The organism is Salinirubellus salinus, assembly GCF_025231485.1.
GTDB classification, from domain to species: Archaea; Halobacteriota; Halobacteria; order Halobacteriales; family Haloarculaceae; genus Salinirubellus; species Salinirubellus salinus.
Map to the genome: position 1 here is coordinate 327,922 of NZ_CP104003.1, position 55,053 is coordinate 382,974.

At 69.7% G+C, this 55,053-nt stretch carries 57 protein-coding genes and 1 pseudogene (1 of these 58 only partly in view); 24 read left to right on the forward strand and 34 right to left on the reverse strand.

Annotation, left to right across the window (positions count from 1 at the left end):
* Positions 1-63 precede the first annotated feature (63 nt).
* The gene (locus N0B31_RS01825) at positions 64-696 is read left to right on the forward strand and encodes a nucleotide exchange factor GrpE (protein ID WP_260594082.1); all 633 of its coding nucleotides are present in this window, start codon (positions 64-66) and stop codon (positions 694-696) included.
* Between the two features lie 177 nt (positions 697-873).
* Positions 874-2,796, forward strand: a complete 1,923-nt coding sequence (gene dnaK, locus N0B31_RS01830; RefSeq protein WP_260594083.1) for a molecular chaperone DnaK — start codon at positions 874-876, stop codon at positions 2,794-2,796.
* 236 nt (positions 2,797-3,032) lie between these two features.
* Here dnaK and N0B31_RS01835 read toward each other — a convergent pair whose 3' ends face one another.
* Both N0B31_RS01835 and N0B31_RS01840 read right to left on the reverse strand, forming a co-directional pair.
* A complete protein-coding gene (locus tag N0B31_RS01835) occupies positions 3,033-3,305 on the reverse strand; it encodes a hypothetical protein (protein ID WP_260594084.1) in 273 nt (90 codons plus the stop codon).
* A 132-nt stretch (positions 3,306-3,437) separates the two neighbouring features.
* The gene (locus N0B31_RS01840) at positions 3,438-5,207 is read right to left on the reverse strand and encodes a Rieske (2Fe-2S) protein (RefSeq protein ID WP_260594085.1); all 1,770 of its coding nucleotides are present in this window, start codon (positions 5,205-5,207) and stop codon (positions 3,438-3,440) included.
* A 165-nt stretch (positions 5,208-5,372) separates the two neighbouring features.
* Between N0B31_RS01840 and N0B31_RS01845 the strand changes: the two genes are divergently transcribed.
* Both N0B31_RS01845 and dnaJ read left to right on the forward strand, forming a co-directional pair.
* The gene (locus N0B31_RS01845) at positions 5,373-5,672 is read left to right on the forward strand and encodes a DUF6176 family protein (RefSeq protein WP_380628437.1); all 300 of its coding nucleotides are present in this window, start codon (positions 5,373-5,375) and stop codon (positions 5,670-5,672) included.
* A 57-nt stretch (positions 5,673-5,729) separates the two neighbouring features.
* Positions 5,730-6,899 carry a molecular chaperone DnaJ gene (gene dnaJ / locus N0B31_RS01850; protein WP_260594087.1) on the forward strand — a complete coding sequence of 390 codons (1,170 nt, stop codon included), beginning with the start codon at positions 5,730-5,732 and terminating at the stop codon, positions 6,897-6,899.
* A gap of 2 nt (positions 6,900-6,901) precedes the next feature.
* On the opposite strand, the gene N0B31_RS01855 is transcribed toward dnaJ, so the two are convergent.
* The 4 genes from N0B31_RS01855 to N0B31_RS01870 form a co-directional block, all read right to left on the reverse strand.
* Positions 6,902-7,846 carry an alpha/beta fold hydrolase gene (locus N0B31_RS01855; RefSeq protein WP_260594088.1) on the reverse strand — a complete coding sequence of 315 codons (945 nt, stop codon included), beginning with the start codon at positions 7,844-7,846 and terminating at the stop codon, positions 6,902-6,904.
* Positions 7,847-7,909: 63 nt separating this feature from the next.
* Positions 7,910-8,986: a methylmalonyl Co-A mutase-associated GTPase MeaB gene (gene meaB, locus N0B31_RS01860; protein WP_260594089.1), complete on the reverse strand. Its 1,077-nt coding sequence runs from the start codon at positions 8,984-8,986 to the stop codon at positions 7,910-7,912.
* Complete coding sequence (locus N0B31_RS01865) at positions 8,983-9,408, reverse strand: cobalamin B12-binding domain-containing protein (protein WP_260594090.1); 426 nt, start codon at positions 9,406-9,408, stop codon at positions 8,983-8,985. The genes meaB and N0B31_RS01865 overlap by 4 nt, the downstream gene beginning before the upstream one ends.
* Positions 9,409-9,518: 110 nt before the next feature.
* Positions 9,519-10,190, reverse strand: a complete 672-nt coding sequence (locus N0B31_RS01870; protein WP_260594091.1) for a metallophosphoesterase family protein — start codon at positions 10,188-10,190, stop codon at positions 9,519-9,521.
* Positions 10,191-10,369: 179 nt separating this feature from the next.
* Here N0B31_RS01870 and N0B31_RS01875 point away from each other — a divergent pair, with 179 nt between their 5' ends.
* From N0B31_RS01875 to N0B31_RS01890, 4 genes are all read left to right on the forward strand, one after another.
* Complete coding sequence (locus N0B31_RS01875) at positions 10,370-10,507, forward strand: hypothetical protein (protein ID WP_260594092.1); 138 nt, start codon at positions 10,370-10,372, stop codon at positions 10,505-10,507.
* A gap of 283 nt (positions 10,508-10,790) precedes the next feature.
* The gene (locus N0B31_RS01880; RefSeq protein ID WP_260594093.1) at positions 10,791-11,456 is read left to right on the forward strand and encodes a helix-turn-helix domain-containing protein; all 666 of its coding nucleotides are present in this window, start codon (positions 10,791-10,793) and stop codon (positions 11,454-11,456) included.
* Positions 11,457-11,647: 191 nt separating this feature from the next.
* Complete coding sequence (gene folP, locus N0B31_RS01885; RefSeq protein ID WP_260594094.1) at positions 11,648-14,134, forward strand: dihydropteroate synthase; 2,487 nt, start codon at positions 11,648-11,650, stop codon at positions 14,132-14,134.
* A gap of 63 nt (positions 14,135-14,197) precedes the next feature.
* Positions 14,198-15,355: an ATP-binding protein gene (locus N0B31_RS01890; protein ID WP_260594095.1), complete on the forward strand. Its 1,158-nt coding sequence runs from the start codon at positions 14,198-14,200 to the stop codon at positions 15,353-15,355.
* On the opposite strand, the gene N0B31_RS01895 is transcribed toward N0B31_RS01890, so the two are convergent.
* Genes N0B31_RS01895 through dapA form a run of 6 tightly spaced genes read right to left on the reverse strand, consistent with a single transcriptional unit; the run spans position 15,344 to position 21,136 of the window.
* Positions 15,344-16,459, reverse strand: a complete 1,116-nt coding sequence (locus N0B31_RS01895) for a M20 family metallopeptidase (RefSeq protein ID WP_260594096.1) — start codon at positions 16,457-16,459, stop codon at positions 15,344-15,346. The genes N0B31_RS01890 and N0B31_RS01895 overlap by 12 nt on opposite strands.
* Complete coding sequence (dapF, locus tag N0B31_RS01900; protein WP_260594097.1) at positions 16,459-17,331, reverse strand: diaminopimelate epimerase; 873 nt, start codon at positions 17,329-17,331, stop codon at positions 16,459-16,461. Before dapF ends, N0B31_RS01895 begins: the two co-directional genes overlap by 1 nt.
* Entirely contained in the window at positions 17,325-18,629 is a 1,305-nt protein-coding gene (gene lysA, locus N0B31_RS01905) for a diaminopimelate decarboxylase (RefSeq protein WP_260594098.1), read from the reverse strand. The genes dapF and lysA overlap by 7 nt, the downstream gene beginning before the upstream one ends.
* 6 nt (positions 18,630-18,635) lie before the next feature.
* A complete protein-coding gene (locus tag N0B31_RS01910) occupies positions 18,636-19,469 on the reverse strand; it encodes a 2,3,4,5-tetrahydropyridine-2,6-dicarboxylate N-succinyltransferase (protein ID WP_260594099.1) in 834 nt (277 codons plus the stop codon).
* Between the two features lie 4 nt (positions 19,470-19,473).
* A complete protein-coding gene (gene dapB, locus N0B31_RS01915) occupies positions 19,474-20,223 on the reverse strand; it encodes a 4-hydroxy-tetrahydrodipicolinate reductase (protein WP_260594100.1) in 750 nt (249 codons plus the stop codon).
* A gap of 1 nt (position 20,224) precedes the next feature.
* Positions 20,225-21,136 carry a 4-hydroxy-tetrahydrodipicolinate synthase gene (gene dapA / locus N0B31_RS01920; protein ID WP_260594101.1) on the reverse strand — a complete coding sequence of 304 codons (912 nt, stop codon included), beginning with the start codon at positions 21,134-21,136 and terminating at the stop codon, positions 20,225-20,227.
* 346 nt (positions 21,137-21,482) lie between these two features.
* Between dapA and N0B31_RS01925 the strand changes: the two genes are divergently transcribed.
* Positions 21,483-22,085, forward strand: coding sequence for a DUF420 domain-containing protein (locus tag N0B31_RS01925; RefSeq protein WP_260594102.1), 603 nt, complete (start codon positions 21,483-21,485; stop codon positions 22,083-22,085).
* A 136-nt stretch (positions 22,086-22,221) separates the two neighbouring features.
* On the forward strand, positions 22,222-23,316 hold the full coding sequence (locus N0B31_RS01930) for a S1C family serine protease (RefSeq protein ID WP_260594103.1): 1,095 nt from the start codon (positions 22,222-22,224) through the stop codon (positions 23,314-23,316).
* A gap of 259 nt (positions 23,317-23,575) precedes the next feature.
* Here N0B31_RS01930 and N0B31_RS01935 read toward each other — a convergent pair whose 3' ends face one another.
* From N0B31_RS01935 to N0B31_RS01960, 6 genes are all read right to left on the reverse strand, one after another.
* Positions 23,576-23,947 carry a DUF7964 domain-containing protein gene (locus N0B31_RS01935; RefSeq protein WP_260594104.1) on the reverse strand — a complete coding sequence of 124 codons (372 nt, stop codon included), beginning with the start codon at positions 23,945-23,947 and terminating at the stop codon, positions 23,576-23,578.
* Positions 23,948-24,006: 59 nt separating this feature from the next.
* Positions 24,007-24,777: an ABC transporter permease gene (locus N0B31_RS01940; RefSeq protein ID WP_260594105.1), complete on the reverse strand. Its 771-nt coding sequence runs from the start codon at positions 24,775-24,777 to the stop codon at positions 24,007-24,009.
* Positions 24,774-25,736 (reverse strand): ABC transporter ATP-binding protein, encoded by a 963-nt coding sequence (locus N0B31_RS01945; protein ID WP_260594106.1) that lies wholly within the window; start codon positions 25,734-25,736, stop codon positions 24,774-24,776. Before N0B31_RS01945 ends, N0B31_RS01940 begins: the two co-directional genes overlap by 4 nt.
* A gap of 46 nt (positions 25,737-25,782) precedes the next feature.
* A complete protein-coding gene (locus N0B31_RS01950; protein WP_260594107.1) occupies positions 25,783-26,826 on the reverse strand; it encodes a DUF5787 family protein in 1,044 nt (347 codons plus the stop codon).
* Positions 26,827-26,982: 156 nt separating this feature from the next.
* Positions 26,983-27,468 carry a bis(5'-nucleosyl)-tetraphosphatase gene (locus N0B31_RS01955; protein WP_260594108.1) on the reverse strand — a complete coding sequence of 162 codons (486 nt, stop codon included), beginning with the start codon at positions 27,466-27,468 and terminating at the stop codon, positions 26,983-26,985.
* Between the two features lie 91 nt (positions 27,469-27,559).
* On the reverse strand, positions 27,560-28,870 hold the full coding sequence (locus tag N0B31_RS01960) for an MFS transporter (protein WP_260594109.1): 1,311 nt from the start codon (positions 28,868-28,870) through the stop codon (positions 27,560-27,562).
* Between the two features lie 124 nt (positions 28,871-28,994).
* On the opposite strand from N0B31_RS01960, the gene N0B31_RS01965 reads away from it, so the two are divergent.
* From N0B31_RS01965 to N0B31_RS01985, 5 genes are all read left to right on the forward strand, one after another.
* Positions 28,995-29,510, forward strand: a complete 516-nt coding sequence (locus N0B31_RS01965) for a PUA domain-containing protein (protein WP_260594110.1) — start codon at positions 28,995-28,997, stop codon at positions 29,508-29,510.
* A 276-nt stretch (positions 29,511-29,786) separates the two neighbouring features.
* Positions 29,787-30,194: a nascent polypeptide-associated complex protein gene (locus N0B31_RS01970; protein ID WP_260594111.1), complete on the forward strand. Its 408-nt coding sequence runs from the start codon at positions 29,787-29,789 to the stop codon at positions 30,192-30,194.
* A gap of 47 nt (positions 30,195-30,241) precedes the next feature.
* A complete protein-coding gene (locus N0B31_RS01975) occupies positions 30,242-30,976 on the forward strand; it encodes a methyltransferase domain-containing protein (protein WP_260644038.1) in 735 nt (244 codons plus the stop codon).
* A 69-nt stretch (positions 30,977-31,045) separates the two neighbouring features.
* Entirely contained in the window at positions 31,046-31,267 is a 222-nt protein-coding gene (locus N0B31_RS01980; protein ID WP_260594112.1) for a hypothetical protein, read from the forward strand.
* Positions 31,268-31,272: 5 nt separating this feature from the next.
* The gene (locus N0B31_RS01985; RefSeq protein ID WP_260594113.1) at positions 31,273-31,638 is read left to right on the forward strand and encodes a hypothetical protein; all 366 of its coding nucleotides are present in this window, start codon (positions 31,273-31,275) and stop codon (positions 31,636-31,638) included.
* Here N0B31_RS01985 and N0B31_RS01990 read toward each other — a convergent pair.
* From N0B31_RS01990 to purH, 3 genes are all read right to left on the reverse strand, one after another.
* Complete coding sequence (locus N0B31_RS01990) at positions 31,635-32,216, reverse strand: DUF6517 family protein (protein ID WP_260594114.1); 582 nt, start codon at positions 32,214-32,216, stop codon at positions 31,635-31,637. The genes N0B31_RS01985 and N0B31_RS01990 overlap by 4 nt on opposite strands.
* Before the next feature lie 49 nt (positions 32,217-32,265).
* Complete coding sequence (locus tag N0B31_RS01995; protein ID WP_260594115.1) at positions 32,266-32,715, reverse strand: response regulator; 450 nt, start codon at positions 32,713-32,715, stop codon at positions 32,266-32,268.
* 169 nt (positions 32,716-32,884) lie between these two features.
* Positions 32,885-34,459 carry a bifunctional phosphoribosylaminoimidazolecarboxamide formyltransferase/IMP cyclohydrolase gene (purH, locus tag N0B31_RS02000; RefSeq protein ID WP_260594116.1) on the reverse strand — a complete coding sequence of 525 codons (1,575 nt, stop codon included), beginning with the start codon at positions 34,457-34,459 and terminating at the stop codon, positions 32,885-32,887.
* A gap of 146 nt (positions 34,460-34,605) precedes the next feature.
* On the opposite strand from purH, the gene purB reads away from it, so the two are divergent.
* Positions 34,606-35,991 carry an adenylosuccinate lyase gene (gene purB, locus N0B31_RS02005; RefSeq protein WP_260594117.1) on the forward strand — a complete coding sequence of 462 codons (1,386 nt, stop codon included), beginning with the start codon at positions 34,606-34,608 and terminating at the stop codon, positions 35,989-35,991.
* A gap of 110 nt (positions 35,992-36,101) precedes the next feature.
* Here purB and N0B31_RS02010 read toward each other — a convergent pair whose 3' ends face one another.
* Entirely contained in the window at positions 36,102-36,644 is a 543-nt protein-coding gene (locus N0B31_RS02010) for a type IV pilin domain-containing protein (protein WP_260594118.1), read from the reverse strand.
* 52 nt (positions 36,645-36,696) lie between these two features.
* Entirely contained in the window at positions 36,697-37,140 is a 444-nt protein-coding gene (locus N0B31_RS02015) for a hypothetical protein (protein ID WP_260594119.1), read from the reverse strand.
* A 111-nt stretch (positions 37,141-37,251) separates the two neighbouring features.
* On the opposite strand from N0B31_RS02015, the gene N0B31_RS02020 reads away from it, so the two are divergent.
* The 5 genes from N0B31_RS02020 to N0B31_RS02040 all read left to right on the forward strand — a co-directional run bounded on the left by N0B31_RS02020 (position 37,252) and on the right by N0B31_RS02040 (position 42,362).
* On the forward strand, positions 37,252-37,881 hold the full coding sequence (locus tag N0B31_RS02020) for a class I SAM-dependent methyltransferase (protein WP_260594120.1): 630 nt from the start codon (positions 37,252-37,254) through the stop codon (positions 37,879-37,881).
* A 55-nt stretch (positions 37,882-37,936) separates the two neighbouring features.
* The gene (locus N0B31_RS02025) at positions 37,937-38,629 is read left to right on the forward strand and encodes an HAD family hydrolase (RefSeq protein WP_260594121.1); all 693 of its coding nucleotides are present in this window, start codon (positions 37,937-37,939) and stop codon (positions 38,627-38,629) included.
* Between the two features lie 90 nt (positions 38,630-38,719).
* Positions 38,720-39,487: a cytochrome c oxidase subunit II gene (coxB, locus tag N0B31_RS02030; RefSeq protein ID WP_260594122.1), complete on the forward strand. Its 768-nt coding sequence runs from the start codon at positions 38,720-38,722 to the stop codon at positions 39,485-39,487.
* Positions 39,484-42,045, forward strand: a complete 2,562-nt coding sequence (locus N0B31_RS02035; RefSeq protein WP_260594123.1) for a cbb3-type cytochrome c oxidase subunit I — start codon at positions 39,484-39,486, stop codon at positions 42,043-42,045. Before coxB ends, N0B31_RS02035 begins: the two co-directional genes overlap by 4 nt.
* 50 nt (positions 42,046-42,095) lie before the next feature.
* Positions 42,096-42,362, forward strand: a complete 267-nt coding sequence (locus N0B31_RS02040) for a cytochrome C oxidase subunit IV family protein (protein ID WP_260594124.1) — start codon at positions 42,096-42,098, stop codon at positions 42,360-42,362.
* A gap of 855 nt (positions 42,363-43,217) precedes the next feature.
* Here the strand turns inward: N0B31_RS02040 and N0B31_RS02045 are convergent.
* The 5 genes from N0B31_RS02045 to trpA all read right to left on the reverse strand — a co-directional run bounded on the left by N0B31_RS02045 (position 43,218) and on the right by trpA (position 46,405).
* Positions 43,218-43,511, reverse strand: a complete 294-nt coding sequence (locus N0B31_RS02045; protein ID WP_260594125.1) for a DUF7410 domain-containing protein — start codon at positions 43,509-43,511, stop codon at positions 43,218-43,220.
* A complete protein-coding gene (locus N0B31_RS02050; protein WP_260594126.1) occupies positions 43,511-44,185 on the reverse strand; it encodes a DUF7546 family protein in 675 nt (224 codons plus the stop codon). Before N0B31_RS02050 ends, N0B31_RS02045 begins: the two co-directional genes overlap by 1 nt.
* Complete coding sequence (locus N0B31_RS02055; RefSeq protein WP_260594127.1) at positions 44,185-44,619, reverse strand: hypothetical protein; 435 nt, start codon at positions 44,617-44,619, stop codon at positions 44,185-44,187. The genes N0B31_RS02050 and N0B31_RS02055 overlap by 1 nt, the downstream gene beginning before the upstream one ends.
* A gap of 100 nt (positions 44,620-44,719) precedes the next feature.
* Positions 44,720-45,514, reverse strand: a complete 795-nt coding sequence (locus tag N0B31_RS02060) for a 2-amino-3,7-dideoxy-D-threo-hept-6-ulosonate synthase (protein WP_260594128.1) — start codon at positions 45,512-45,514, stop codon at positions 44,720-44,722.
* Between the two features lie 27 nt (positions 45,515-45,541).
* Complete coding sequence (trpA, locus tag N0B31_RS02065; protein ID WP_260594129.1) at positions 45,542-46,405, reverse strand: tryptophan synthase subunit alpha; 864 nt, start codon at positions 46,403-46,405, stop codon at positions 45,542-45,544.
* A 197-nt stretch (positions 46,406-46,602) separates the two neighbouring features.
* Here trpA and N0B31_RS02070 point away from each other — a divergent pair.
* Positions 46,603-47,832, forward strand: a pseudogene (locus N0B31_RS02070) (RNA-guided endonuclease InsQ/TnpB family protein).
* A gap of 11 nt (positions 47,833-47,843) precedes the next feature.
* Here the strand turns inward: N0B31_RS02070 and trpB are convergent.
* Positions 47,844-49,091: a tryptophan synthase subunit beta gene (gene trpB, locus N0B31_RS02075; RefSeq protein WP_260594130.1), complete on the reverse strand. Its 1,248-nt coding sequence runs from the start codon at positions 49,089-49,091 to the stop codon at positions 47,844-47,846.
* Positions 49,088-49,861, reverse strand: coding sequence for an indole-3-glycerol phosphate synthase (trpC, locus tag N0B31_RS02080; RefSeq protein ID WP_260594131.1), 774 nt, complete (start codon positions 49,859-49,861; stop codon positions 49,088-49,090). Before trpC ends, trpB begins: the two co-directional genes overlap by 4 nt.
* Before the next feature lie 105 nt (positions 49,862-49,966).
* Here trpC and N0B31_RS02085 point away from each other — a divergent pair, with 105 nt between their 5' ends.
* Entirely contained in the window at positions 49,967-50,449 is a 483-nt protein-coding gene (locus N0B31_RS02085; protein WP_260594132.1) for a cupin domain-containing protein, read from the forward strand.
* Here N0B31_RS02085 and N0B31_RS02090 read toward each other — a convergent pair.
* Together N0B31_RS02090 and N0B31_RS02095 are read right to left on the reverse strand one after the other, a co-directional pair.
* Positions 50,446-50,955, reverse strand: a complete 510-nt coding sequence (locus N0B31_RS02090) for a hypothetical protein (protein WP_260594133.1) — start codon at positions 50,953-50,955, stop codon at positions 50,446-50,448. The two genes, N0B31_RS02085 and N0B31_RS02090, sit on opposite strands and share 4 nt — an antisense overlap.
* Before the next feature lie 70 nt (positions 50,956-51,025).
* Positions 51,026-51,769, reverse strand: a complete 744-nt coding sequence (locus tag N0B31_RS02095) for a DUF547 domain-containing protein (RefSeq protein WP_260594134.1) — start codon at positions 51,767-51,769, stop codon at positions 51,026-51,028.
* Positions 51,770-51,944: 175 nt separating this feature from the next.
* Here N0B31_RS02095 and mtnP point away from each other — a divergent pair, with 175 nt between their 5' ends.
* Positions 51,945-52,823: an S-methyl-5'-thioadenosine phosphorylase gene (gene mtnP, locus N0B31_RS02100; RefSeq protein ID WP_260594135.1), complete on the forward strand. Its 879-nt coding sequence runs from the start codon at positions 51,945-51,947 to the stop codon at positions 52,821-52,823.
* 99 nt (positions 52,824-52,922) lie between these two features.
* Here mtnP and N0B31_RS02105 read toward each other — a convergent pair whose 3' ends face one another.
* Both N0B31_RS02105 and smc read right to left on the reverse strand, forming a co-directional pair.
* Positions 52,923-53,954 carry a segregation/condensation protein A gene (locus N0B31_RS02105; RefSeq protein ID WP_260594136.1) on the reverse strand — a complete coding sequence of 344 codons (1,032 nt, stop codon included), beginning with the start codon at positions 53,952-53,954 and terminating at the stop codon, positions 52,923-52,925.
* On the reverse strand, positions 53,947-55,053 hold the end of the coding sequence (smc, locus tag N0B31_RS02110; RefSeq protein ID WP_260594137.1) for a chromosome segregation protein SMC. The gene runs 2,472 nt beyond the window's last position; the window shows 1,107 of its 3,579 coding nt (coding positions 2,473-3,579); its start codon lies beyond the right edge, outside the window — the gene reads right to left on this strand; the stop codon is at positions 53,947-53,949. Before smc ends, N0B31_RS02105 begins: the two co-directional genes overlap by 8 nt.

Here is a 55,053-nt window from a genome sequence, read left to right on the forward strand (position 1 = left end):
CGGTCGGCGGTGCCCTCGGCCCGTTTCTCAACCCTTATGCACGCCGCGAGCCTCTTCGGTGACATGAGCGAGAACGAGGGCGAAGCCGCCGACGAGACGCCTTCCGAGGAGGTCGACCCGGCCGAGAACGGCGCGTCGACCGCCGAAGCGGCCGTGGAGCCGGACCCGGAACTCGTCGAGCGAATCGCCGAGGCCGACCCCGGGGAGGTGGCCCGCGAGGTGGTCTCGCTCCGCCAGCGTGCCGACGCTGCCGAGGACGCGCTGGCGGCCGAGGAGACGCGTGCGGAGGAACTGGAGTCGAAGCTCAAGCGCAAGACGGCCGACTTCCAGAACTACAAGAAGCGCATGGAGAAGCGCCGGGAACAGGAGAAGGCGCGCGCCACGGAGGACCTCGTCGAACGGCTCGTCGAGGTCCGGGACAACCTCGTCCGCGCGCTCGAACAGGACGACGGGACGGACATCCGCGGCGGTATCGAGAAGACGCTGGAGACGTTCGACCGCGTCCTCGACGCCGAGAACGTCGTCACCATCGAACCCGGCCCCGGCGAGGACGTCGACCCGCAGCGCCACGAGGTGCTCCTCCGGGTCGACAGCGATCACCCCGAGGGGACCGTCGACTCGCTCCAGCGACCGGGCTACGAGATGGCCGGGAAGGTCATCCGCCCCGCACAGGTCACCGTCAGCGACGGGGCCTGAGCGCCCCCCGTGAGTTCCCGACCGGCGCGGGTCGGTGGCCGAGCGGTTCGACTTGTGTCTGGTGGTCGCCCGAGGTCGGTCTCCCCACGAATCGCCGGAAGGCGCGGGGGTCCTGACCTTCCGTGAACGACCGATTCAGCAAGGTTTAACGGCGCGAGACCAGTACGTGCGTGTAAGATGGCGAGCAACAAGATTCTCGGTATCGACCTCGGTACCACCAACTCCGCGTTCGCGGTGATGGAGGGTGGCGACCCCGAGATCATCCCGAACGCCGAGGGTGACCGGACCACACCCTCCGTGGTCGCGTTCACCGACGACGCCGAACGACTCGTCGGCAAACCCGCCAAGAACCAGGCCGTCCAGAACCCGGAGCGCACCATCCAGTCCATCAAGCGCCACATGGGTGAGGCCGGCTACACCGTGGAGATCGAGGGTGAGGACTACACACCCGAGGAGATCTCCGCGATGATCCTCCAGAAGATCAAGCGCGACGCCGAGGACTACCTCGGCGACGAGATCGAGAAGGCGGTCATCACCGTGCCGGCGTACTTCTCGGACAAGCAGCGACAGGCGACGAAGGACGCCGGCGAGATCGCCGGCTTCGAGGTCGAGCGCATCATCAACGAGCCGACCGCCGCGTCGATGGCCTACGGGCTGGACGACGACTCCGACCAGACCGTCCTCGTCTACGACCTCGGGGGCGGGACGTTCGACGTCTCCATCCTTGACCTCGGTGGGGGCGTCTACGAGGTCGTCGCCACGAACGGGGACAACGACCTCGGTGGCGACGACTGGGACCAGGCCATCATCGACTGGCTCGCGGACGACTTCCAGTCCGAGTACGGTGTCGACCTCCGCGACGACCGACAGGCCCTCCAGCGGCTGAAGGACGCCGCCGAGGAGGCCAAGATAGAGCTCTCGAACCGGAAGGAAGCCTCCATCACGCTCCCGTTCATCGCGGCCGACGACGACGGCCCGAAGGACCTCGACGCGACGCTCTCGCGGGCGAAGTTCGAGGCGCTCACGGAGGACCTCATCGAGCGCACCGTCGGGCCGACGGAGCAGGCGCTCTCGGACGCGGGCTACTCCAAGTCCGACATCGACGAGGTGCTCCTCGTCGGTGGCTCGACGCGGATGCCGCAGGTCCGCGAGCAGGTCGAGGAGCTCACCGGGCAGGAGCCGCGGAAGTCCGTCAACCCGGACGAGGCCGTCGCGCTAGGCGCCGCCATCCAGGGTGGCGTCCTCTCGGGCGACGTCGACGACATCGTCCTGCTGGACGTGACACCGCTCAGTCTCGGTATCGAGGTGAAGGGTGGGCTGTTCGAGCGTCTCATCGAGAAGAACACGACCATCCCGACCGAGGAGTCGAAGGTGTTCACCACCGCGGCCGACTCCCAGACGCAGGTGCAGGTCCGCGTCTTCCAGGGTGAGCGCGAGATGGCCGACCAGAACGAACTGCTCGGGGAGTTCCAGCTCGCCGGCATCCCGCCGGCCCCCGCCGGGACCCCGCAGATCGAGGTCACGTTCAACATCGACGAGAACGGCATCGTCAACGTCGAGGCCGAGGACAAGGGGAGCGGCAACGCCGAGTCCATCACCATCGAGGGGGGCGCCGGCCTCTCGGACGATCAGATCGAGCAGATGAAAGAGGAGGCCGAGGCACACGCCGAGGAGGACAAGCAGCGCCGCGAGTTCGTCGAGGCCCGCAACGACGCCGAGGGCGCCGTGCGCCGCGCGGAGACGTTGCTCGAGGAGAACGAGGAGAGCATCTCCGACGACCTCCAGAGCGACATCGAGTCGGCCGTCGAGAACGTCGAGGACGTGCTCGAGGAGTACAGCGAGGACGTCGACCCGAGCGAGTTCGAGGAGGCGACCGACGCCTTCGAGCAGGCGACCGAGACGCTCTCGAAGGAACTCCAGGAGATCGGCAAGCAGATGTACGACCAGCAGGCCCAGCAGGCCGCAGCGGGCGGCGCGGGGCCGGGCGGTGCCGCGGGTGGTCCGGGTGGCGCCGGTGCGGGTCCGGGTGGCGAGGGCGCCGCGGCAGACGGCGAGGAGTACGTCGACGCGGAGTACGAGGACGTCGACGAGGACGAGTAGCGAGTCTTCGGCGGCCAGTGGGGCCGTAGGCCTCACGCCCACGTCTCGCGGTTCACGTCTTCAGAACGGACTCGGTTCCAGCAGTAGCGACCCGTGGAGCCAGCCGAGCACGCAGACCACGAGCACCGCGTACAGCACGAGTCGTCGGTGGGGCGGTACGGGGACGAGGACAAGAGGGTGCGAGGAGAGGGTTCCGGCAGGCTACCCGCAGGGTCGAGCGACGTTCTCGGGGTCGTTCAGGTCTCGCCGATGGTGGATCCGATGTCGAACGGGTCCTCCGTCCGCTCGAGTTCGGCGGGGTCGAACGTCCGTGTCGCCCGCTGACTGAAGGTGAGGACGGCGGCGCCGACGCTCTCGACGGCTCGCCGGATGGGGGTGGTGTCGGCGCCGTCGAAGTGGACGGTGAGGGTGGTACCGTCGACGGCGATGCTCCGGACGCCCGCGACGTCGTCGATGGCGTCGAGGAGGGTCCCGGTGATGTCGTCGACGGTGAGTTCTACGGTCAGCACGATAGCCTGACTCAGGAGAGCACAGTCGATAAGGGATGGTTTGGCGGACACTAACATCCACCGGGAGCGGGGACGGAGGTAGTTCCGGTCGCCGGCCGGCTGCATTAAGCGCGTAATAACGCGGGCCGGCGGCTACTCCCCCTCGTGGAGGCGCTCGCCTCGGTGGAGACGAGTCGCGATGCCGAACGTCTGCTCGGCCTCGCGCCGGGTGGGGGTGTGCGCGGCGAGGTACCGGGCGGGAGCCACGAGCGCGAGCCGGCGGTCTCGTTCGTCGTCGTCGTCACCGTCGGCCGCGTTCACCGCGTCGAACCGCTGGAACCCCGCCTCCACGTTCTGGATGGTGTGGAAGTCGGCGTCCTCCCGGAGGAGGCCGCGGCCGAGCGTGCGTTTCAGGTCGGCAGGGTCGCCGCCGGCGTCGAAGTGCTCGTTCACGAGGCGGCCCGCCCGGTCCACCTCGCCCTGTTCGTCGAAACAGGCGAGCAGGTCCTCGCGCACGTCGGCCGGGTCACGCGAGGTGTCCCCATCGCCCGGTGCGGGGACGGGTGCGGGCGGCGTGTTCAGGAAGCGGTCGAGGTAGACCGACATCGCCCCGTCGAAACACGCCCGATAGAGCTCGATGGCGTCGGTCTTCGTCGTCGCGCGGTGGACGGCGTTCGCGTAGGTGAGCGTGTGGTGGGCGGTGTCCCAGTCGGAGAACTCGTTGCTGGTGGCGAAGTAGGCGATACGACGGGTGGCGGCCCGCGCCACGGCGTCGGCCAGCTGGGTCTGTGTGGCGCCCTCGCGGATGGCGTCGGTCAGCGCGTCGACGATGGCTTCGGGGTCGTCGTCGAGCAGTGTCCCGACGAAGCCCTCGGGGCGGGTCCACGCCTCCCCGTCGCCGGCGGCGACGAGGTCGGGGAGGAGATCCGCGGCGTCGAAGCACAGCTCGGCCACGTCGATGGGGTTGCGCCACGAGGAGCGCTCCTCCGAGCGGGTGCCACCGGTGATCTGCGGGATGACCGAGGCGAGCACCGCGTCGGCGTGTTCCTCCCATCCGACGTGCTCGAGCGTCTCGAACGCCTTGTTGACGAAGTCGAGGGTGTGGCTGGCGTTCATGTAGAGGTGGTCGGTGGCGGCGGCGAACAGCAGTTCGGCGACGTCCTCGCGCGGGAGGTTGGCGAGCGCCGTCAGGAGGACGCGTTCGGCGCCGTTCTCGTCGCGGACCTCGCAGTTCTCGCGGAACCACGACTTCAGCCGCGCCTTCGAGACGTTCCGTGAGTCGAACGCGTACTGGCCGAACCGGGGCGCTTCGCCGGCCGTCTCGTCGGCCACCTCCCGGGCGCCGAGGAACATCGCGCGGCGCTTGTCCCGGCCGCCCACCTCGTCGTAGAGGTTGGCCGTACAGCCGAGGGTGGTTAGTCCGCGTCCCCACCCCACGTCCCGGTACTTCGTCCCGAAGTTGACGGCTGTCTCGACGGGGGTTGCGAAGCCTTCACCTTCCTCGTCGAGCCCGATGACCGCCTTCGCCATCACCAGCGAGAGGTTCTCCTGTAGGCCGTCGGCGAGGCGGTTGCGCCAGTGCGTGGCCGGCGGGACGTCCGGTTCCGGGTCGGGGTGGACGAACACCTGTCCGTCGCGTACCTCGACGGGGTAGGTCTGGACGTCGTCCGCCCAGATGTCGAACGTGTCGCCCTGTTCCAGTTCGAACCGGGCGTGGTGCCAGTGACAGGTGAGGATGCCGTCCTCCACGGAGCCCTCGCTCAACGGGAACCCCATGTGCGGACAGCGGTTGTCGACGGCGTACACCTCGCCCTCGTGGGCGAACAGTGCGATGGCGTGGGTGCCCGCGCGCGTGACCACCGGGTCGCCGGGTGCGAGATCGGCGGCGTCGGCGACGGGGACCATCTCGTCTGACTGTGCCATACTGTGTCGTGGGGCGTGGGGACACAAGAGGGTTCGCTGAAACGGATTTGTGTATCCTCTCCGATAGCAACCGTCTTTCGTCGTGCGAGGCGACCGAGGGGTATGGAGACGTTCCTGACCCGACAGCCCATCACCGAGGGTGAGACCTAGCGCGCCCGCGAGCTGCTGGCGGACCTGCGAGGCGTCGACGACGAGACGGCGGCGATGGACATCGTGGACCGCGAAGGGGTCCACGTGGAGACCGCGTTCCTCTGGGCGTTCGAGGGGACCGACTACATCCTGACCTACTTCGAGGCCGAGGAGGCGGCGCGAGTGCGGGAGGTGTACGACGCGGAGATGGACGCCGCCGAACACGAGTTCGTCGAGGCGTTCGCCGAGGTGGTCGCCGGGGCGCCCGAACCGCTGGACGCCGAACCGCTCTACCGCATCGCCCGGCCGGGGCGGCCGACCGACGAGGCAAACTGACCTCGCGGGCGCGACCCGTTCTATTCAAGGGACTCCACGGCATAGCCCCGCTAACGAATGAGCGAGGACTTCTACGAGGTGCTGGGGGTCTCGCGGGACGCCTCAGAGGACGAGATCAAGCAGGCGTACCGGAAGAAGGCAGCCGAGTACCACCCGGACGTCAGCGACCACGAGGACGCCGAGGAGAAGTTCAAGCAGGTCAAGAAGGCCAAGGAGGTCCTCAGCGACGAGGAGAAGCGCCGGGCCTACGACCAGATGGGCCACGAGCGGTTCGAACAGGCCGAGAAGCGCGGGGGCTTCGACGGCGGCGCCGGCGGGTTCGGCGGTGCCAACGGCAACCCGTTCGGCGGCGGTGGCGGCATGGGCGGGATGGGCGACCTGAACGACATCTTCGAGCAGTTCTTCGGCGGCGGCGGTGGCGGACGCGGGCGCGACCCCAACCGCCCGCAGCGTGGGGCCGACCTCCGCACGTCGCTCACCATCACGCTCGAGGAGGCCTACGAGGGCGTCACGAAGCAACTCACCGTCACGCGTCCGGAGCGCTGTCCGGAGTGCGACGGCGAGGGTCACCCGGCCGACGCCGAGGCCGAGACCTGCCCCGACTGCGACGGGCAGGGACAGCGGACCACCGTCCGAGACACGCCGCTCGGTCGGGTCCAGCAGACCCAGACCTGTCGCCGCTGCGGTGGGCAGGGGACGCTCTACTCAGAGACCTGCTCCCGCTGTCGCGGCGAGGGGAAGGTCCGCGAGGAGGCCACGTTGAACGTCGACATCCCGGCCGGCATCCGGACCGGCCAGACCATCCCGCTGGAGGGCGAGGGTGCCCCCGGCGAGAACCGCGGGCCGAACGGCCGCCTGCTCATCGACGTGGAGGTCGAGGACCACGAGGCGTTCGACCGCGAGGGCGACGACCTCTACTACCGCCTGCCCGTCTCGTTCCCGCAGGCGACGTTCGGCGCGACGGTGGAGGTGCCGACGCTCGACGGTGCGGTCACGACGGACATCGAGGCCGGCACGCAGTCCGGCGAGGTGCTCCGCCTGAAGAGCAAGGGGATGCCGCGCGTCCAGCGCCGGGGCCAGGGCGACCTCTACGTGCAGGTGCAGGTCGTCACACCGACGGACATGAACGAGGAGCAGCGGGAGGCCCTCGAGCAGTTCGCCGAGGCCGGCGGCGAGGAGATAGAGGTGGAGAAGGGGTTCTTCGAGCGGCTGAAGAGTTCGTTCTGAACTCAGGCCTCGGCCGCCGACGCCCGTCCCAGCACCGTCTCGACGAACTCGTCGGGGAACTCCGCGTGCGGCAGGAGGTCCGCGTCCTCGAAGACGACGAGCGTAGCGTCCGCCTGCTCGGCGAGGTCGCGGCCAGCGTCGACCGGCGGGAGGTGCGCCGCACCGCCCCAGTAGACGGTGACCGGGACGTCCAGTTCCCCGAGGACCGCCCCGAGGTCCACGGTCGAGTTGAGGAAGCCGCTGACGAACGAGGCGGGCGCGTAGCGAGCGTTCGGCTGGTGGGCGGTCAGCCAGTCGTACTCGACCCACTCGTCGGTGATGTTGGCCTCGTCAGCGAACCCGTGGTCCGTCAGGAAGTAGCGGATGGAGGGCCGCGAGGTGAGGAGGTTGAACAGCCCCTCGCCGACGAGTGGTGCGCGGAGGAGCGACCGGATCGCCGTCCGCTGGCCGGGCATCGCGGTCGCGGTGGGACAGATCAGCCACAGTTCGCGGACCCGCGGTGGCTTCGGCGTGTCCAGCGCCGCCGCGAGGTACGCCGCGGTGAGCGAGGACGCCAGCACGGTTGGCTCCTCGCTCAGGTCGCGCAGGAAGTCAGCGACGAACGTCTCGTAGAGCGACGCCGAGTACATGAGCGGCGGCCGGTCGGAGTGGCCGAAGCCGGGCAGGTCCGGCGCGAGGACGTGGTACTCCTCGGCCAGTTCGTCGACGACGTAGCGGAACTCGTGTGAGGAGCCAGCGGCGTTGACGCCGTGGAACAGGACGAGGTCCGGGTCGTCCGGGTCGCCGGCCTCGCTGTAGGCGACGTCGAAGCCGCGCCAGCGGTACGTCTGCAGGTCACGACCGAACGGTGTCGGGAGGTCGTCGGGGTCCTGTCGGAGCGACAGGTTCGTCGCGGCGACGGCACCCATCCCGAGCGCCGCCCCGCCGAGGAGGTTCCGGAGTCGCATGCGTAGAACGAGGGGCGTCCGGCGCTTAACCGTGGTGGGACGCTGCGGTGGGGTCGCGGGCGCTCACTCCCCGCGGCGCTCCTCGACGCACTCGGCCAGCGGCTCGAGCAGGTCGTCGGCGACGGCGTACGGGTCGGTCTCCTTGGCGAGGACGCTGTCGACGTACGACTCGATACCGCCGCGGTTGCGGAGTTCCGTGCCGACGAGACGGTTCACGTCCTCGCGGAGGAGCGCGCGGATCTCCTCGGCGTAGCGCTCGCGGGCCAGTTCCTCGAGCTTCCCGGTCGCCTCGAGCCACTCGTGGTGGGTGTCGAGCGTGTCGAGGAACTCGTCGACTCCCTCGCCGGTCTTGGCGACAGCCTCGAGGACGGGCGGTTCCCAGTCGTCCTCGCTCTCGCCGCCGTCCTCGCCGTTGCTCGCGGCGTCGGGGACCGCCTCGGCGCCGTGGTGGCCGGGGTCGAACCGCGGGGAGTCCTCGCGCATCCGGACCATCTCCTGCAGCTCCATCACGGTCCGGTTCGCGCCGTCGAGGTCGGCCTTGTTCACGAGGAACACGTCGCCGATCTCGAGGATGCCGGCCTTCAGCATCTGCACGTCGTCGCCCGAGGAGGGCGGGACCAGCACCGCGACGGTGTCGGCCGTGCGGACGATGTCCACCTCGTTCTGGCCGGCGCCGACCGTCTCGACGATGATGCGGTCCTTGCCGAACGCGTCGAGTGCCTTCACGGCGTCCGTCGTCGCCGTCGAGAGTCCGCCGAGCGACCCGCGGGCGGACATCGACCGGAAGAACACGTCCATGTCGCCGACGTTCGAGGCCATCCGGATGCGGTCGCCGAGGACGGCCCCGCCGGTGAACGGCGAGGAGGGGTCGATGGCGATGACACCGACGGTGAGTCCCTGCTCGCGGTAGGCGTTGGCCATCTTGTCCACGAGCGTGGACTTGCCGGCGCCCGGTGACCCGGTGATGCCGACCACCTGCGCGTCGCCGGTGTGCTCGTGCAGCCGCGAGACGAGTTCCCGGTAGCCCGGGGAGCGGTTCTCTATCTTCGTGATGACCCGGGCCAGCGCGCGGTGCTTGCCCGCCAGCAGTTCGTCGATGAGGTCCGGTTCCGTGGCCGACTGCTCGCTCGCGTCGGTCATTCCCGTTCGTGGACGTTCTCCCGGACGAACTCGATGGTCTCGTCCATCGTCGCCCCGGGGCCGAATATCTCGGCCACGCCGGCCTCCTTCAGGCCCTCGCGGTCGTCCTCGGGGACGATGCCGCCGACGATGACGAGGGTGTCCTCGTCGGCCTCGTACTCTCGCAGGCCGTCCATGATCTTCGGGACGAGCGTGTTGTGCGCGCCCGAGAGGATGCTGATACCGAGGACGTCGACGTCCTCCTGCACCGCCGCCTGGACGATCTCGTCGGGGGACTTGTGCAGCCCCGAGTAGATGACCTCGAACCCCGCGTCGCGGAACGCCCGGGCGATGACGTGTGCACCCCGGTCGTGTCCGTCGAGTCCGACCTTCGCCACGAGACACCGGATGGTCCGCTGTTCCTGTTCGCCGTCTGCGCTCATGTCACACCCTGCGTGGGGCGTGCGTTTCACTCTAACGGAGGTTCCGGGCCGCTCAGGCAGGTTTGGGCTACTACAAGCTCGGTTGAACTCCTTCCCCGTTCACCGCCGTATCACTCCCCCCGTTGGAGTCGGTCGGCGGTCCGGTCCGGGAGCCCCGCCGCCCGGACGCCGGCCTGCACGCGCTCGACGTCGTACTCGACGCGGTGCAGGTCGGCGGTCGGTGGGTCGCCGTCGGTGTCGACGACGGCGTAGGCCGCCCGCGGGTCGCCGTCACGTGGTTGGCCGACGCTCCCCGGGTTCAGGACGAGGCGGTCGTCGACGGTCGACTGGTGCTGGACGTGCGTGTGACCCAGCAGGAGGCCATCGTACTCGTCGAGGTAGGGCCGCATCCGCGTGAAGTCCGGGGGGCGCACGTACCGGTCGACGTGCTCCGGGTGGTCGTGGACCACCAGGAGACGGCCGTCGTCCACGTCCACGGACCGGGGGAGCGAGCGGACCCACTCCTTCTGGTCGGTCGAGAGCCGTTCGGAGGCGAGTTCGAGCCCCGCGTGGGCCATCCGGTTCGCCCGGTAGCGTGCCGGCGAGTCCACGTTCCGGTCGTGGTTCCCCCGGACGACCGCCGAGCAGACGTCGCGGACTCGCTCGACACACTCGGCCGGCCACGGATTGTACCCGACGACGTCGCCGACACAGACCAGTTCGTCGACGGACGGCATGTCCGTCAGGACCGCTTCGAGCGCCACGCGGTTGGCGTGGACGTCGGAGATGACGCCGAGTTGCACGGCCCGCCGTAGCGGACGGCGAGGGGTACGTCTTGCGGTGGGCGTGATCTCCGAACGGGGAGACTTATCGGCACGGCTCGCTCCGCGTCGGGAGACACGCGGAATCATCCGCCCCGTGATAAATAGATTATACCGTTAAGCTACAGACCGTTGGGGTCACGGGTCCTCTGTCTACGTGTATGTCACACCGCAACCACGGCGAGGTCAACGACAGCGCGACTGAATCGAAGTTCTACCTTCCCGTCGGCGTCAGCCCGTCGTCCGAACCCAGCCTGCTGGAGCGTGTCCGGGCGACGCTGTTCTCCCATCGCATCTGAGACGTCGACCCGACTGCGAACGGCGGCGTCGGAACGGTCGACACGGGAGTGATGTCCCGCCCCCTCCCGATGGACCGGGTCGACCGGGTCGACGCCCGTGGGGTGTACGGGGTCGAGTGGTCCCTTCGAACTCGGACCTCCGGCCCGACCGTCTCGATTAAGCCATCCCCCGGCCAAGGTGCAACCCCCGGTAGCGAGCACTCCGATGGAGCGCGCTATCACGCGTCTCGAAGCCGCTCGGTCGGACGCCCCGGGACACGAAACCCACTGGACCCACAGAACAATGACTGACATCAAGGCGGTCGTCCGGGTCGAACATCCCGATATCGTACTCACCGAGACCGTCGCTCACGACCGAAGTTCGACGGTCAAATCGGTGTCGGAGGCCGGAACCGACCCGATGTCGGGGAAGTTCTTCTACCACATCGACTCGGCCGATTTTCGCCAGTTCGAGGAGGGACTCCGGAGGGACAGTACGGTCGGCGAGTTCGAACGCGTCATCGAGACCAGAGACGAGAAGGCGATCTACAGTTTCGAGTACACGAACGAGGCGAAGCTCCTCTCACCGGTCGTCTCGGCCGCGAACGGTGTCATCCTCGACATGGAGAACGACGGGCGGGCCTGGATCCTGACCCTCTGGATGTCCGAGCGAGCGGACCTGGTCCACCTCTGGGACTACGCACGACAGAACGACATCGACATCGACTTGCTGCGTGTGAACGAGTACGCCAGTCTGGGCGAGACCGACGCCGGGTTGACCGATAGCCAACGAGAGGCGCTCCTCCTCGCGTTCGAGACGGGCTACTTCGAGGAACCACGGGATGCGACTCTCAGCGAGGTCGCCGCCGACCTGGACATCTCGCAACCGGCAGCCAGCGGTCTCCTTCGACGTGGGATCAAGCGACTCATCGTCTCGTCCCTGGTGGACGACGACGACCAACCGGACTGACCGGCGGCCACGACGCTGACGACCGCGCTCCGCCCCCCGTTCGGTATCGTGGTTCCTCCCGCTGGTCGGAACCTCGCACGGCTCGCGTGTCGCTCCCGGGGTCGCTCCCGCTCGCAAAGAGGAGACGACTCGCTTCACTCGTCGTCTCCCACTCCGACAACCTAAAGCGCACACCACCACACCCCGGCACCATGGAGTATCACGAGGCGGCGAACTACCTTTTCGACCTCCGACGGTACTCCCCGAAGACGGGTGTGGAGTCGACCCGCGAACTCCTCGCCGCCCTCGGGGACCCGCACGAGGCCTTGACGGTCGTCCAGGTCGCCGGCTCGAACGGGAAGGGGAGCACCGCCCGCATGGTCGAGCGCGTGCTCCGCGAGGCCGGCCTCGACGTCGGCCTCTACACCTCGCCCCACCTCGACGACATCCGCGAACGGGTCCGGGTCGACGGGCGGAAGGTCACGAAACGGGCCGTCGCCGAGTTCGTCGAGGCCGCCCGCGACCACGTCGACGCCCGCGCGGCCGAGAACGCCTCTCCCACCTTCTTCGAGACCGTCACCGCGCTCGCGCTCTGGGAGTTCGCCCGACAGGACGTGGACGTCGCCGTCCTCGAGGTCGGCATCGGCGGGAGACACGACGCCACCTCGGTCTGCGACCCGGTCGCCGCCAGCGCCGTCACGAGCGTCACGCTCGAACACGCGGACGTGCTCGGCGACACCGTCGAGGCCATCGCCCACGACAAGGCCCATGTCTACGGCGAGCGCCCGCTCGTCACCGCCACGGAGGGCTCCGTGCTCGACGTGGTCCGGGCCGTCGCCGCCGACGTGGTGACCGTGGGCGACGCGGACGCCGACCCGGACGTGACCGTCAGCTACGAGGGCCGGGCGGGACTGGAGGGGGCGGTCACCATCGACGGCCCGGCGTTCCGCGTCGAGACGCACCTCCCCCTGCTGGGGACGCACCAGGCGACGAACGCGGGTGTCGCGGCCGTCCTCGCTCGACAGGCCGGGGAGGCCGTCGGCGTCGACGTGACCGAGGCTGCCCTCGCCCGCGGTCTGCGCAACGCCCACTGGCCCGGCCGGTTCGAGGTGATGGACCGGGACCCGCTCACGATCCTGGACGGGGCACACAACCCCGGTGGCCTCGAACGGGTCGCGGAGACGCTCGCTGAGTTCGACTACGACGAGTTGCACCTCGTCTTCGGCGCGATGGCCGACAAGGACCACCCCGGCATGGTCGCGGCGCTCCCGACGCCCGACCACGTCTACACCTGCCGGGCGGACACCGGACGCGCGGAGTCGCCCGAGGCGCTCGCCGAGGCGTTCGAGGTCGGCGGTGCGGGCGCGGTCCCGGACGGCCGCGAGGGCGACGCCCAGCCCGAGGTCCACGCCGGCGGCAACGTCACCGCGGCCCTCGACGACGCGCTGGCGGCGGCCGGTCCCGACGACGCCGTCCTCGTCACGGGGTCGCTCTACGTCGTCGCCGAGGCACGCCGCCGCTGGTCGCGGGTGCAGGTGCCCAAACGGGCGCCGGACGTCGAGACGGCCCGGGAGGTCCTCGAGTCGGCCGACGTCTCGGCGCCAGGCGTCCACCGGATGCGCGCGAAGGGCGTCCACCGCACGCTCCACGTCCGGGTCCAGCCACGGCAGGCCGAGTACCTGAAACAGGAGTTGCTCTCGCTCGGCGGCGAGTGTGCGACGAGCGCCGTCACCGACCGCGAGGAACTCCGCGACGCCGTGCTGATGGGGACGCTCGCGCAGTTCAAGCGTCTCGTCGGGAAACTGGAGGGCCAACCCTACGGCCTCGAACGACTGGGCGAGGAGATACGCCGCTCGCTCGGTATCCAGTACCGACCCGAGCGGGCGGGCTACCCGTGGGACGGCGACCGGACCGCCGTGATGGGTATCCTCAACGTCACGCCGGACTCCTTCCACGACGGGGGCGAGTACAACACGACGGATCTGGCGCGCGAGCGTGCCGAACGGATGGTCGAGGCGGGCGTCGACATCCTCGACGTGGGCGGTGAGTCGACACGCCCCGGTGCCGAGGTGGTGCCCGTCGAGGAGGAGATCGCCCGCGTCGTCCCCGTCGTCGAGGCCATCGCGGACCTCGACGCCCTCGTCTCGGTCGACACCCGGAAGGCCGCCGTCGCGGCGGCGGCGCTCGACGCTGGGGCGGACATCCTGAACGACGTCTCCGGGCTGGAGGACCCCGAGATGCGACTGCTCGCGGCCGACCGCGACGTGCCGGTCGTCGTGATGCACTCCATCGACGCGCCCGTCGATCCGAGCGTCGAGGTGGACTACGACGACGTGGTAGCCGACACCATCGACGCGCTCGTGGAGCGCGTCCTGCTCGCGGAGAAGGCGGGGCTGGACCGCTCGCAGATTCTGGTCGACCCCGGTCTGGGTTTCGGCAAGCGCGCCGCCGAGAGCTTCGAGCTGCTGGACCGACTCGACGAGTTCGCCGCCCTCGGCTGCCCGGTGCTGGTGGGCCACTCCCACAAGTCGATGTTCGACCTCGTGGGTGCCGACCCGGAGGACCGACTGTCGGCCACGGTCGCGGCGACGGCACTCGCCGCCGAACGCGGGGCCGACGTGGTCCGGGTCCACGACGTGCCCGAGAACGTCTCTGCCGTGCGCGTGGTGCAGGCGGCCCGAGACCCGGACTCGGTCTGACCGCTCACGGCCCGAACTGGGGCCGCCAGAAGGCACTTACTCGCCCCCTGCCTCCCCCCGACAATGAGCGACGTCCCCGAGACCCTGTCCGTCACCGAGGACGACTCGTTCGCGTTCCCGGTGACGGACGTGCTGACGGGACGGGGGTTCGTCACGGGGAAGTCCGGGTCGGGGAAGTCGAACACCGCGAGCGTCCTTGCGGAGGAACTGCTGGCGGCCGGCCTCCCGCTGCTCGTGGTAGACGTCGACGGCGAGTACTACGGGCTGAAAGCGCAGTACGAACTGCTCCACGTGGGGGCGGACGAGCGGTGTGACATCCGAGTCGGGCCGGAACACGCCGACCGACTCGCCGCGCTCGCCCTCGAGGAGCACGTCCCCGTCGTCCTCGACGTATCAGGCTTCGTAGAGGAGTCCGCGGGCCGCGAGGTGGTCGCCAGCGTCGTCCGGTCGCTGTTCGCCCGGGCGCAGACCGCTCGGACGCCCTTCCTCCTCCTCGTGGAGGAGATACACGAGTTCGTCCCCGAGGGGCGGGGGCTGGACCCGGCGGGCCAGATACTGGTTCGGGTCGCCAAGCGCGGGCGCAAGCGTGGTCTCGGTCTCGTCGGCCTCTCCCAGCGCCCCGCCGCCGTCGACAAGGAGTTCATCACGCAGTGTGACTGGCTCTGCTTCCACCGGTTGACGTGGCAGAACGACACGAAGGTGGTCGGCTCGGTCCTCGGGAGCGAGTACGCGAAGGAGGTGGAGACGCTGGCCGACGGCGAGGCGCTGGTCCGGGCGGACTGGGCCGACGCAGTCCAGCGGGTCCAGTTCCGCCGCAAGCGCACGTTCGACGCGGGCGCGACGCCGGACCTCGGCGAGGTCTCGCGTCCCGAGTTCCGGTCGGTGGACGAGGCGCTGGTGGCGGAACTCCGCGGTGTCGACGGCGAGACGAGCGACGCGGCCGACACGGACTCCGCGGAGGTCGAACGCCTCCGCGAGCAGGTGGCCGAGCGCGACGCCCGCATCGAGGAACTGGAGCGTCGCCTCCGGGAACTCGACGGGGACGCGACCCCGCGCGACCGAGGTCCGGCACGGCAGGAGGACGACCCGGTGTGGGAGGCCGGCCAGCTCGTGAGTCACGCGGTGGGCTCGGCGTGGCGCGGCCTCACGCGACCGTTCAGACGTCGTGGAGAAGAACAGGCGGCCGACCCACCGGAGGACCCTGACGCCTCAGCCGAGTAGCGCGTCCAGCGCCTCCCGGACCGCCTCGGCCGCCGCTCGGACCGCCGGGAGGTGGACGTACTCCCGCTCGGCGTGCGCGACCGCCCCCTCGTCGTCCGCGAGGACGCCCGGTCCGAAGACGACGGTCGGCGCGTCGGCCGCGAAGTAGGAGGCCTCCGTCGCGGCAGAGAACGGGCGTGTCGGCGCGTCGGCCGCCTCGCAGAGTGTCCGGACGAGCGGTGCGTCCGCGTCGGTCGCGAACGCTTCGAGGAACGGCGTCGGCCGGTCGGTCAGCCCGAAGGAGACGGTCACGTCCTCCGGGACCGCCGAGCGCAGGTGGTCGGTCAGCGCCTCGCGGAAGCCGGCTGCCGTCTCGGGTGGCACCGAGCGCCGGTCGAGCGTGAGTCGGCACGCCGCCGGGACCTGATTCGTGGCTTCGCCTCCCTCCACGAGCGTCGGGGTGAGCGTCGGGCCGCCGAGCGACTCGTGGACGCCGGGTCCGTGTTCCTCGTCGAACGTCCGGACCGCGCCGAGGACGGCTTCGAGCGCGGCCACCGCGTTCGTCCCGGAGTCCGGTTCGGCCGCGTGGGCGGCGACGCCACCGAGCGTCACGGTCCCCTGGAAGCGGCCCTTCGCGGCCGTGCAGACGTCGGACCCGGTCGGCTCGCCCACGACGTAGCCGTCGGCGCGGAGGGGTTCGTCGTCGCTCCCCTCACTCCCGAACGCGAGGTGGGCTGCCCCCGTCGACAGCACCTCCTCGTCGGGCGTCACCGCGAGCGTCACCCGGCCGTCACCGGGGTCGCAGGCGAGGAACGCCGCCACCAGCGCGGCGAGCGGCCCCTTCGCGTCGCACGCGCCACGCCCGCGGACCGTCTCGCCGTCGCGTTCGTAGGGGACGTGCGGCGGCACGGTGTCGATGTGCGTGTTCAGGACGAGATGCGTGTCCGGGTCGCTCGAGCCCCGTGCGGCGCGGACGTTGCCGGCGTCGTCGACTCGCGGGTCGACGCCGTGCTCGCGCAGGGTGTCGCACAACAGGTCGCGCATCTCGCTCACGTCCTCGTGCGAGGCGGTGCGAACCGCCCGCTCGTGGAACGCTTCGAGGTCGAATCCGGCGCTGGCGGCCATCAGTCGCCGGAGGCGTCGACGGGTTCGGGGTCGGTCTCGACGGTCGGTACCTCGGCCGCGAACTCGAAGACGACCGGCCCCTCGAGGTAGCTGTTCCCCTCCTCGACGGTGACGCGCAGGTCGCCGCCGGGCGGCGAGACGGTCACCGTCGCCCCGGCCTCGATGCGGCCGAGCCGGTGCGCCACGGCCGCCACCGCGACGGCGCCGGTCCCACAGGAGCGCGTCTCGCCCTCGACGCCACGTTCGAAGGTGCGCTGTCGGAACCCCCCCTCGGGCGTGGGCGACGCGAGCGTGACGTTCGCGCCGTCGGGGAACACGTCGGCGTGGCGGACCGGCGGCGCGACCGACTCGAGGTCGACCGCGTCCACTTCCTCCACGAACGCGACGGCGTGCGGGACCCCGGTGTTCACGGCGGTGACGGTCAGCCCCTCGACCGTCTCCTCGACGAGTGGCTCGTCGCGGTCGACCGGGACGCCCTCCGGGTCGAAGACCGGCGCACCCATCTCGATCGTGACGTCGTCGCCGTCGACGTCCGCGTGTCGCGTCCCGGACGGGGTGTCTATCATCACCTCGTCGGCCCCGGTGCGTTCGGCGGCCCACTTGGCCGCACAGCGCGCGCCGTTCCCGCACATCCCCGCGACGGAGCCGTCCGGCTGGACGAGCGTCATCACGATGCGGGGTGGGTTGTACGCCGGCTCGAGCGCGAGGAAGAGGACGCCGTCGGCGCCCCGTCGCTCGCTGGCCGGGTGGTCGATGCCGTGTTCGCGGTCACAGAGTTCGACGGCGAACGCCCGTCGGTTCGGGACGTCCTCGTCGGCGTCTACGACCACGAAGTCGTTGCCGGTGCCGTGGTACTTCTCTACGTCTACCATTGGTTCGTTCCCCCGTCCGCGTCACGCTCACCGTCGACGGCGCTCCCGTCGGAGTCGCCCGCCGAGCGCTCGAGCGCAGTCAGGTTGGACAGCCGTTCACGCTCCACGGATAAAGACACGAGGGTCCCGTCAAGAGATACTACGGCGGGTCGCGGCCGGGAGTTGTACGTGCTCGCCATCTCGTAGCCGTACGCACCGGCGTTGCCGATGGCAAGCAGGTCGCCGCGTGTCGGGTCCGGGAGCGTCCGGTCGCGTCCGAGCACGTCCGCCGTCTCACAGACCGGCCCCGATAGCTCGCAGGAGACGGGGTCCTTCCGAGGCAGGTCGGGTTCCAGCGACCGCACCGCGTGGTACGCGTCGTACATCGCCGGGCGGAGCAGGGTGGTCATCCCGGCGTCGATGCCGACGACGGTCGTCTCGGGCGTCGGCTTCACCGTATTCACCGTCGTGAGCAGGACACCCGCGTCGGCGACGAAGTAGCGTCCCGGTTCGATGGCGAGGCGGGCGTCCGTCTCGCCGATGGCCTCCCGGGTGGCCGCCGCGACCCGAGTGAGGTCCAGCGGTTCCTCTGACTCGCGGTACGGGACACCGAACCCGCCACCGACGGCGACGAACTCGGGGTCGAGGTCGGCTATCTCGCGGGTCAACTCCCCCATCCGGGCGACCAGTTCCCGGTGCGCGGAGAGGTCCTCGCCGGAGATACCGGACCCGGCGTGCGCGTGGACCCCGACGAGGTCGAACCCCCGGTCGGCGGCCTTCCGGCAGAGGTCCGCGGCGCGGTCGTACGGTACCCCGAACTTCGGTTCCGCCCCGGTCGACACCTTCGCGTGGTGGCCCGCGCCGACGCCCGGGTTCACCCGGACACAGAGTGGCCCGTCGAACCCCCGCTCGGCCACCCGGTCCAGCGTGTCGCGCGCGCCGACCGTGATGGTCAGCTCGTCCACGCCGTCGAGCGCGCAGACGTGGTCGAGGTCCACGTCGGGCGGGTTCACGGCGGTGTACCGGATTCGCTCCGGCGGGAACCCCGCGTCCAGCGAGCGCTGGACCTCGCCCGCCGAGGCACACTCGGCGGCGATACCGGCGCGCTCGAGCGCCGAGAGCACCGCGTGGGTGGTGTTCGCCTTCACCGCGTACGCGATGTCGGCGTCGGGGAACGCCTCGCGGAGCCGGACGGCGTTCTCGCGGACCCGTCCTACGTCCTGCACGTACAGCGGGGTGCCGTACTCGTCCGCTATGTCGCGGAGCGGCTCGGGTTCCCAGTCGGACAGTCGCCGGACGGCGGGGTTCTCGTCGGCCATCTGGACTCAGTTCGAGCGCAGCGCGTCCTCGCGCTCGGTGGCTTCGAGCGTCGTCTCCTCGATGTCCGTGGCGACGACGGCGGGCTTATACGCGCCCCCCTCGAACAGCTCGTGGTCGCTGACGCTCGACTCCACGTAGCGGACGAACGCGCGGCGCTCGGGCGGCAGGTGGCCGTAGACGACCTCCTCCTCCACGAGGTCGTACACCGGGATCCGCGGGGTGAGCAGCGTGTTCTCGCCGACGACCGAGTTCTCGCCGACGACGAACCCCGAGGTGACGCGACAGCCGGCGCCGAGCGAGACGCCGTCCTCGACGACGACGGGCGCGCCCTCGACCGGCTCCAGGACGCCACCGATGAGCGTGTTCGCGCCGAGCTTCACGTCCTCACCGATCTGTGCACAGGAGCCGACGGTGTCACACGAGTCGACGAGCGTGCCGTCGCCGACGTAGGCACCGACGTTGACGAACGCGGGCGACATCATGATGGCGTCGCCGCCGACGTACGCGCCCCGGCGGATGACCGTGCCGTCGGGCGTGTTGCGACTGCCGCGCCCGGGCAGGTCGCTCGTGTCGCGAAGCGGCAGGACGTCGTGGTAGTCGACGCCGCCGTAGGTGTGCGTCTCGATGTCGCGCAGGCCGAAGTTGAGCAGGATGCCCTGCTTGACCCACGCGTTGGCCTCCCACGACCCGTCGCGCTTCTCGGCCGCCCGGACCTCGCCGGCCTCGAGCGCGGTCAGGAACGCCTCCAGCGTGTCGTAGTCGTCGGCCGTCGCGTCGGCCGCCGTCAGCCCGTCGTCGTAGCGGTTCCACAGGTCCTCGATGTCGGATTGCAGTGTCATTGTCTCAGATCAGGTCCTCGAACGCGTACAGTCCCGCCTCCCGCCCGGCCAGCCACTCGGCGGCGTCGAGCGCCCCCGCGGCGAAGACGCCACGCGACTCGGCCCGGTGGGTCAGCGTCAGTACCTCCTCGTTGCCCGCGAGCAGCACCTCGTGTTCGCCCTTGATGCCGCCGGCCCGGCGGACGTGGACGCCCACCTCGCCGTCCTCGCGTGGGTCGACCCCCTCGCGGCCGTACTTCCGGTCCAGTTCGTCGCCACGGGCGTCGTCTATCCCGTCGAGGATGGAGAGCGCGGTGCCACTCGGCGCGTCGCGCTTGCCGTTGTGGTGGGTCTCGGTCACCTCCACGTCGTAGCCCGGCAGGGCGGCGACGGCCTCGCGGACCGCACCGAGCAGGGCCTGGATGCCGCGGGCGAAGTTCGACGCCCGGAGGACCGGCACCTGCTCGGCCGCCTCCTCGATGGACGCCTCGCCGGCCCCGTCGTAGCCCGTCGTGCCGATGACGACTGGGACGCCGGCGTCGGCGGCCGTCTCGACGTAGCCGAGACTCGCCTCCGGGAGGGTGAAGTCCACGAGCACGTCGCCCGGTTCGAGGTGGTCCGCGAGGTCCGCACCGGAGATGGCGTCGTCGTCGCTCTCGCTCACCGCCAGCACGTCGTGTCCGCGCTCCTCGCACGCCGCGAGCAGTTCCTCGCCCATCCGGCCGGTGGCGCCGGTGACGACCACGCGGTCCGGTCCGAGTTCGGCCCCGGGCATCTCAGGCTTCGGCCTCGGGCGCCTCGAGGTCCGCGAGGACGCCACGCAGGTACGCGAGGTCCTCCTCGCCGAGTCGGTTCAGCGGCGAGCGCATCCGGCCGTTGTGGTAAGCGCGGATCTCGCAGGCCTCCTTGACCGGGATGGGGTTGGTCCTGACGAACAGCGCGCGGAACAGCTCACCCAGTTCGTAGTGGAGTTCGCGAGCGCGGTCCATCTCGTCGTTCAGCAGGGCGTTCACCATCACGCTGGTGCGCGAGGGCTCGACGTTGGCCGCGACGGAGATGGTGCCGACGCCGCCCGTCGCCATCACTGGCAGGGTCATCGCGTCGTCACCGGAGAGGACGCCGAAGTTCTCGTGGCGGGTCCGCTCGATGACCTCGCAGATGCGGTTCATGTCGCCCGAGGCGGCCTTGTAGCCGACCACGTTCTCGTGGCTGGCGAGGTTCACGGCCGTCTCGACGGCGATGTTGCGCCCGGTCCGGCCGGGGACGTTGTAGATGATCTGTGGGAGGTCGACGGCGTCCGCGATGGCGCGGAAGTGGGCCTCCATCCCCTCGGGTTCGGGGATGTTGTAGTACGGCGAGATGAGGAGCAGGCCGTCGGCGCCGGCGTCGGCCGCCCGCTGGGCGAGGTCGAGCGCCTCGCGGGTGTTGTTCGACCCCGCGCCCGCCACGACGGGGGCGTCGTAGTCCGAGAGCGCGTCGACCGTGGCCTCGATGACCTCGACGTGCTCGTCGTGGGTCATCGTCGCGCTCTCGCCGGTGGTGCCGACGGGGACGACCCCGTCGACGCCCCCCTCGACCAGTCGTCGGGCGTTCTCGCGGAGTGTCTCGAAGTCGATGCTCAGGTGTTCGTCGTCGTGGAACGGCGTGGTCATCGCCGGGTAGGTTCCACGGAATACGTCGTGTGTCATTGTCGGGTGTGGGTGTGGTGTGGTGTTGGGCCGTGTGTTGGTGTCCGTATCTGCCGCTACTCGGGTGGTCCAGTGGTAGCCCGTGACGGGTGCGCTACGCCCGCCGCGAACCGGTGGCTACCGTTTCGGTTTGGGTTTCGAGAAGGCGCGACCACACCCGTCGCTGCCGACGGCTGCCGACGAGCGACGGGGTGTGGCGTCCCGCATACCCGACCCGTCGAACCTGCAGGATTTATTCGTTTCGTCATCGACGCGGGCGGGTTCGCCCGCGCCGAGACCCCCCTCGACCCGCCGACGGCGTGGCCGGAAGCGAACGCTACATACCTCCGTCGGCCGAAAGAGCGGTATGGCAACTGCTGACGCCGGCCCCGGCGCGTTCGCGAGGGCGTATCCGCGGGCAGTCGTCGCGCTCCTGACCGTCGTCGGCTACACGCTCGTCATCGGGACGCTCTACGTCGGCCTCCCCATCTACCCCACCATCTCGCTGGGGACGGTGAACCTGCTGGCCGACGCCATCGCCGTCGTGAACACCGTCACCGTCGGCTGCCTGCTCGCAGGCTACTACTACATCCGCCAGGGCGACGTGCGGCGCCACCGGGCGTTCATGCTGACCGCGTTCGGGCTCATCCTCGTCTTCCTCGTCATGTACCTGCTGAAGACGGGCGGTGGCGGCCGCAAGGAGTTCGTCGGCCCGGAGACGGCGGCGCTGTTCTACTTCGTGATGCTCGCCATCCACATCGTGCTCTCGGCGCTCTCCGTGCCGCTCGTGCTCTACAACGTGGTCGTGGGGGTGACCCACTCCACCGAAGAGATCCGCCAGACGGCCCACGCGAAGGTTGGGCGCGTCTCCGTCGCGGTCTGGAGCGTCTCGCTCACGCTCGGCGTGTTGGCGTACCTCCTGCTCAACCACGTCTACACGTACGAGTTCGTCCGCGTGACCGGATTCTGAGCCCCGCGACCGCCCGACTGTCGCGTGTCGACACGGGGCGCTCGACTCATATACTCGTCCTCGCTTACCTCCGGTAAGTCCGGTGGGTGCTGGCGGCGTCGACGGTGTCGAACCCCCGGCGACGCCGGACGACTCCATGAGTACGGAACACCCCTACGAACGGCTGTACCGCGAGACCATCCCCTCCGTGGTCTCCGTCTACGTCACGCCCGACGACCGGAGCCAGTGGGGTGGCTCCGGGTCGGGGTTCGTCTACGACGAGACCCACCTGGTGACGAACGAACACGTGGTCGGCGACGCCGACGAGGTCGACCTGCGTTTCAGCGAGGGCGACTGGCGCGTCGGGCGCGTCGTCGGCACCGACCCCTACACCGACCTCGCCGTCCTCGCCGTCGAGGGGCTGCCCGACTACGCGAGGCCCCTCCCGCTCGCGGACGCGAACCCCGCACCCGGCGTCCCCGTGGCGGCGCTCGGGAACCCGATGGGGCTGGATGGCTCCATCTCGGCCGGCATCGTCAGCGGTGCCTCCCGCTCGATGCCGACGGGCAACGGGTTCACGATGCCCGACACCGTCCAGACCGACGCTCCCATCAACCCCGGGAACTCCGGCGGCCCCCTCGTGACCACCGACGGCGCGGTGGTCGGCGTCAACCGTGCGAAGACCGGTGACAACATCGGGTTCGCCGTCTCCGCCGAGGTGGTCCGTCGGGTCGTCCCCGACCTGATCGCCGAGGGGCGCGTGGCCCACTCCTACCTCCGGGTGCGCACCCTCGACGTCTCGCCCACCGTCGCCGAGGCGAACGGCCTCGGGGAGACGGGTGGCGTCCTCGTCGTCGAGGTGTCGCGCGGCCCCGCGAGCGGCCTCCTCCGTGGCTGTCGGGACACGCGTCGGGTCCGGGGCCGGGACGTGCCCGTCGGTGGTGACGTCATCACCGCCATCGACGGCGCACCGGTGGACTCGCACGAGGCGCTGATGCGCCACCTGCTCGTCGAGACCCGCCCCGGCGAGTCGGTGACGGTCGACCTCGTCCGGAACGGGCGCGAGCGGACCGAGACGGTGACGCTGGCCGAACGGCCGGCCGCCCCGAAGCGGCGCGAGCGGCGGCGCTGGGGCCGCCGACAGGCTCCGGGTCCACGTCCCCCGCGGCCACCCCGTGACGGACGAGAGCGCCACGAGCGAGAGCGGGAAGGTCACGACGGTGATGGGGGCCACGACATCCCGGTGAACTGAGTCACGCCGGGGTCGTCGGCTCCCGTCCACTTCCGGCCGGATGAGGGGTTACCTGTATTTTCGTGTAACGTACCAGTATGCGACACCACCTCCGTCCCGCGGGCGTCGCCATCGGCCTCGCCGCACTCACGGTCGTCGTACTCCGCGTCGCGGCACCCGCCCTCCCCACGAGCGGGTCGGCCACGCTGCTCGGTGGTGCGGGCGTGGCGGCACTGCTGACGCTCCTCCTGCTCGGCGCCTGGACTCGCGTGGCGGACGCTCACTCCGCCTGCGACCGTTCGCGAACGTGGTCGACGAGCGCCGTCGCGCCGTCGGGTTCGGCCCATCGCTGCCCCGTCTCCTCAGTCCACACCCGGAGTCGTTCGCCGGCCGCCTCGACCTGGTCGCGAACCGCGTCACCGACCGCCTCGCTGGTCACGCGGTTCCACCCCGTCTCGAAGTCGTAGCCGACGCCGACGACGCGGCCGTCCTCGCCCGGTGTCACCAGCACCGCGACGGGGACCAGTTTCCGGTCGCTCCCCTCGAGGTCGAAGACGGCACCGGGGAGCACCGCACGGAACCGACCGCTCTCGTTCAGTTCCTGCAGTTCGGCGAGTTCGAACGGACGCTTCGGGAGCGACGACAGTTCCATACGGGCGCTCGCTGCCGACGGGACAAACCCCTGCCGGTCACGCGGCCGACCGCCCCACCTCAGTCCGTCCGCGGGAGCGCCACCGACCCCACGGCGAAGAACGCCACCGCGAGCACCCCCAGCGCCGCGAGGTTCCCGACCGGACCGAGCCCGAACGGGTCCGGCGGCGCCCCCGCGTAGGTCACCGCTCGCACGCCACGGGCGAAGTAGGTGAGCGGCGAGAGCCAGAGCGGGAGCCACTCCGGCAGGAGCCCCGGCGAGACGAACGTCTCCGAGAGGAACAACAGCGGCAGCGCGATACCGTTGGACGCGGCGATGACGCCGTCCTGCGAGTCCGCGAGGCTGCCGATGACGGCGCCGAACCCACAGAACAGCGCCACGCCGAGCAGGACGAAGGGGACGACGAGCACCGTCGCGGCGGACACCGCGATGTCGGCCCCCGTCACGCCCACGACCAGCCCGAAGATGAGCACCGCGGCGAGACCGATGATGCCGACGTTCACGAGCGTCTGGGCGAACAGCCACTCGGCCCGCGAGAGCGGCGTGGTCGCCAGTTTCTCGAAACGCGCACCCTCTCGGTGGCGCGCCACCTCGCTCCCCACGCGCGAGAGCGGGGTGAACAGCACCACGACGGCGAGGTAGCCGGGGACGTAGTACGCCGCGGGTTCGGCGAACACGCCCCCGCCGGTCGGCTGGGTCTGGACCAGCGCGCCGAAGATGAGGATGATGATGACCGGGAAGAAGAACGTGAAGAACACCGCCGTCCGGCGGCGGAGGAAGGCCCTCGACGCCGCGACGGTCTCCGAGCGGATGCGCCCTGCGCGGCTCATCGGGCACCTCCGTCGGCGACGGCACGCTCCTCGACCTCGTCGCCGCCACGCTCGACGGCGGTCCCGCCCGCGCCCACGGCCCGTCCGGTCAGCGAGAGGTAGACGTCCTCGAGGTCCGGCTGGCGCCACGCGAGCGCGCCGTACTCGACACCGGCCGCGTCCAGCGTCTCGGCGACGGCACTCACCTCGCGGGCCTCGATCCCCTCGACGGCGAGGTCACGCTCGGGTGCGAGCCGGTAGCCGGCGTCCTCGAGCGCCGCGGTGGCGGTGGGGTCGCTCGACTCCACGTCGAGGAACGAGTCGCCGCCGTACTCGGCGACGAGTTCGGCAGGGGTCCCCTCGGCGACGAGGCGGCCGTCGGCCAGCAGGCCGACCCGGTCGCAGAGGTGCTCGGCCTCGGCCATGTAGTGCGTGGTGAGGAGGACGGTCGTCCCCTCGCTGGCGAGTCGCTCGACGAGCGCCCAGAGCGACCGGCGACCGGTCGGGTCGATACCGGTCGTGGGCTCGTCCAGCAACAGGAGGTCCGGGTCGTTCACGAGTGCCGTCGCCACACAGGTCCGGCGCTTCTGCCCGCCCGAGAGGTTCTCGTACCACGTGTCGTCGTCGTCGACGAGCCCCACGTCCGCGAGGACGGCGTCGGTCTCACGGGCGTGGTCGTAGAGACCGCCGTAGTAGTCGACGAGTTCGCGCGCGGTGAGTCGCTCGGCGGGCGAGAACTCCTGTGGGAGCAGGCCGATCCGCTCGGGGTCGACCTCGCGCGGGGCCGTGCCGAAGACGGAGACGCGCCCCTCGGCGTCGGTGGTCCCGGTCAGCGCCCGGACGAGCGTGGTCTTTCCCGCCCCGTTCGGGCCGATGAGGCCGTACACCGCCCCCTCGGCGACCGTCAGCGAGACGCCGTCGAGTGCCACGGTGTCGCCGTAGACCCGGCGGACGTCCTCGGCGACGATGGCGTCGGTCATGTCGTGGAGTGCGTGGGTGGCCAGTAAGGTGGTTGTGATTCGCCGGTCACTCGCGCCGGCGCTGCCGCTGCCTGTCGAGCAACGCCTTCACCCCCTTCCCCGGCCCGCCCTCGATGGGCCAGCCCCGCGTCCGCCACGCCGGCGGTTCCGGCGAGAAGTCGGGACACGACCCCGAACACTCCCGGTCGGTCGGGTGACAGCCCTTCGCCGCACACCACGGGAGCGGGCCGACAGGGTCGCGCAACTCGAAGTGCCGACAGTCAGGGCGCATCGTGTCGACGTACGAGCGCCAGCCACGCTCGTAAGCCCGCTCGGCGATACCGAGGCGCTTCTCGCGTTTCCACTCGGGGTCGGCGTACTCGAACCGAGCCGCCGACTGGTCGTGCGCTCCGCCGTCGGGGCGTTCGAGGATGCGGGTGCCGGGGGCCGCGCTGTCGAGGGAGTTCGGGTGCCACGCCACCTCGGGTGCCCGGCCCTCGTCGGGACCGGGGAACGCGAGGATGCCAACCTCGACCGGGAGGCGTTCGAGGAGTGCGGGCTCGACGGAACGCCCGGTCGTCCGCGCCGCGACCCACACCTCGTCGGCGAGCGAGAGCGCCACGTCCCGTTCGAGCTGGTCGCCGAGGACCCGTGCCGCCGAGGCGTCGAGGTCCGGCTTGTTCTCGATGGCGACCACGCGACGGACCCACTCGGGGTAGCGCCACTTCCGCCGGAGTTCGATGCGCCGGCCGTCCTTCCGCTCCTCCACGACACCACGCGCGGCGGCGTCGTGGACCGCCTCGCGGACGTAGCGCCACGGGTAGCCGGGGTCCGGGAGCGCGTCGCGGTAGTACGTCCACTCGCGCGGGGCGTGCTGGACGACGTGCCTGAGGTCCGAGTTCAGGCGCTCGGTGCCGAACAGGGACCGGCGCTCGAGGCCGGCGGGGTCACACTCGAGGACGATGGTGTCCCAGCGTCGGCGCTTGACGCCCAGCTGACGGGCGACGAGGACCCGGCTGTCGGGGCGCCGGGGCTCCCAGTGCTGCTCGGCCCAGCGACACACCCGGAGCTCGAAGGTGAACTCCGGTTCGGGGTCGGGCGCGCCGCTCACGGGTGAGCGTGGCGCTCGTGGGTGGTGAACCCTCGGGTTGGCGGACAGGCAGGGCCACCACCCGGGTCGGACCCCTGCGCTACCGCTCACCCCGACCCGGCGACCGTTCAGGGCACGGGGTGGCTGGTGCGCTCTCCGGGATGAACCTTCGCCGGCTCACTCCTCGTCGTCGACCGTCTCGGCCTCGGGTTCGTCGTCCTCGTCGTCCTCGTCGTCCTCCTCGGCCAGCACCTCGTCGAGGAAGACGTGCGCGTCGCGCAGGATGTCGCGGGGACCGTCCTGTGTGATGGTGTTGATGGCCTGCTCGTAGTCGCGCCACTGCAGGTCGCGGTGCTCCTTGGAGAGTTCGGCGCTCGCCTCGAACGATTTGGCGATGAACAGGTGGACCGTCTTGTGGATGGTCTTCCCGTTCGCCTCGAACACGTAGTCGTAGTCCTCGCGGAAGCCGTCGATGAGCCGGAAGTCGTTGATCCCGGCCTCCTCTTTCACCTCGCGTATGGCGGTCTGTTGGAGTTCCTCCTCGCCCTCGATGCCGCCCTTCGGGAACTCCCAGTCCCCGGGGCGACTCTTGAGCAGCAGGTACTCCCGCCGGCCACGCGTGTCGCGAAAGAGGATGGCTCCCGCGCTCGTGGCCTCTATCATGTCTTGCCGATACCCAACCGTGGTTTAAATGGGTGTCGGAGAAGCGAGACACAGAGCGACCGTCCGGCGAGTGGACCGTCTCTCGGTTCGGTCAGTCCTGCGGCGCCGGGTCGCTGGCCGGGGCCGCTCCGGTGTCGATGGTCTCCTCCACCTGCGTGAACACCAGCACGAGCGCCACGACGCCGAGCCCCGCCCCGAACGCGAACGGGGTGACGAAGCCGAACGAGACGAGGAACCCGGACGCCAGCGGGCCGAGGGCCACGCCCAGCCCGAACGCCATCGTCAGCACCGACAGCTGGGTGCCAGACTGGCCCTTCCCGGCGAGGTCGCCCGCGAGGGCGAGTGCGGGCGCGAACACGCACGCCACGCCGACCCCCTGGAGGAAGCGCGCCCCGAGCATCAGCCACGGGTCGAGGACGATGCCCTGGAGGAACACCGACGGCACGAGTATCACGAACCCCGCGAGGAGGAACGGCCGGCGGCCGTACTCGTCGGAGAGCCGACCGATGGGGACCTGGAAGAACACGTTGGCGATGACGACCGCGGAGAACTGGAGGCCGAACAGCGTCGAGCCCTGACCGAGCCGGCTGTTGATGTCCGCCTGCAGGGTGGCGTAGAGCGCGATGGTGAGCGCCATGAACAGCGTCGCGACGCCGAGGACGAACACAGGGTCGAGACCGGAGCCGTCGCGGCTCCGGACGGCGATAGCGAGGTCGTCGCCCGCCTCGGCCTCCAGGTCCTCGGGGTCGGTCACGAGCAGGCTCACCAGCCCGAAACTCACGACGGCGCCGAGGACGGCGATGGAGAACGCCGCGTCGAACCCCGAGACCATCGTCCCGAGCACGTCGTAGGTGACGACCCGCTCGTTGCCGAACCCACCGGTGACGACGGCGCCGGCGACGATGGGTCCGAAGCCGAAGCCGATGAGCCGGAACGTGTTGAACACGCCGAAGTTGCCCCCGCGCTCCTGATTGGAGGTGGCGTAGTCGTTGACCAGCGCGACCGTGACTGGGACGGTCAGCGCCGCGCCGATGCCCTGGAACGCCCGGACGAGCAGTATGGCCCAGTACGAGGAGACGAACGGGTAGGCGGCGCTGGCGACGCCGAAGACGACCAGCCCGCTCAGGATGTACACCTTGCGCTTGCTGGTGCGGTCGGAGAGTCGGCCGGTGAACGGCTGGCCGAAGGAGTTGAGGAAGCCGAACAGCGAGAGGACGAGTCCGATGAGGAACTCCTCGGTCAGCACGAACCCGAGCAGTTCCCCGCCGACGATCCCCTCCAGCGTGATCTGCCCGCTCGCGATGTAGAGCGGCAGGACGATGATGAGGAAGGAGTTGCCCAGCGCGTCGGCCATCCGCGCCGTCGCCAACGCGAGGACACGGTTGTCTACGCCCAGAACCATCTGTCTCGAACGACGTGCGGCCGCCTGAAAGCCGTTTCCGTCCGACAGGCCGGAGCGCTCACCGACGGCGTTCACGGCGAGCGCGACACGAAATTGGTATGCGTCGGCCCACCCGACGACGGCCATGAGCACGGACGACGTCGACCGGCTGCGGACCGTCGCCGACTACCAGTTCGGCGTCGGTGCCGGCCGGGCACTGTTCGCCCCGCCGGTCACGGTCCGACACACCTCCTCCGGGCGCCCCGAACAGGTCCTCGTCGACGACGACGGCGTGGACGGCGAGCGACTCGTCTCCTACGGCGTCGACGGCCGGTTCACGCTGGGCGCCGAGGGGGGCCGCCGCCTCCACGCCGCGCTCCCCCGCGCCCCGCCCGCCTATCGCGTCTTCGTCGGCGACGACTCCGAGCCGTTCGTCCGCGAGGGGCGCAACGCCTTCGCCAAGTTCGTCGTCGAGGCCGACCCCGCGATACGGCCGGGCGACGAGGTGCTGGTGGTCCACGAGCGCGCCCGCGAGCGCGAGGGGACCGACGACGGGGACCTGCTTGCCGTCGGGCGGGCGGAACTGCCCGCGAGCGCGATGCTTGAGTTCGAGACGGGGATGGCGGTGAAGGTGCGCGAGGGTATCGACCGGTCCGACTGACACTCGTGACCGCGGTACTTTCACGTTTTGAAAATACTCTGGTGGGTCTATACGTCGCCGGCATCTAGGGTCTGATGGGGAGGGCGGGTCCGGGCGTGCCAGCCGGGACCGTCCGGGGGTGGGATGCACCCACGAGTCGCGGTCCGACGACGGCCCTTGGGGGGGCTGGACGGACACCACGCGGCTCGGCTTCACGTTCCCTGGCCCGAGTGACACGGCCCAGCGGCCTGTCCGAACCCCGCAGGGTTTTATTGGTCGGACACCGTCGTCTCGGGTATGTTCGGAGGAGGCGGCGGGCTCAACCCGCGCAAGATGAAGCAGATGATGCAGCAGATGGGTATCGACCTCGACGACATCGACGCGGAGGAGGTCATCATCCGCACGGCCGACGAGGAGCTCTATTTCGACGACGCGCAGGTCCAGCGGATGGACGCGCAGGGCCAGCAGACCTACCAGGTCGTCGGGTCCCCCGAGACTCGGCCCCGCTCGGACACCGGTGGCGCGGACGCCGCTGCGGACGCCGACGCGGCCGACGCAGCCGACGAGGAGGCGACCGGCGCGGACATCCCGCAGTCGGACGTCGAGATCGTCGCGGGCCGGACGGGCGCGAGCGAGGCCGAGGCTCGCGAGGCGCTCGTCGAGACGGACGGCGACCTCGCGGCCGCCGTCGAGCGACTGGAGTGAGCGACAGCGAGGGGCCGTCCGACGACCCCACGGAGCGACCGCGCCCCCTGCTGGCCGTCCACGAGGACCGCGAGTTCCTGCTCTCGCCCGGCGAGGAGAAGGGGACGGACCTCGGCGTGCTCGAGGTACCTGCGGACGCCGAACCGGGCGACGTCGTCGAGACCCACCTCGGCGAACCGTTCACCCTGCGCGCGCTCCGTGGCCCCGACCTGTTCGACCACATGGACCGCACGGGCGCGCCGATGATGCCACGGGACATCGGCCTCGTGATGGGGCACACGGGCGTCTCTCGGGACGACCGCGTCCTCGACGCCGGCACCGGGACGGGCGTCCTCTCGGTATACATGGGCCGTGCGGGCGCGTCGGTCACGACCTACGAGACGGACCCCGAGTTCGCGGAGGTGGCGCGCGAGAACGTGTCGATGGCCGGGGTGGCCGACCGCGTGGCGGTCCGGACCGGCGACCTGACCGAGCACCTCGACGAACTCGCGGCCGGCGAGGGATTCGACGTGCTCACGCTCGACACGCGCGACGCCCCCGAGGTGGTCGCGCGCGCACGGGACCTGCTGGTGCCGGGCGGCTACGTCGCCGTCTACACCCCGTTCGTCGAGGGGACGCGTGAGGCCGCCCTCGCCGCCCACGAGGCCGGCCTGCGGGAGGTCGAGACGCTGGAGACCATCCAGCGCCGGATGGACTTCGACGACCGCGGCTCCCGCCCGTCGACGGCCGGCGTCGGGCACACGGGGTACCTGACGTTCGCCCGGCGCGGGCCGCACGCGTAGCCGCGTGCCGACGGGGCTTCAGCCTCCTCTAACCGCGCCTATAAGTCCGTCCCACTCCACTTTTGACATATGAGCGAGTCCGAGTTCGACGACGAACCGGGTGAGGCGTTGACGTGGCCGGACCTGATGATGAGTCTCTACGACCGCCTGACCGGCCGCGGGGCGGAGATCACCTACGACTTCGACGACCTCTCCGTGGACGTCCCGGACCGCGCGGGCGCGGACCCGGAGCACGCCCACTGGCGCGTCGACGGCCGCGTCCGCATCACGACGCGCAAGCGCGACGAGTAACCACCGTGGCCGACCTCCTGCGGACGCTGACCGAGCGACTGGCCGAGGGCCGCGACCTCGACGTGGCTGCCGACCTCGACGTCGAACTCGACGGCGTCCCCCTCCACGTCGAGGCGTACACCGACCTCGTCGTGGTCACGCTCCCGTCGCTCTCGCTCGGCCGTCGACTCGTCGGCCACCACGGCGACCGGAGCGCCGACGTGGCCGCCCTCCTCGACGCCGCCGACCTGACAGCCGAGGTACGCGTCGGTCCCCGCCCCGTCGCCCGGCTCGGCGCCGACGTGACGCCGGGGCCGCTCGAACGTCGACTCGGGCTGGGGTCGATACGGCTCGTCCCCCGTGGACTCCTCCTCGCGGCGTTGCTCGACTAGCCGACCGACCGGATGAGTGCGAGCAACTCGTCGCGGTACGCCTCGGCCCCTGCCGGCGTCTCGCCGAGGACCGCTTCCAGCCCCGAGTCGGGGTAGGCCCCGCCCGCGAGGCGGAACCCGCCGTCTCGCCAGACCGCGAGGTAGCCACGGATACCGATCTCGCCTCCCTCGACCGGGTAGCGCGCACCGAACGGGGTGATGCGCGCCCGGCTGCCGTCGACGCGGTAGGACTGCGTGCTCCCCTTCTTCACGTCCTCGAACCCCCGGTCGCGCAGGTCGTCGGCGAACCGCCGTTTCGCCTCGCTCGTGACGCTCGGCTGTATCATCGGCCCGACGCCGGGCCCCAGCGGTGGCTCGAACGTCACGTCTGTCGCGAAGAAGAACCGCCAGACGTGGTCCGGCCCGCCCGCCTCGCGGATGGCCTCGCGCAACTCGGGGTCCTCGTACAGCCGGGTGTGTCCCTCGACGCGGGCCGTCGGGAGGCTGAACAGGGTCTCCGTCGTGTCCTCGGAGAGGGTCCAGCCACCCCGCTCCAATCGGTCGCGGGGTTCGCCCGCGCGACCGGCGTCGTCGCTCATACGTGCGGTAGGGCTGCCGGCTGTAAAGTAGTGTCCGCTGGCGGCCCGCTCACCGCTCGGCGCCGGCGACCGTCGGACCGGCGACGGACACCTCGACGGCCTCGCCCACGGCGTCTGCGAGTCGCTCGAACCCACGCTGCCCCCGCTTGCGGACGAACCACGTCCGGCCGGCCGACTCGAACGCCGTCGGCATCGCGTCCCGGTCGCGGCCCGTGAACATGACGAACGGGAGCGTCGGCGCGATCTGGCGGACCTGCTCGAACAGTGCGTCACCGTCCATCTCGGGCATCTCGTAGTCGGAGACGACGGCGTCGACCCCGCCCGCGTCGACGCGGGCTGGCACCGAGTCCGGGTTCGACACCGAGGCCACCACGAACCCCGCCTGCTGGAGCAGTTCGACGGTCAGGTCGCGCACCACCGGGTCGTCGTCGACGTGTAACACCGTCGGGCGCGCGGTCGGTCCCCCCTCGGCATCCCCTTGCGAGACACCCCCTACCATACTTGCCGCTTGACACGGGTGGTAATAAAAACTTCGTCAGACGCACGGCCGACAATAACTCGGCACCGGGCGCGACTGGCTCCGAAATCGCCGTTCGCGTGTTCGGGACTCCGGCCGGGGAGCGGCGAGCCTCCGTCGCCCGCTCGCCCGACGAGCGCCGGCCCTCCGCTCAGTCGTGCCGGAAGGCACGCTGCCCGGTGAACGCCATCGCCATCCCGTGCTCGTTCGCGGCCTCCACGACGTCCTCGTCGTTCACCGAGCCACCGGGCTGGACCACCGCGGTGATGCCGGCCTTCGCGGCCTCCTCGATGCCGTCCGGGAACGGGAAGAACGCGTCCGAGGCCATCACGGCCCCCTCGCTATCCTTGCCCTCGGCGTGCTCCTCGGCCTTCATCGCCGCGAGGCGGACCGCGTCGACGCGCGAGACCTGTCCCATCCCGACCCCGACCGTCTCGGTGCCGTCGGTGAACAGGATGGCGTTGGACTTCACGTGCTTGATCACCTTCCACGCGAACAGCATCGACTCGACCTCCTCGTCGGTGGGCTCGCGGTCGGTCACGAACTCGAGGTCGTCTGCCGTGACCGGCTGGAGGTCGCGCTCCTGTACGAGTCGCCCGCCGGTCAGCGGCTTCTCGACGAGGGGTTCGGAGCGCTCGGAGAGGTCGCCGACCCGGAGCACACGGAGGTTCTCCTTCTCGAACAGGACGTCGAGCGCGCTGTCGGTGTAGCCGGGCGCGACGACGACCTCCTTGAACGAGTCGGTGATCCGCTCGGCGGTGGCGGCGTCGCACTCGCGGTTGAGCGCGACGATGCCGCCGAACGCGCTCATCGGGTCCGTCGAGAGTGCGTGGTCGTACGCCTCGGCCAGCGAGTCGGCGGTGGCACAGCCGGCCGGGTTGGTGTGCTTGATGACCGCCGCGGCCGGATCGTCGAACTCCTTGATGAGGTCGAGCGCCCCGTCGGCGTCGTTGTAGTTGTTGTACGAGAGCCCCTTGGCACCCTCGTTCAGCTGGTCGGCGTGGACCACGCTCGCCTCGGTGCACGACGCGTCGGTGTAGAGCGCCGCGTCCTGGTGGGGGTTCTCGCCGTACCGCAGGGTCGCGCCGTGGTCGTTCGAGACGACGCGCCGGGCTGGGAACTCCCCGTCCGTGTCCCCCTCGACGTGGACCTCGCCGTCCTCGACGGTGACCCGGTCCTCCGCGAACCAGCGTACCGCCCGCGGGTACGCGGTGAACTCCCCCTCGTAGAGTACGCGCTCCTTGAGCGAGTCGGCGTCGTCACCCTCGAAGACCGGGATGGGTTCCTGCGTCACGATGGGGCCGCCGTCGACGGTCTCGTCGACGACGTGGACCGTACACCCGGAGAGGCGCACGCCCGACGCCAGCACCTGCTCGTGGGCGTCGTGCCCCGGGAAGGAGGGGAGCAGCGACGGGTGGACGTTGAGGATGGTGGGCATCGCGTCGAGGAACCCCTCGGTGAGGATGCGCATGTAGCCGTCCATCGTCACGAGGTCGAAGTCGTACTCGGCGAGGCGCGCTCGCACCCGCTCCTCGTGGTCCTCGCGGGACTCGTCGTCGCCGCGGACGACGACTTCGGTGGGGATGCCGCGCTCGGAGGCGGCTTCGAGGACGGGCGCGCCCTCCGTGTTCGAGAGCACCACCGAGAACTCCACGCCACCCGGCGCGCGGTCCGCGATGTGCATCAGGTTCCGGCCGCGGTTCGAGGCCATACCGGCGAGTTGCATGAGTGAGGGCGGGAACGGTCGGCGCAAAGTGGTTGCGATTGGCCGAGGTGGGCTGGGCCTGCCACCCCGGCAGGCGCCGGCGAACGTCCCCGCCGGCGTCGACCGGCTTCGACACCGATATGGGACGCCTCCGCCCACCGTCGCGCATGACCGACCGCGACGCCCTGCACGCCGTCTCGCCGCTGGACGGGCGCTACGCCCGCTACACCGAACCGCTCGTCCCCTACGCCAGCGAGGCGGGGCTGATGCGCGAGCGGGTCCACGTCGAGGTCGAGTACCTGCTGGCGCTCGCCGACCTGAAGGCCACCCCGTTCGAGTTCGACCGCGAGGAACGCGCGGCACTCCGCACGCTCTACGAGGCGTTCGACGCCGACGACGCGGCCGTCGTTAAGGCCTACGAGACGGAGGGGCACGCAGGCCGCGCGGCCACGAACCACGACGTGAAGGCCGTCGAGTACTTCCTCCGCGACGCGATGATGGGTGACCTCGAAGCGGACCGCCCGTGGGTCCACTTCGGGCTGACCAGTGAGGACGTGAACAACCTCGCCCAGCGCCTCCTGCTGAAGCCCGCCGTCACGGAGGTGCTGGTCCCGCGCGTCCGTCACGTCCGGGACGAACTCTCGAAGATGGCCCACGAGCACGCGGCGCTGCCGATGCTAGCGCACACGCACGGCCAGCCGGCCACCCCGACGACGTTCGGGAAGGAGATGGCCGTCTACGCCGCCCGCCTCGGCGACACGCTCGGTGAGGTCGAGCGTGCGGCCGAGCGCCTCTCGGGCAAGCTCGCCGGCGCCTCCGGGACGTTCGCCGCCCACCACGCCGCCTACCCGGCGGTGGACTGGCGGGCGTTCTCACGCTCGTTCGTCGCGTCGCTCGGGCTGGAGCACACGGCGCTGGCGACGCAGGTCAACCCGTGTGACGACCTCGCGGCTCTGTTCCGGGCGCTCCAGGGCGTCAACGGCGTGTTGCTCGACCTCGACCGGGATTGCTGGAGTTACGTCTCGATGGGCTACCTCGGGCAGGAGGCCGCGGCGAGCGAGACGGGGAGCTCGACCATGCCGCACAAGGTCAACCCCATCGACTTCGAGAACTCGGAGGGGAACTGCTCGAAGGCCAACGCCGACCTCGGGTTCCTCGCCGACTACGTCACCACCTCGCGCCTGCAGCGTGACCTCTCGGACTCGACAGTCAAGCGGAACGTCGGGAGCGCGCTCGCGCACTGTCTCGTCGCCTACCAGAAGACCACGAACGGGCTGGAGAAGGTCGTCCCCAGGCCGTCCGTGATGGCCGAGGACCTCGAGGCGAACCCGGAGGTCATCGGCGAGGCGGTCCAGACCATCCTCCGGCGCGAGGGCCACGCCGACGCCTACGAGCGGGTGAAGGCGCTCTCTCGCGGCCAGCGCGTCTCGCTCGCCGACTTCCGCGACCTGTTCGACGACCTCGACGTGGACGAGTCGACCCGCGAGGAGCTCCACGCGCTCACCCCGGCTGGCTACACCGGTATCGCCGCCGAACTGGTCGAGGAGCTCTAGCGCAGGCCGTCGAGTGCCGGCTGGGGCGACGCTGCACCCGATTCGGCGGAACGCACCGTTGGAGGGCGGGACGTCTGCGAACCGGTCCACGCCGAGAAAACCGCCTCGGGTTACACCTCGTACCTGAACAGGACGACCGAACTCTCGCCGACGACGCTGCTCGGTGCCTCGCCACCCTGGTCGTCCTTGTCGACCTCCCGGGGGTTCCAGACGAGTCGGAGCGTCACCCCGTCCAGTTCGTCCGGGTCACTCCCGTAGTCCCCTGCAAGTACCTCGATGGTCTCGCCTGCTTCCCACGTCTCGCCGATTCCGACCTGGCCGTTCCCCTCGTCCAGTTTCTCTCCCGTCGTCGCGAAGTCCTGGTTGGGGTCGTTGTTGGACCCCCCGAGGTCGACCGGCCGGTCGGCGACGAGCAACAACTTATCGAGCGCGATCGGCTCTCCCGCGCTGTGCGTCACCAACAGGAGGTCGTTCCCCTCGTCGTTCTCGACGAGGTCGAACTCGAATGTCGCGGTCGGCCCGGGCGACTGGAGTCCGCGCTGTTGTGTGAAGACGAATCCTGCCACCGCCGCCGAGAGGACGACGGTCACCCCCACGATTATCACGACACCGATGACCGGCGACACTGCCCGGTCCCCACCTCGCGTACCCATAGCACAACCGTTACGAGTACGACCACAACGCTCTTTCGCTCGTGACTGTCGTTCAGAGCCGTCCCGCCGCCGTCGAGCGGGCGAACTCCCGCCAGTGGCGCAGGCCCCAGTAGCCGAGACCGGTCCCGATGAGGCCGGCGGCGACGAAGTAGAGGAACAGCTCGGAGAGCACCACCTCGCTGGGGTTGTCGCTGGCGAACACCATCCCCTCGCCGGCCAGCGAGACGAGGACGAACACCACGAGGGCGACGCCGCTCGCGGTGGCGAGGATGGACCGCCCGTCCGCTCGCTCGCCGTAGCGCTGTTCGCTCAGGACCACCACGCCGACGAACCCCACCGCCATCGCCAGCACGTAGAACGGGAGTCGTGTCCCCACCTCGGCGTTGCCCCCCGAGAGCAGTGCCACCACGCCGATGAACGTCGCGGTCAGGACGAGCGTCGAGACGGCGACGACCCCCACCAGCCGGGCGATACGCTCCCGGTTCGAACCGTTCATGATTGGACTGTCCTCGCCCGGAGAATAGCGCTTTCGGGTCGTCGGACGCAGGTCCGACGACGGCTCACGCCCGACCCGAAGACCCTTGCCGGGTCGTCCAGTCGCCCCGGCATGGACGACGGAGCCCGCGAGGGTCACCGGACGACGGTCCAGCGTGGCTACGACGCGCTGGCTGGCCGCTACGACGAGCAGCGCTCGGGGGCTGGCCGGGGCGGCGAACTGGTCCGCGAACTCGGGGCGACCCTGCCCCCGGACTCGCGTATCCTCGACGCCGGCTGTGGTGCGGGCGTCCCCGTCGCGGCGACGCTGAGCGAGCGCCACCGCGTCGTCGGCCTCGACCTCTCGCGGGGGATGCTCGACCGGGCCGCGGCGAACGTCCCGGCCGCGCGCCTCGTCCAGGGTGACCTGACGCGGCTCCCGTTCGCCGACGGGGCGTTCGACGCACTCGTCTCGTACTACGCCGTCATCCACGTCCCGCGCGAGGAACACGACACGGTGTTCGCGGAGTTCGCCCGCGTCCTCCGGCCGGGTGGGCGGGCGCTGCTCGTCCTCGGGTCGGCCGACTGGGAGGGCGAGAACGACGACTGGCAGGAGTGGGGCGAGCCGATGCGCTGGTCGTTCTGGGGGCCCGAGCGGAACCGCGAACTGCTCGCGGCGGCGGGGTTCGACCTCGTCGACGCGGAGACCGTCGACGACGAGCTCGGCGGCACGTTCGAACACGTCACGGTGCGACGCCCGTGAGGCGCGCGCACGGCGTCGGGAAACGCTCTTGACCGGTGGTCCCCTCCCTACGGGTGTGAACGGTCCCTCCACCCCCGTCGAGACCGTGCTGTTCGACCTCGACGGGACGCTGTTGACCTACGACCAGGACCCGCAGACGCTCATCGCCGAGACGTACGACCTCGCGGGCGTCGACCCATTCTGTGGCCCGAGCGACCTGTGGTCGCTGGCGGACCGCGTCGGCGACGTCGAGAGCGACCACGAGTTCCTCACCGAGCTGTGGGGCGTCGCGGCCGCCGAACACGGCGGACCGGCCGACCGGGCGGCGCACGAGGCGCTCGCCCGTGGCCACGAGACGGCGGTCGACCACACCGCCGTCTCGCTGCGGCCGGGGGCCGAGACGGCGCTCGAGGTCGTCACCGACGGCGGCCACGACGTCGGCGTCGTCACCAACGGGTCTCGCCGGACCCAGATCCAGAAACTCGACGCGCTCTCGCTCGCCGACCGCTTCGAGACGGTCGTCTACGCCGGCGAGGACACCGCGCCGAAACCGAACCGCGAGCCGTTCGACCTCGCGCTCTCGCGACTCGACGCCCGGCACGAGACGAGTCTCTACGTCGGGAACTCGCTCGAACACGACGTGGTCGGAGCCCAGCGTGCGGGCCTCGCGGCGGCGTGGTACCCCGGTCCCTACGACCCGACCGACCCCGGCCACCACACCCCCGACCACCACCTCGGGACGCTCGCCGACCTCCGAGACCTCCTGTAGCGGCCCTGCCGCGCTCGTTCTTCCTGCCGAACTCCCGTCGCCAGCGGGGCAACAGTTATCTGGGAGTGTGCAGAAAGCGGCAAGCGAGACATGACCGACGTTGACACGGCGCACGCAGTCCTGCAGTCGGGACTGGTGCCACGTGGGACGCGCGTGGAGGTGTTCGACACCATCTTCACCGTCTTCCTGGTACTGGGGACGGCGGTCGGCGTCGTCGTCATCGGGTACATGCTCTACAACGGGTACAAGTACCGCGACGGGGTCGAACGCGAGGAGGTGAAGAAGGCCGACGCGGACCGCCCGACCCTCGGCGAACTCCCGACGGGTGGCGGCGGTGGCCGGAAACTGTTCCTCTCGTTCGCCCTCAGCACCATCGTCGTCGTCTCGCTCGTCCTGTGGACCTACGCGACGCTACTGTACGTCGAGGGCGGCGCACAGGCCCAGCCGCAGGACCCCATCGACGTGGAGGTGGTCGGCATCCAGTTCGCCTGGAGGTTCACCTACGAGAACGGCCACCAGGAGCTGGGCACCCTGCGCGTCCCCGAGGACCGCGCGATACGGTTGAACGTCACGAGCGACGACGTGTTCCACAACTTCGGAGCGCCCGCCTTGCGCGTGAAGACCGACGCCATCCCGGGCCAGCGGACGACGACGTGGTTCATCGGTGAGGACCCCGGGACCTACCAGGCGAAGTGTTACGAACTCTGTGGGGTCGGCCACTCCTCCATGAACGCCGACATCGTCGTGATGGAACCCGCGGAGTACGAGGAGTGGTACGCGAGCACGGGCGGTGAGACCAACGACACGGCGAACGAGAGTGCCAGTCTCGTCGGCGCCCGGGGGGTGAGTCCGGTATGAGCGACGACCCGGGGACGGACTCGGAGGCCGACCTCCGTTCCGACGGGGGGACGGCACACCACGAGGACGACCACCACTTCCCGCCGCGGACCTCCGTCCGCCGGTGGCTGGTCACGACGAACCACAAGGACATCGGCATCCTCTACGTCGTCACGAGCCTGTTCTTCCTCGTCTTCGGTGGGCTCCTCGCCCTGCTCATCCGCACCCAGATGTGGTCGCCCGGTGGGACCGTCCTGTCCGGGTTGGCGTACAACCAGACCGTCTCGACCCACGGGCTCATCATGGTGTTCTGGTTCCTCTCGCCGTTCGCGTTCGGCTTCGCGAACTACATCGTCCCGCTCCAGATCGGGGCGAAGGACCTCGCGTTCCCGCGGCTGAACGCCCTGTCGTACTGGCTCTACCTCGCCAGCGGCATCCTGCTGGGCGTCTCGTTCTTCCAGGGCGCCTCGTTCGCGGGCGGGTGGACGATGTACGCGCCGCTGAACGTGCCGACGTTCACCCCACAGGTGGGCGCGAGCACGGCCGTCCTCGCGCTGCTCCTGTTCGTCGTCTCGGTCACCGTCTCCTCGGTCAACTTCCTGACGACGATGCACCGGATGCGCGCGGAGGGGCTCACCCTGCGGAACCTCCCGCTGTTCACGTGGTCCATCCTCCTGACCGTGTGGATGATGCTGTTCGCGTTCGCGGCGCTGCTGGCGGCGCTGATGGTCCTCTCGGCGGACCGCCTGCTCGGGACGCTCTACTTCGCCACGGAGTCGCCCGGCGGGTCGATGCTCTGGACGCACCTGTTCTGGTTCTTCGGTCACCCGGAGGTGTACATCGTCTTCTTCCCCGCGCTCGGGGCGATGGCCGAGATGTTCCAGACGTTCACCGGCCGGCGCATCGTCGGGCGCAAGTGGTTCATCGCGGCGATGGTGCTCGTCGCCCTGCAGTCGTTCATCGTCTGGATGCACCACATGTTCCTGACGAGCATCAACCTCGAGGTGAAGACGCTGTTCATGGCGACGACCATCGGCATCTCGCTCCCGTTCGACCTGATGGTGTTCGCGCTCATCTACACCACGTTGAAGGGGCGCATCCGGTGGAACACGCCGTTCCTCTTCGCGTTCGGCGCGCTCCTGGTGTTCATCATCGGCGGCATCACCGGGGTGTTCCTCGGGGCGGTCGTGCTGGACTACGAGTTCCGCGGCACCTACTGGGTCGTCGCGCACTTCCACTACGTGATGGTCGGCGGCGTCACCGGCCTCGTCGGGGCGCTCTACTACTGGTTCCCGAAGATGACCGGGAAGATGTACGACGAGTTCCTCGGCCGGGTCCACTTCGCCCTGTACATCGTCGGGTTCAATCTGCTCTACTTCCCGATGTTCCTCGCGTGGGAGACGCCCCGCCGGGTGTTCGACTACGCGCCGGACCTGCTGCCGTGGCACCGCCTCGCCACCGTCGGTGGGTTCCTGCTTGGCCTCTCGTTCCTCGTGATGTTCTACAACCTCTACCGGAGTCTGTACGAGGGTGAGGACGCCGCCGGCAACCCGTGGGAGTACTCGACGACGGCCGAGTGGGCGGTCGACTCACCCCCGCCACTGGAGAACTTCCCCGGGCTGCCGACGTACCGCGACGGCTCGCTCTCGTACCGTGACGAGTCGAACGTGGCCGCCTCCGCTGCGACCGACGGGGGTACTGCAGAGGCCAGCACGGTCGACTCGGGCGGCATCGTCACCAGGGGTGACCTGCTGCCGGAGCCCGAGACGTCCTCCGCGACACTCGTGGACCCCGGGGACGAGGAGGCGAGTCACGCGAGTCTCTGGCCGTTCCTCGTGAGTGTCGGGGCGATGGTGACCATCCTCGGGCTGTCGGGGCTCCAGAGCGGGTCCTTCCCGGACGGGATGGCCGGCGGGGCCTACGCCGGCACCGCGCTCGCCGGTGGCCTCATCACGCTCGGGTCGCTCGTCGGGATGGGTGCCGAGCAGTTCCACGCCCCGGAGATGGCGCTCGCCGAGCGCTGGCCGTTCGCCGGCGTCGAGAACACGAAACTGGGGATGTGGATCTTCCTCGCCTCCGACGTGGTGCTGTTCGGGGCGTTCATCGGCTCGTACATCTTCGTCCGGTTCGCGTTCGGCTGGACCGACTGGCACCCCATCCCACACAACTCCCTGCCGGGGCTCGTCAACACCTACCTCCTCCTGACGAGTTCGTTCACCGTCATCCTCGCGCTGGTGGCGGCCCGTCGCGAGAGCCGGAAGGGCGTGCTGGCGAGTCTCCTCGCCACGTTCCTGCTCGGCGTCGGCTTCCTCATCAACAAGGGCATCGAGTGGCAGGAACTGCTCCACGAGGGCGTCTGGATCGACTCGAACGTCCGGGCCTCGACGTTCTTCCTGACCACGGGCCTGCACGCGGGCCACGTCGTCGCGGGACTGATCGTCACGCTCTACCTCGTCTGGCGGGCGTACAACGGGGCGTACGTCGACGGGAACGAGGGGTCGATCGAGTACTTCGGGCTCTACTGGCACTTCGTCGACATCGTCTGGCTGTTCCTGTTCCCGCTGTTCTACATCCTGTAGTCCACGACCACCGAATCCGACCAACCAAACCCAAACACCGACACAAACCGATGGCATCCACCAAACTGTACGCGATAATCTACGTCGTGTTGTTCGTGATGGCGACCGTCCAGGTGCTCGTCGAGTTCGCGTTCATCGACCAGTACTACTGGGCCGCGTTCTGGGCCATCATCGTCCTGTCGGCCGTGAAGGCCGTCGTCGTCGCGGGCTACTACCAGCACCTGTTCTACGAGCCACGCTCGCTGAGCTATCTCGTCGGCATCGGGTTGCTGGCGGCGCTCGCGCTGACCATCGCCGCGAGCTACTCGATAACGTAGTCGGCGGTCGAACGCGACTCCGACGTCACGGTGCAGTGGCTGAAGGTAACGACCCGAGCAGTCGCGCTCGCCTCCGGACGAGCGCCCGCACGCGAGGGGTGGTGTCCTGCTGTGAGCGCGGGCCGAGCACAGCGAGGCCGGCGCGTCTGTGGTGCGGTTCACTCCGTCCTGCACTTGCGTCCCCGCTCGCTGTCACCATCGAGGACGAAACTCCCCTCACCCGACGAACACAGCGACCTTACGGAGAATCGAGGAGAAAGCCCCGTGTTTTAGTGTGGCGATGAATCCGACAATTCCTCAGCAACCGAGCTGAACAAGTATCTTGGCGTCGTACCGTGTGGTAAGACAACTCGCGTAAACTCTCAATCGGAAGAACAGGGGTCACTTCCCGCTGATGCGGACGGTTCCACGCCCACCACCGGCACCCCCGGTGGGGAGTACGTGGTTCGGACTCGTTCGCCGTCTTCACACTACCCCTCCCCGTCACTGGAGACGGTCGGCAACGACCGCGCACACGAGGGGGCGACAGCACACCAAAATACACCCCGTTCGCGGTTGCACTCCGCCCTCGTCGGTGGATTACGGTCGATGGCACGGCCCGTGTCCACCCACGTTCCAACCGTGGGTGGTTGCCCGGTATTCAGACGCTTCGCGGTGAAGCGGTATCGGGTACGGCACAAGCGGATACCGCGTCCGTCTCGGACGCTGAATACGCCGCACCCTCGTTTCGAGGGCCAACGTGTAGCGCACGATTCCGGTACTCATCCACCGTGGATGGGGAAGTTGCCCTCGGGGGAGCGTTGGACGGCCCGACGCCCCACGAAGGAATCCTCGCGCTTCAGTGCGGGGTGGATGTCAAACCCCGAAAACCATGTACCCCAGCACGAACACCGCCCACGTCGTCGACAGCGCCGCGACCACCTTCAGGTGGTAGACGAACAGTTCCTCGCTCTCGGCTTCGTCGGCCGCCTCGTAGGCCTCGCGCTCCGTGGCGTCCAGGTCTTCCCCGTGTTCTACCCCGAGGTGCAGGTGGTAGTAGCGCGTCCGCCTGAACGGCCGGCTGCAGTAGACACAGACCGCCACCGGCGGCTCCTCGGCGGTCACGTCGGCCGTCTCGCCCGCCCACTCGGACTCCGGCTCCGCGGCCATCACCCACCTCCCGGCCGCCACGAGAGGGCGACCACGGCGAGGAGGAATGCGGCCGTCGAGACGTCGAGGGGGTACGCGGTCGCCGTCGCGGCGACACCCGCCAACAGCCCCCCGCCGCTCGCGAGCGAGGCGAGGAGCGGGAACGCACACCCGACGCAGGTCACGACGCCGAGCGCGCCCGAGACGGCACGCAGGCTCCCCACCGAGGCGTCACGGATGGCGGCCGACAGCAGGTACGCGAGCGCGGCGTACCCCACGACGCGGTAGGGGACGACGTAGACGTGGAACCACGACCCGACGTAGCCGACGCGCGGGCCGTAGCCCGGCGAGGCCATCGTCACCTGCCAGCCGTGGATGTGGGTGTGGGCGTGGTCCGGCCCGAAGACGGCGAGCAGCCCGCCCAGGAACGCCAGCGCGAGGAAGTAGCCCACGCCGGCGAAGTCGGCGAGGTGGCGCGCCCAGTCCAGTGGGTCGGCGGGCGAGACGCGCCAGACGGCGTAGAGCGCGACGTTCATCCAGAGGAACGGGTAGAGGACGTACCGTGGATGGGTAACGGACGACGGGGTGAGGCCGAAGTACGCCAGCAGGACGAGCGCCTCGACGGCGAGCACGAGCGCGGCGCTCCGGGTGGGGAACTCGGCCGCGGGGAGCGAGCGGGCCGGCTCGGTCGCCATCAGGCGAGGAAGACGAGTTTCACGACCAGCGCCACGAGGAACAGCGTCCCGAGCGCCGTGGCTCCCTGCGCGGCGGCCATCGAACTCGGCCGGCCGCGGGACCGGGCGGCGAGGTACGTCCCGTAGAACACGTAGCCGACGACGACGAGGAGCGTCCCCCCGGCGAGCGCGGCGCCTGCCATCGTGACGGCGCTGCTCGGGAGCGCGAACCCGCCGACGAAGACGACGGCCCCACCGCCGAAGACGCCGACGAGCGTGAGGAAGCCGAGTATCCAGACCCGGGGGTCGTCGGCCAGTCGGCGGCCGAGCGACGGCCGCTCGGGGCCGTCCTCGAACCGGAAGCCGGAGCCCATCGCCCGGCCGACGGCCACGGCGACCCCCAGCAGGAGGCCGCCGGTCACCAGCGTGCTCAGGAGGTACGCGGCTTGTGCCATGTCAACACCTGTCGGTACCGATACTCGGCCGAACACAAGAATGTTCCGGCAGGAATGGCCGAGACCTGTGGCAACCCGACGCTGCCGGGGCCCCCTCAGCTCACAGTTCGACGGCGAGCCCCGCCTCGCGGAGGGCACTCTCGGCGTCGGCGTCGTCGTGGACCACCGCACTCACGGCGCGGGTGATGGCCTCGGGGTCCTCGTGCTGGAAGATGGTGCGACCCATCGAGACGCCGGCGCCGCCGCCGTCCATCGCGCCCCGTACGGCACGGAGCGACTCGAGGTCCGAATCCGGCTCCCCGCCAGCGATGACGACCGGCAGGCGGGTCGACTCGGTGACGCGCTCGAAAGAGTCCGGGTCGCCGGAGTAGGCCGTCTTGATGATGTCCGCGCCGAGCTCCTCGCCGAAGCGGGCGGCGTGGCCCAGCGCCTCGGCGTCGTGTTCGTCCACGCCCGGCCCGCGGGCGTACGTCATGGCGAGGACGGGCAGGCCGTAGTCGGCCGCCTCGCTCGTGAGTTCGGCGAGGTCCTCCATCTGCTTCGGTTCGTGGTTCGAGCCGACGTTGATGTGCAGGGAGACGGCGTCGGCCCCGGCACGGATGGCATCTTTCACGGTGCCGGTCACTCGTTTGTCGTTGGTGTCCGGCCCGACGACGGTGGAGGCGTTCAGGTGGACGATGTAGCCCGCGCCGTTGAGGTTCCCGTGGACGCGGGGGGCGATACCCTTCTGCGTCAGGACGCTGTCGGCCCCCCCCCGCGTGACGGCGTCGATGGTGGCTTCGATGTCGACGAGGCCCTTCACGGCCCCGAGTGTGATTCCGTGGTCCATCGGGACGACGACGTACCGGTCGTCTGTCCCGACGCGCGAGAGACGTGCAGCGAGTCCGGCGGTCATGGATGTGTCATAGTGTGGCAAGTGTGGTCATTTTCCTTCCGGTCGCGGCCGGGCTTGCGCGCCCTCGGCGGCGCCCGTCATCGCGCCTTCCTTGAGTTCTCGCGCGAGGTCGCGCAGGCGGTCCGCGACCCGTTCGGTCGAGTGATTCTCCTCGACGCCCTCGGCGACGATGTCGACGAGCGCCGAGCCGACGATGATGCCGTCGGCGCCCGCTGCGACCACGCGCTGGGCCTGTTCGCCCGACGAGATGCCGAAACCGACGGCCTTCGGGAGGTCGTAGTCGGCGAGGCGGCCGAGCGAGGACTCGGTCTGGTCCGAGACGTCGGCCCGCGCGCCGGTCACGCCCAGTCGCGCCTGGACGTAGAGGTAGCCAGAGGAGAGGTCGACCAGCCGCTGGAGTCGGTCCTCGCCGGTCGTCGGCGCGACGATGGAGACGAGGTCGAGACCGAACTCGTCGCAGGCCGCCCGGAGGTCACCGGCCTCCTCCGCGGGGAGGTCCGGGACGACGAACCCGTCGACACCGGCCTCGGCCGCCCGCTCCACGAACGCGCGCGGTCCCGGTTCGCCCGTCTCGGCCCGACCGAACTGGTAGAGGAGGTTGTAGTAGGTCATGCAGACGACGGGGACGGGAGCGTCCAGTTCCTCGACGAACTCGAAGTAACGCGTCGGGGTCATCCCGGCCTCGAGCGCGCGGACGACCGCACCCTGTATCGTCGGCCCCTCGGCGATGGGTTCGGAGAACGGCAGGCCGAGTTCCAGCACGTCCGCCCCACCCTCGATCAGCGCCTCGCAGTACGCCAGCGAGGCCTCGTAGTCCGGGTCACCCGCCGCGAGGTAGGGGACGAACGCGGCGCCCTCGTCCGAGAAGGCGTCGTCTATCTCGTCGGTCATAGAGACCTCGAGGTGGTTACCTGCGCCTTTAGGCGTCCCGAGAACGCCTCTGACATTCTCGTGGGCTGCACGAGACGCGGTGCGTCTCGTGAACGCAGGAGGAAACCGACATAGTTCTGGAACTGTTCTTTGTCGATGGCTGGTTGACTCCCCAACCGTATATTAGTGTTTAAGTACATCTGGTTTCTTGTGATAGTATGGGGGTCCGACGAACTGTCCCCGTCAAACTCGACGTGGATAGTACCGACGCAGCCCTCATCCGCGAAACGATACAGCAATTCCTCGATGCCGCGAACTACGTCGTAGACGTAGCGCAGAAAGGCGAGTGGGTCGAGACGCGCAAGTCCACGCTCCACGAGGAGACGTACCCGGTCGTCCGCGACCGCACCGACCTCCACAGCAACCACGTCCAGTCGGCTCGGGACCGTGCTGTGGATGCGCTCAAGAGTGTCGTGGCGAAGTGGAAGCAGGGCGAGTACGCCTCGCTCCCGACCTTCACGTCTCGGTTCTGTGAGTAGAACCAGCGTAACGCGACGTTTTACGACGACCACGCCACGCTGGCAACTGTCGATGGGCGCGTCACCGTCGAGTACGTCTTTCCCGACGAGAACCGCGACACGCCCCACTCGCAGTACCTTCTGGGCGGTGACTACGAGACGACCGGTGCTACCCTCCACGAACGAGAGGGTGAGTTCTACCTTCACATCCGAACAAAGGCAGATGTGGACGCCCCCGACCGCCCCGAGAACGGAACGGTTCTCGGCGTTGACCTCGGGGTCAAGAACGTCGCCGTCACTTCGACGGGGACGTTCTGGTCCGCTGATGAACTCAACCACTGGCACCGAGAGTACGAGAAGCGTCGTGGGTCGCTCGGACAGTGCGGGACTCGGTGGGCACACGAGAACATCCAGTCGGTCGGACGGGCGGAGACTGGACGGTTCGAGCAGACGCTCCACCGTGTCGCCAACAAGATCGTCGCTGAAGCCGTCGAGACGGGTTGTTCGTACATCGCCTTCGAGCGACTGACGAACATCCGTAAGCGGTTGCCACACGCGAAGTGGCACCATCTCTGGGCGTTCCGGCGGTTCACGAACTATGTCGAGTACAAGGCCGAGGCTCGTGGACTCACCGTCCGATTCGTGAACCCACAGTACACGAGTCAGCGGTGTTCGGCGTGTGGATTCACCCACGAGGGTAACCGCCAGACGCAGGAGTCGTTCGGATGTTTGGACTGTGGGTACGAGAACCACGCGGACTACAACGCGGCGAAGAATATCGGGCTGAAACTCCTTCGGAGCCAAACTGGAGCCGAGGGAGGCGCACCCGTAGGCGTGCGCTTGAACAGCGGGATGCTGAACACGAACGGGGTTGTTCCCGTACCGGATTCGGTTAGAGTGGGAGTCCATGCTGAATGCCACGGCCTTTAGTCAGTGGTAGCTTACTCGAAGACACCCATGCTCGGCGCGTTCGGGAGGTCGCGCCGCTCGGTCTCCTCGATGGCCGCCTCGAGGTCCTTGTCGCCACGGCCGGAGACGTTCACGACGACCGTCTCGCCGAGCGCCGTCGGGTCCTCGTGTTCCTCGAGGTAGGCGAGGGCGTGGGCCGTCTCCAGCGCGGGGATGATGCCCTCGTCCTGCGAGAGGCGGTGGAACGCCTCGAGCGCCGCGTCGTCGTCGACGTTCACGGCCTGGACGCGGCCGGTGTCGACGAGGTTGGCGAGTTCCGGCCCGACGCCGGCGTAGTCCAGCCCGGAGGAGACCGAGTGAGACTCCATGATCTGCCCGTCCCGGTCCTGCAGGACGCGGGTGCGAGCGCCGTGGAGGACCCCTTCGCTCCCGGTCGAGAGCGACGCGGAGTTCGGCGCGACGCCCTCCTCCTCGTCCACCGAGAGCGAGGAGCCGCCGGCCTCGACGGCGTAGAGGCCCACGCTCTCCGCTTCGACGAACTCGGAGAAGATACCCATCGTGTTCGAGCCGCCGCCCGCGCAGGCGACGACGGCGTCGGGCAGGCCGCCGGTCTGTTCCACCGACTGGCGCTTCGTTTCCTCGGCGATGATGCGGTGGAAGTCACGGACCATCACCGGGAACGGGTGGGGACCCACGACGCTCCCGATGACGTAGTGGGTGTTCTCGACGGTGGTCGCCCAGTCGCGCATCGTCTCCGAGATGGCCTCCTTCAGCGTCCCCCGGCCCGTGTCGACCGGGTTCACCTCGGCGCCGTTGATGCGCATCCGGAAGACGTTGGGCCGCTGGCGGTTCACGTCGCGCCGGCCCATGTACACCTCGCAGGGCATCCCGAGGTGGGCGGCGGCCATGGCCGTCGCGGTGCCGTGCTGGCCGGCGCCCGTCTCCGCGACGATGCGCTCTTTTCCCATGTACTTCGCCAGCAGGCACTGGCCGAGCGCGTTGTTGAGCTTGTGTGCCCCACCGTGGAGCAGGTCCTCGCGCTTCAGGTAGACCTCGACGCCGTAGCGCTCGCTGAGGTTGTCCGCGCGCTGAAGCGGGGTGGGTCGGCCGCCGAAGTCGCGGATACGCTGGCGGAACTCGTCCATGAACCCGTCCTCGTTCTCCAGCACGTAGCGCTCGTAGGCGTCGGTCAGTTCCTCTATCGCCGGCATCAGGGCCTCGGGGACGTACTGGCCCCCGTAGGGCCCGAACTTCCCGTCGGTGCGTGTCGACTCGCTCATTGTATCTCGTCCATCGGTGTGGTCAGTCGTTCAGTGTTCGCGCGGACGTCACCGTCCATTATCGCGGAGCCGACGAGCAGGCCGTCGGCCCCGGCCCGGCGCATCCGCGCGGCGTCCTCTCTTGTCGCTACGCCGCTCTCCGCTATCAGCGTGGCGTCCTCGGGGGCTTTCGCCCCCACCTCCTCAAACGTCCCGAGGTCGACCTCGAGCTTCCCGAGGTCGCGGTTGTTGACGCCGATCACGTCCGCGCCCGCCGCGACGGCGGCCGCCAGTTCGGACTCGGTGTGGACCTCGACGAGGACCCCGAAGCCGCGCTCGCGCGCCGCCGTCAGCATCGGTTCGAGTTGGTCCCCGAGGAACCGCGCGATGAGCAACACCACGTCGCTCTCGACGACGTCCAGTTGCGACTCGTGGAGCAGGAAGTCCTTCCGGAGGACCGGCACGTCGACGGCGGCCCGGACCCGCTCGAGCGTCTCTGCGCTCCCGCCGAAGTGCTCGGGTTCGGTGAGCACCGAGAGCGCCGTTGCCCCGCCGGCGACCATCTGTTCGGCCAGTTCCACCGGGTCGTCGGTCCGCTTGCCCTCAGTCGTCGGCGAGGTGGGCTTCACCTCGGCGATGACCGGGACGCGCCCGTCCGCCTCGGCCGCGGCGAGGGCGTCGGGCAACGACCTGGCGTCCGTCACGACGACCCGCTCTCCGCCACCCCCACGCTCGCGCGCCGCCGCCAGTATCGACGCGACGGCAGGCGCGAGTTGCTCGTCGGTGTCCATCTATGTTCATTGACGGACTCTTTTGGACATAAGAGTTGCGCCATCCGTGCCACGGTCACCCGTCCGCGGGCCACCCTGAAGTGGCCCGTCCGCGACGCGCTGGGTATGGGACACGTCGACGGCGACGCGGTCGAGTGGGACGAGACCGAGCGCGAGGAGATGCACGTCCGGCGCAAGGAGCTCGGCGCCGCGGCCGACGGTGAGCGACTGGGGTGTTCGCTCTACGAACTCCCCGCTGGCGCGCGCTCGTGGCCGTACCACTACCACACGGCCAACGAGGAGGCGATGTACGTCCTCGCGGGCGCGGGGCAGGTCCGACTGGCCGACGAGGTGGTGGCCGTCGACGCGGGCGACTACCTCGCGTTCCCGGCCGACGCGTCCGGTGCCCACCGCGTGGTCAACGACTCGGAAGCGCCGCTCCGCTACCTCGCGTTCTCGACGATGGACGACCCGGACATGACGGTCTACCCGGACTCGGGGAAGTTCGGCGTGTTCGTCGGGTCGCCACCCGGCGGCCGCGAGGAGCGGTCGTTCCACGGCTACTATCGGATGGCGGACGACGTGGACTACTGGGAGGGCGAGGACTAGCGGAGTCGCTGACGGAGCCGGCGCGCGGTCGCCGCCTCCTCGACGGCGAGACGGAACCTCCCGTCCCACTCGCCCGACTCGACGGCGTCGGCGAACCCGGGTGCGATGGACGCCGTGAACAGCACCTCGCCGTCGAGGTACGTCCGTATCTCGTGGGCTTCCGGGGACTCCAGCGCGCCGACGCTGGCGAGGGTGTCGCGGAACGAGTCGCGGGCGTCGTCGGTCAATTCCACCGGGACCACGTAGGCTCCGCCCCGTGACTCCGCCACGGCCCCCGTCTCGGCGACGCCACCGACGGTCAGGAGGTCTACTTCGCGCTCGTCGTCGGTGACGGTCAACAGGGTGGTGTCGGGTGCGAGTGTCGGAGGCGGGGTACCCGTGACTGAGACAGCGTCACCCTCGCCGTCCGTCGGGGTCGGCGAACTGGTCCCGCCGCCGTCCCGGCTCGCACAGCCGGCGCACGCGACGGTGGCGACGACACCGAGCAGTCGTCTGCGGGAGACCATGTCGTGGCGTGCCGACCCGCCGACAAAAATGTATCCTGACTGTCCTCTCTACGTTCGCCGTCCGCTCGACTCACCACGCCTCGACGGGCGCGAACGTCCCCGCCTCCAGCGTCCAGTCGTACGACTGGAACCGCACTGTCGGGTCGGCACCCTCGGGCACGCAGTCGTACGCCCGGAGGGCGTCTCGGATACCCGAGCGGCCGCCGAAGTCGCCGACGAACCAGAACATGAGCCGCGGGACCCGGACCACGTCCGCGACCGGGTCGTACTCCACCTCCTGTCCGAGGTACGACTCGGTGGCGAGGTCGAGTTGCGCGTCGATGCGGTCGGCGTCGTAGGCCGCGACGGGCGGGCACGCGGCCGCCCCGCAGTTCAGCGCGAAGTGGACCCGCCAGTCACGCTCGCGCACGCGGAACGTCCGCTCGAACGCGCTCGGGAACGGGTTCCGGACGTACCCACCGCCCCACTTCGGCCGGGAGCCACGGAGCAGGCCGTGCTCCACGTCGTCGACCGAGAGTCGCTCGCCGGCGACGGCGACGAGCGGCGCGGTGAAGAACGCGTTCCGCGCCTCGAACGCCTCCGGGCTGGCGCCCAGCACGGACTGCACGGTGGCGTTGTAGACGTTCACCCAGAACGCGAGGCGTGCGTCGTCCGTCCCGAGGGCCGCTCGGAGCCGCTCGCGCGGGAGGTCACGGAGCGCGGCCTCGTACGGCGTGGGCGACTCGCCGACCCGCACCGCCCGGAGGTAGTCGTGGGCGAGCGAGAGCGGGTCCTCGGGGAGGTCGGTCCGGGTCGCGGGGGCGGTCGTGGTCACTGGGTCACGATACGCCGGCCGGGGATACGTAGTTTTACCCCCGTGCGGGACGCGCGGCGACCGTCGAACGGTGCCACGCGGTCCGCGCTCGCCGCTCGAACCGACGGACCGCTCGGCGCGACCGAACGCGGTCCGGACCACCACCCGCTAAGTCCCCGGCCTCCGAGGCACCGGTATGCCAATCGGCTTCATCGGCGGCAGTGGCGTCTACGACGCACTCGACCTCGAGAACGAGACCACCGAGGTGGTCCGCACCCCGTTCGGCGACCCCTCCGGCCCCATCACCATCGGCGAGATGGACGACACCGAGATCGCGTTCCTCCCGCGACACGGCAAGCGCCACCGCTACTCGCCCACGACGCTCCCGTACCGCGCGAACATCCACGCGCTGAAGCAACTCGGCTGCGAACGGGTCCTCTCCTCGAACGCGGTCGGGAGCCTCCGCGAGGACCTCCCGCCGCGGACGCTGTCGATCCCCGACCAGATATTCGACCGGACCAAGCACCGCACCCCGACGTTCTTCGAGGACCTCGTCGTCCACATGGGGTTCGCCGAACCGTACTGCCCCCACATGGTCGAGCACCTGAGCGAGGCGGCCGCGACGGCCACCGACGCCGACCACGAGCAGGGCGGCACCTACGTCTGCATCGAGGGGCCGCAGTTCTCGACGAAGGCCGAGTCCGAGTTCTACCGCCAGCAGGGGTTCGATGTCATCGGGATGACGGCCATCCCCGAGGCGAAACTCGCCCGCGAGGCCGAGATGTGCTACGCCACCGTCGCCGGCGTCACCGACTACGACGTCTGGCGCGAGGGGAGCGAGGTGACGCAGTCGGAGGTCGTCAAGAACGCGCAGGCCAACGAGGCGGCCATCAAGGACGTCGTCCAGTACGCCGTCGAGCAGATGCCCGACGAGCGCGAGTGCGACTGCGGCCACGCCCTCGAGGGCGCCATCGCCACCGACCCCGACGCCGTCCCGCAGGAGGCTCGTCGACGCGTCGAGACGCTCGCGGGCGGCTACCTCGACGAGATGGCCGGTATCGACGGCGGCGACTGACGGCTCACTCTTCGTCGCGTCGCTCTCCCAGCGACGTTCGCGTTCCTGCGGAACGCTCACCACCGCTGGACTCACTCCGTTCGTCCAGCGAGGGTCGCCTCACTCGCGTCGCTCGTTCGGCTCCCCGCCATCCGCCGCGACCTCCGCCTCCACGCTCGTCGCGCCGGGATCCTGCACCCATAGGTCGCCGAACAGGTCGTCCTGCTGCAGGCGGACCTGCCCGCGATGCGCGAGGAAGAGAAGTCCGAGGAACGTCATCACCTTCGACCCGCCGGCGTCCTCGACCTCGGCGAACAGCACCTCCGCCCGTCCCTGGTCGTAGTGCTCGCGCAGGGCCGTGTACGTCTCGTTGATGACCGTGTCCATGTGCTCGTCGTGGGCCGTGCCGGTCACGTCCGCGACGCTCGGCTCGTCGTCCATCCGGAAGTCGTCGCCCGAGCGGTAGTCGAGGGTCTGGGTCCCCCGCGAGTAGCCGTGTGGCGAGTCGCTGGTGTCGTAGGTCCGGCCCTCCTTCCACCACGTCTCGCGCTCGCGCTCTCGCAACTCCCGGACGAGTTCGTCCAGCGTCCGAGGCATCCCGCGGGCGCGCTTGCGCTCGAGGCGGCGGTCCATCTCCGCCTCCAGTTTGTCGAACGGGTCGACACCCGGACCGCCGGGGGCGTCGGCGCCGAACCCCTCGACGGGGTCCTCCCACGCCTCCTCCTCCGGTTCGGGGTCCTCGAGCAGGTGGTCGGACTTCATCCGCAACAGCACCGAGGCGTAGAACAGTGCCCGCCCGCCGGTCCGGAGGTCCGCCTCGTCGAGTCGGTCGAGGAACTTGTCCGTGACCGCGACGATGTCGATGTCCCACGGATCGATCTCACCCTCGTCGGCGAGGCCGACGAGCAGTTCGACCGGCTCTACCTCGTCGTCGTCGACGGCCGGACTGTCGGGGGCGTCGGCGACGGAGAAGTCGGTGATGAGGTCCTCGACGCCGTCGCCCTCGCTCTCGTCTCCAGGTGACTCGCCGTTCTCACGGCGCGCCTTCTCCTCGTCGTGGCCGGCGATGTTCAGCGGCACGTCGCCGCTCGCGGGTCGCTCCGCTCCCCGCTCGCCATCGGAGGCCTCGCTCCCCTCGGCCTCCCTAGTCATCCGCGACGACCCCCACCTGCGACAGGTCGATACCGGTCACGGCGCTCACGTTGTCTCCCTGCATCGTCACGCCGATGGCCCGTTCGGAGCGTTCCAGCAGGGCCGAGCGGTGCGAGACGACGACGAACTGCGCATCGTCCGCGAGTTCGTCGACCATCTCGCCGACCATCTCCGCGTTCGCCGCGTCGAGGAAGGCGTCGACCTCGTCCAGCGCGTAGAACGGCGCGGGGTTGTACCGCTGGATGGCGAAGATGAACGCCAGCGCGGTCAGCGACTTCTCACCGCCGGACATCGCCGCCAGCCGCTGGACGGGCTTGTCCGCCGGCTGGGCCTTCATCGTCAGGCCGCCCTCGAACGGGTCCTCCTCGTCCTCGAGGTGGAGCTCGCCCTCGCCGTTCGAGAGGCGCGCGAAGATGTCCTGGAACTTCTCGTCGATGGCCTCGTAGGCCTCCATGAACGTCGCCTTCTTGCGCTGCTCGAACTGTTCGATGCGGTCGCGAATCTGCTGGGCCTCCTCCGTGAGGGTGTCCTTCTTCTCCTGGATGTCGTCGAGTTCCTCGGCCACCCGGTCGTACTCGTCGATGGCGAGCATGTTGACCGGTTCGAGGTCGGCCATCCGGTTCTCCAGTTTCGTTATCTGTCCCTTCACGTACTGGAGGTCAGGGATGTCCTCGGCGTCGTACTCGTCGACCTGCGAGGCGAGTTCGTCGACCTCCCACTCCAGCCGCTCTGCGGTCTCTCGGAGCTCCTCGAGCTCCTCCTCGACGGTCCGGACCTTCGAGGCCCAGTCGTCGCGTGCCTCGCGTGCCTCGCGCAGGTCGGCCTTCAGGTCCTCGCGGTCGCCCTTGAGGTCCGCGAGTTCGTCCTCGAGGTCGGCCACCTCGGCGCGTTTCTCCTCGAGAGTCGTCTCACGCTCGGCGATCTCGGACTCGAACGTGTCGATGGACGCCTCGGCGTCGGCCTTCTTGTTCTGGGCGGCCTCGATGTCGTCGTGCAGGTCGTCGATGGCGTCCTCGGCGTACTCCTTCTCGAGGACGAGCTCGTTCAGCCGCGCGTCGAGGTCGTCCATCCGGTCCTCGATGTCGCCCATCTCGGCCCG

Bases quoted from the DNA above. Each gene is read 5' to 3' on its own strand.
- N0B31_RS01825 (WP_260594082.1), top strand. From the start codon at position 64: ATGAGCGAGAACGAGGGCGAAGCCGCCGACGAGACGCCTTCCGAGGAG.
- dnaK (WP_260594083.1), top strand. From the start codon at position 874: ATGGCGAGCAACAAGATTCTCGGTATCGACCTCGGTACCACCAACTCC.
- N0B31_RS01840 (WP_260594085.1), bottom strand. From the start codon at position 5,207: ATGGCACAGTCAGACGAGATGGTCCCCGTCGCCGACGCCGCCGATCTC.
- dnaJ (WP_260594087.1), top strand. From the start codon at position 5,730: ATGAGCGAGGACTTCTACGAGGTGCTGGGGGTCTCGCGGGACGCCTCA.
- N0B31_RS01855 (WP_260594088.1), bottom strand. From the start codon at position 7,846: ATGCGACTCCGGAACCTCCTCGGCGGGGCGGCGCTCGGGATGGGTGCC.
- meaB (WP_260594089.1), bottom strand. From the start codon at position 8,986: ATGACCGACGCGAGCGAGCAGTCGGCCACGGAACCGGACCTCATCGAC.
- N0B31_RS01865 (WP_260594090.1), bottom strand. From the start codon at position 9,408: ATGAGCGCAGACGGCGAACAGGAACAGCGGACCATCCGGTGTCTCGTG.
- N0B31_RS01875 (WP_260594092.1), top strand. From the start codon at position 10,370: ATGTCACACCGCAACCACGGCGAGGTCAACGACAGCGCGACTGAATCG.
- N0B31_RS01880 (WP_260594093.1), top strand. From the start codon at position 10,791: ATGACTGACATCAAGGCGGTCGTCCGGGTCGAACATCCCGATATCGTA.
- folP (WP_260594094.1), top strand. From the start codon at position 11,648: ATGGAGTATCACGAGGCGGCGAACTACCTTTTCGACCTCCGACGGTAC.
- N0B31_RS01890 (WP_260594095.1), top strand. From the start codon at position 14,198: ATGAGCGACGTCCCCGAGACCCTGTCCGTCACCGAGGACGACTCGTTC.
- N0B31_RS01895 (WP_260594096.1), bottom strand. From the start codon at position 16,459: ATGGCCGCCAGCGCCGGATTCGACCTCGAAGCGTTCCACGAGCGGGCG.
- dapF (WP_260594097.1), bottom strand. From the start codon at position 17,331: ATGGTAGACGTAGAGAAGTACCACGGCACCGGCAACGACTTCGTGGTC.
- lysA (WP_260594098.1), bottom strand. From the start codon at position 18,629: ATGGCCGACGAGAACCCCGCCGTCCGGCGACTGTCCGACTGGGAACCC.
- N0B31_RS01910 (WP_260594099.1), bottom strand. From the start codon at position 19,469: ATGACACTGCAATCCGACATCGAGGACCTGTGGAACCGCTACGACGAC.
- dapB (WP_260594100.1), bottom strand. From the start codon at position 20,223: ATGCCCGGGGCCGAACTCGGACCGGACCGCGTGGTCGTCACCGGCGCC.
- dapA (WP_260594101.1), bottom strand. From the start codon at position 21,136: ATGACACACGACGTATTCCGTGGAACCTACCCGGCGATGACCACGCCG.
- N0B31_RS01925 (WP_260594102.1), top strand. From the start codon at position 21,483: ATGGCAACTGCTGACGCCGGCCCCGGCGCGTTCGCGAGGGCGTATCCG.
- N0B31_RS01930 (WP_260594103.1), top strand. From the start codon at position 22,222: ATGAGTACGGAACACCCCTACGAACGGCTGTACCGCGAGACCATCCCC.
- N0B31_RS01935 (WP_260594104.1), bottom strand. From the start codon at position 23,947: ATGGAACTGTCGTCGCTCCCGAAGCGTCCGTTCGAACTCGCCGAACTG.
- N0B31_RS01940 (WP_260594105.1), bottom strand. From the start codon at position 24,777: ATGAGCCGCGCAGGGCGCATCCGCTCGGAGACCGTCGCGGCGTCGAGG.
- N0B31_RS01945 (WP_260594106.1), bottom strand. From the start codon at position 25,736: ATGACCGACGCCATCGTCGCCGAGGACGTCCGCCGGGTCTACGGCGAC.
- N0B31_RS01955 (WP_260594108.1), bottom strand. From the start codon at position 27,468: ATGATAGAGGCCACGAGCGCGGGAGCCATCCTCTTTCGCGACACGCGT.
- N0B31_RS01960 (WP_260594109.1), bottom strand. From the start codon at position 28,870: ATGGTTCTGGGCGTAGACAACCGTGTCCTCGCGTTGGCGACGGCGCGG.
- N0B31_RS01965 (WP_260594110.1), top strand. From the start codon at position 28,995: ATGAGCACGGACGACGTCGACCGGCTGCGGACCGTCGCCGACTACCAG.
- N0B31_RS01970 (WP_260594111.1), top strand. From the start codon at position 29,787: ATGTTCGGAGGAGGCGGCGGGCTCAACCCGCGCAAGATGAAGCAGATG.
- N0B31_RS01980 (WP_260594112.1), top strand. From the start codon at position 31,046: ATGAGCGAGTCCGAGTTCGACGACGAACCGGGTGAGGCGTTGACGTGG.
- N0B31_RS01990 (WP_260594114.1), bottom strand. From the start codon at position 32,216: ATGAGCGACGACGCCGGTCGCGCGGGCGAACCCCGCGACCGATTGGAG.
- N0B31_RS01995 (WP_260594115.1), bottom strand. From the start codon at position 32,715: ATGGTAGGGGGTGTCTCGCAAGGGGATGCCGAGGGGGGACCGACCGCG.
- purH (WP_260594116.1), bottom strand. From the start codon at position 34,459: ATGCAACTCGCCGGTATGGCCTCGAACCGCGGCCGGAACCTGATGCAC.
- purB (WP_260594117.1), top strand. From the start codon at position 34,606: ATGACCGACCGCGACGCCCTGCACGCCGTCTCGCCGCTGGACGGGCGC.
- N0B31_RS02010 (WP_260594118.1), bottom strand. From the start codon at position 36,644: ATGGGTACGCGAGGTGGGGACCGGGCAGTGTCGCCGGTCATCGGTGTC.
- N0B31_RS02015 (WP_260594119.1), bottom strand. From the start codon at position 37,140: ATGAACGGTTCGAACCGGGAGCGTATCGCCCGGCTGGTGGGGGTCGTC.
- N0B31_RS02020 (WP_260594120.1), top strand. From the start codon at position 37,252: ATGGACGACGGAGCCCGCGAGGGTCACCGGACGACGGTCCAGCGTGGC.
- coxB (WP_260594122.1), top strand. From the start codon at position 38,720: ATGACCGACGTTGACACGGCGCACGCAGTCCTGCAGTCGGGACTGGTG.
- N0B31_RS02035 (WP_260594123.1), top strand. From the start codon at position 39,484: ATGAGCGACGACCCGGGGACGGACTCGGAGGCCGACCTCCGTTCCGAC.
- N0B31_RS02040 (WP_260594124.1), top strand. From the start codon at position 42,096: ATGGCATCCACCAAACTGTACGCGATAATCTACGTCGTGTTGTTCGTG.
- N0B31_RS02045 (WP_260594125.1), bottom strand. From the start codon at position 43,511: ATGGCCGCGGAGCCGGAGTCCGAGTGGGCGGGCGAGACGGCCGACGTG.
- N0B31_RS02050 (WP_260594126.1), bottom strand. From the start codon at position 44,185: ATGGCGACCGAGCCGGCCCGCTCGCTCCCCGCGGCCGAGTTCCCCACC.
- N0B31_RS02055 (WP_260594127.1), bottom strand. From the start codon at position 44,619: ATGGCACAAGCCGCGTACCTCCTGAGCACGCTGGTGACCGGCGGCCTC.
- N0B31_RS02060 (WP_260594128.1), bottom strand. From the start codon at position 45,514: ATGACCGCCGGACTCGCTGCACGTCTCTCGCGCGTCGGGACAGACGAC.
- trpA (WP_260594129.1), bottom strand. From the start codon at position 46,405: ATGACCGACGAGATAGACGACGCCTTCTCGGACGAGGGCGCCGCGTTC.
- trpB (WP_260594130.1), bottom strand. From the start codon at position 49,091: ATGAGCGAGTCGACACGCACCGACGGGAAGTTCGGGCCCTACGGGGGC.
- trpC (WP_260594131.1), bottom strand. From the start codon at position 49,861: ATGGACACCGACGAGCAACTCGCGCCTGCCGTCGCGTCGATACTGGCG.
- N0B31_RS02085 (WP_260594132.1), top strand. From the start codon at position 49,967: ATGGGACACGTCGACGGCGACGCGGTCGAGTGGGACGAGACCGAGCGC.
- N0B31_RS02090 (WP_260594133.1), bottom strand. From the start codon at position 50,955: ATGGTCTCCCGCAGACGACTGCTCGGTGTCGTCGCCACCGTCGCGTGC.
- mtnP (WP_260594135.1), top strand. From the start codon at position 51,945: ATGCCAATCGGCTTCATCGGCGGCAGTGGCGTCTACGACGCACTCGAC.
- N0B31_RS02105 (WP_260594136.1), bottom strand. From the start codon at position 53,954: ATGACTAGGGAGGCCGAGGGGAGCGAGGCCTCCGATGGCGAGCGGGGA.